This window comes from Rathayibacter sp. Leaf296, assembly GCF_001423045.1.
GTDB classification, from domain to species: domain Bacteria; phylum Actinomycetota; class Actinomycetes; order Actinomycetales; family Microbacteriaceae; genus Rathayibacter; species Rathayibacter caricis.
This window is the reverse complement of the sequence record NZ_LMNR01000001.1, coordinates 44,796-90,405: the sequence shown is the minus strand read 5'-3', so window position 1 is coordinate 90,405 and position 45,610 is coordinate 44,796. Positions and strand designations below refer to the sequence as shown.

Genomic DNA, 45,610 nt, shown 5'->3' with positions numbered 1-45,610 from the left:
GGGGGGGGGCGTCCGTCGACCCCTCCGACGATCAGGAGGGGCGGCGGCGGTGCTCTGGCGGGGACGTCGAGTAACAGTGGGCCGTTCGGGTCCGGAAAGCACTCTCCGGGCCTACTCTGGCCGCACCGGCTCCCCCACCCCCCTCCGCGCCGTGTCGGGAGCAGCCGGTCGCGCCCTTCCCGGTCCCCGAGGAAGCACCCGCCGTCCTCGAGGAGCACCCGCCCGTGATCGACCCCGCCCGCAGCGGCGCAGTCCGCGTCGTCGTCGACCCGCATCGCCCGTCCACCGCCGTCGACCTCCTCGAGGGGCACCGGCATCCCGACGTCGACGCGACGGACGGCGCCTCGACGGACGGCGCCTCGTGACGCCGGATCCCGTCGCCCGACGGCTGACGACCGCGGTCGATGAGGGCGACTGGACGGCGGTGCTCGACCTGCTCCGCTCCTCCTACACGCACCTCGTGCAGGCCGAGCCCGCGATCCTCCTCCGGGCCCTCGAGCGCATGCCGCCGGAGGTGATGGACCGATCGCCGCGCCTGCGGATCGCGATGACCCATCTCGGCCGCGCCCTCCACGGCGACGGCTGGATCGACCCGGCGCCCGGTCGGCGGCCGCTGCCCGTACCGCTGTCGGCGGCCGACCAGCTGAGCATCTGGGCGGCGCGCGGCTCGGCGGCGCGGGCGACGGGGCGGATGGAGGACGCCTTCCGGTCGATGGAGGACGGTCAGGCCCTGCTCGCGCGACTCACTCCGCTGGAGGAGGCGTCGCTCTCGGCCGCGCTGCCCGAGATCCTGCAGGAGTGGGCGCTCACCTGCGAGCAGGACTCGCGCCTGGAGGAGGCCCTCGCGCTCCACGCCTGGGCGCACGAGTGGGCGACCGTGATCGGCCATCGCGCGATGGCCGCCTCGAGCGCCGGATCGGCGGCGCTCCTGCAGGCCGTCGCGGGCCGCAACCCCGCCGCGGGCGACTGGCTCCGACGAGTGCCGGACCTGGACGGAGCCGCCCGGCGGGCGAGATCCACCGTCGCCGCCGTCCTCGCCGAGGCGGTCCTCCGAGCCGATCGGCTCGACACCGACGGCGCCCTGCTGCTCCTCGACGGCCTCGACGGCACGGCCCTCGGCGAGCGCGGTCCGGCGGTCGATCTCGTCCGCGGCCTCGTCGCCCGCGGGCGGCCGCTGCTGTCCGACTCGGTCCTGCGCGGCGTCCGCGCCTCCCTGATGGTCGTCGGGCCCCGGCCGGGACGGGGGCATCCCGAGATCCTCGACGCCGTCGAGGCCTTCGCCGATGCGCCGGAGCGGCGGCTGCCGCAGGACGGACCGGTCTCGCTGATGGCGCGGATCACCGCGGCGACCCGGGCGCTGTCGGCGCAGCTGCGCGGCGACGAGGCCGTCGCGCGCCGACTCGCCGCGCCCCTCCTCGACTCCGCCGAGTGCCCCCGCGTGCTGATCCCCGCGCTGCTCGCCGCCTCCACCGACCCCGCCGGCGAGGTGGAGGAGGTCGCGGCGCTCGCGCACGCTCACGCGAGCTTCGGGGCGTTCGGCCTGCTCCCCGCCGACCGGCGGCGGCGGATCGCCGACGAGCTCGCCGCCCACGGCGATCACGACGTGGCGCGCCGACTGCGAGCAGCGGGGGAGCCGGCGGAGCTCACTCCGGCACGACGCCGGATCGCCTACGCGGCCGCCCGCGGCGCCTCCGCTCCCGTCATCGCCGAGGAGAACGGGATCAGCGTCAACACCGTGAAGACCCAGCTTCGGGCCGTCTACCGCCAGCTGGGCGTGCGGTCACGCACCGAGCTCGCGGCGGCACTCGACGGGATCCCGGCGGCGAGCCGGGGCGATGCGGCTCCGGAAGGCTGAGAGGCCCGCGGGCGGGGGTGCTCAGCGCGGGTAGGGCACCGACGCCGCCGGCCACGACGAGCCGAGGAGCTCGGAGCGGAGGCGGTGGTACTGCTGCACGGCGCTCAGGGAGTCGGTGCGGAACGCGATCGAGACGGCCCCGTCGCGCCAGTAGTCGTCCCAGCTCTCGTACCGGGTGAAGACCCGGTCGCCGATCGCCTCGAGCAGCTGCCACGCGCGCTCCGCGGGCAGGTAGCCGGCGACGTAGGCGTAGCGGACGGCTCCGATCGCGCGCTCGGCGTCGCCCGCGAGCAGCAGCACCGGAGGCCGGCCGCCGAGCGGCTGGGCGCGCTCGAGCAGATGGAACTCGCTCTCGCCGGTGAGCGCGGCGACGCGGGAGCGCATCCGCTCGGCCTCGTCGGACGCCGACACCTCGGCGAAGCGGGCCGACAGCGGGCCGACGTCGAGCACGTCGGCGACGAAGAGCTCGAGATCCTCGGCCGAGGCGATGCGGAAGTCGCGATCGAGCGCCGCGCGCTGCTCGCTCAGCACGGGCATCGGCAGCTCCGTCCAGGGCGACCCCTTGGCACCGTCGGCGAAACGGGCGCGGAGCGGCTGCGGCAGCTCGGCCCACGTCGGCTGGAAGGCGAGGGACGAGTTCCACCCGCCGAAGGAGAAGTCGCTCACAGCGTCCAGAGCCAGCAGCTGCTGCTGACGGAGGGTCGGCGACGGAGTGCCCGCCTCGGCGAGATAGGCGAGCTGCTCCCGTCGCGGAGCACCCGCATCGCGGACGGTGAAGACCAGCGAGCCTATGGCCAGGCCGATCGCCATGCCCACCGCGAAGGTGAAGAAGGGGAAGGCGGGCTCGCCGCCCTCGTCCCCGGCGAGGCCGAGCACGAACCCGACGACTCCGAACGGGGCCGCGAGGGCCGTCAGCAGCAGGGCACGGCGGGCGCCGGCGCGACCGGAGCCGCGTCGGCGCTGATCCGCGGCCCGGGTGAAGCGCAGGCGGGGGCGGACGGGGAACTCGACATCACCCGGGTGATTCTGCAGCGGCACGGTCGCAGCCTAGGGCCTGGTGAACACGAGATCGCCGTCGCGAGCACGGCCTGATCGTGCGAGCTGCAAGGAGGGGAGCGAAGGCCACTGCGGGCAGTGGTCGAGTTCCCCGACGCCGCAGATCGTGCGATCAGGCCGAGCGGAGCACGCGAGATCGTGTTCACCAGGCCCGGGACGGCGGGGCAGCACCGGGCCGAGACGGATGTCGGTGACGTGTGCGAGCCTCGAGGCATGAAACTCGCCGAAGCCCTCCTCGAACGGGCGGACCTGCAGAAGCGGATCGAGGCTCTCCAGTCGCGGATCGTCGCGAACGCCTCCTACCAGGAGGGCGAGGCCCCGGCCGAGGACCCCGCCGAGCTGCTCGCCGAGTGCACGCGGGCGCTCACCGCACTCGAGCGGATCGTGACCGCGGTGAACCTGACGAACACGGCCGTGCTCACTCCCGACGGGCGCACCCTCACCGCCGCCCTCGCCCGGCGCGAGACGCTGCGCGCCGAGCACTCGATGCTGGTGCGCGCGGCCGACGCGGCGGCCGGCTCGTGGGGTCGGCGTCAGATGCGGAGCGAGCTGCGGCAGCTGTCCGCTCTCCCCGTGAAGGAGCTGCGCACGCGGGCCGACGAGATCGCCCGCGAGCTGCGCGACCTCGACGCGGCGATCCAGCGCACCAACTGGGAGGCCGATCTGGTGGTCTGACGCGGAGCGCGGTGAGTCGGTAGGCGCACCCGGAGCGAGCACACACCGCCGGGCCGGCGGTTCATCCGGCCCACTGTCGACGCGGTGGGCAGCGTCACGGCTCCGGCCGTCACCACTCAGCCCCGCACCGAGGACCGGTGACCGCGCAGACAGGACACCTCATCACCACGTGCTGGCCGGACGCCGAGGGCGGGTTCGGGGACCTCACTGCGCTCCGAGTCGGGCCGCGACGGCTGGGGACGGGGGTCTCGAGACGCCGCCGGCGGCGGTTATTCGACCAGCGAGGGGGCGCGGCGTCCTCACGCCGCGATCGCCCCTCCTGCTGATCGAGTAGCCCGCGTAGCGGGCGTATCGAGATCCACGACCACCGGAGCTGGGGGTCTCGATACGCCGCCGGCGGCGGCTACTCGACCAGCAAGGGTGGGGCTGAGTCACCGACGCGGGGACGCTGATCGGGGTCTTCCCAGCCCCGACCGGCCGCTCGGGACACAAGGTCTCTCAGGGTATCGGAAGCCCCTTGACAGGGGACAAGGAGGCGAAGAGACTCTCGCTCGACGCCACCCGAAGGCGTCCAGCGACGCCACCCGAAGGCGTTCCCGTTCGGTCCTCCGCGTTACCCCGGAGGCACCGCGCGGAGTTTTGTGGATCCTCGAGGAAGAGGGACCAGATGTCAGGAAGAACTCCGCGTGCGAAGCGGACCCCGCACTCCGTGATCAGGCCGGGGCTCGCCGTGGCCCTCACGATCGCGTTGGCGGCGGGCATGGTCGGCGCGACGACCGGCGCGAGCGAGGCCGCTCCCTCCGCGCCGCCTGCGCACACGGCGGCGGAAGCGCCGCACACGCACGCCGGCGAGGAGGCGCCGCACACGCACGCCGCCGCCGAGGAGGCCCCGCACGAGCACGCGGCCACCGAGGCTGCACCGCACGACCCCTCGAGCACCGAGGCCCTGGCCGTCGTGTCGGCCGCGGCGGTCGCTCCGGAGAGCATCACCTGGCTGCAGCGGGCCTCGTCGGCCATCGCGCGCGCCGAGGCGGGCGGAGTGGCGGTCGGAGGGCAGCTGTACGTCTTCGGCGGTCAGTACACCAGCATCACGCAGACGAGCCGCTCCGACCGCTACAACCCGGCGACCGACACCTGGACCCGCCTGCGCGACCTGCCCGAGCTGATCACGCACGCGCCGATCGTCGCCGACGGCACCACGCTGTGGATCCTGGGCGGCTTCGTCGGACTCGACAAGATGGACTCGTCGCCCCGGGTGTGGAAGTACGACATCCCGACCGACACGTACACGGCCGGTCCGCCGCTGCCGGCGGCCCGCGGTGGCGGAGGCGCGGCGATCGTGGGTCGCGAGCTGCATTACATGACGGGCGCGATCCGGCAGGACTCGACCGGAGCCCCGATCGTCGACTACCCCGAGCACTGGGTCCTGAACCTCGACGGCGGCACCACCTGGACGGCGTCCACGCCGGTGCCCAATCCCCGCAACCACGTCGGCACGGTCGTCCTCGGCTCGACGATCTACGTGATCGGCGGGCAGCACCGCGGGAACGAGCCGGGCACTCCGCAGGTGCAGGTCGACGCCTTCGACACGGTGACGAAGACGTGGACGCGACGCGCGGATCTGCCGGTCGCGCGCGGCCACATCAGCGCCTCCACCTTCCTGTGGAACGGGAAGATCCTCGTGCTGGGCGGCTCCGAAGCGGGCGCCGTCGCCTCGCGGACCCTCTACGAGTACGACCCGGCGACGAACGTCTGGATCACCCGCACCAGCCTTCCCGAAGGGCTGCGGAGCCCCGTCGCCGACCTCATCGACGGGAAGATCGTGGTCAGCGGCGGACGCAACGCGGCCGGCCCGAACGCGAAGACGTGGCTGGGATCGACGACGACGACAGCGACGCCGACCCCCACTCCGTCGCCCTCCAGCGGCTGGACCACGGGCACTCCACTTCCGATCGACCTGCTCGACGCGGGCGGTGCGGCGATCGGCAGCCGGATCTACGTGGTCGACGGCAAGACCAGCACGGGACCCAAGTCGTCCCTGCGCATCTTCGACACCGCCACCTCCACCTGGAGCACCGGCGCCGGACTGCCGGGCAGCGCGGTCGAGAACCCCGCGGTCGTCGCCCACAACGGGAGGCTGTACGCCTTCGGCGGATCGACGGGCCCGTTCTCGGGCTCCTCGAGGAGCCTCTACCGCTACGACCCGGCGACCAACGCCTGGACCGCGCTGGCGAGCATGGCGGCCGGCCGCGGAGGGGTCGCCGGCGTCGTCGTCGGCGGCCGGATCTGGGCGATCGGCGGGATGGACTCGACCGGCGCCTCGCTGAAGACGACCGAGAAGTACGACATCGCGACCAACACCTGGTCGGCCGGTCCGTCGCTCCTGACGGCCCGCGACAACCCGGGCGCCGCGGTCGTGAACGACCGGATCCACGTGTTCGGCGGCCGCACGCGACTCGCGAGCGGCACCGAGGTCAGCCCCAACCTCGCGAGCGCAGAGATGCTGAACCCGCTCTCGGGGGGCTGGCAGACGCGCGCGGCCATGCCCACCGGTCGCCGTGCGATGGCGGTCGGCGTCATCGACGGCCGCGTGATCGCGGCGGGAGGTGCTCGGCAGTCGAGCGGAGCGACGTGGCCGCAGACGCAGGAGTACGACCCGGCGTCGAACACGTGGCGCTCGCTCCCGAACATGCTCACGCCCCGGCACGGTGCCGTCGGCGCCGTCGTCTCGGGTCGCTTCCACGTGATCTCGGGCGGCCCCACCGGCGGGACGTCGTTCAGCCGGGTGCACGAGATCCTCACCCCGGGGGGCGGGTCGACGCCGTCGACGCCGACTCCCACGCCCACTCCCTCCGGAGCGACGTCGGTGAAGGTGCGCTTCGCCACCGCGACCGCGACCCCTCCCACCGGCTACCTCGCCGACTGGGGACAGCCCTACGGAGCTCGCACGAGCGCCGGCCAGGGAAGCGGCCGGAGCTACGGCTGGGTCCGCGACGGCTCGAGCACCGCGGTCGACCTCACGTTGAACGGCCGCCTGCGCACCGGGACCCCCACCCTGGACACCCGGCTGACCGGTGTCATGCACATGGACTGGCGAGGAGGCACCACGGGGACCAGAGGGGCGGGCTCGTGGGAGATGGCCGTTCCGAACGGCCTGTACTCCGTGACGCTCTCGGTCGGCGACGCGGGGGACTACTTCGACAGCGTCGATCAGGTCAGCATCGAGAACCAGAACGCGGTCGCGAGGTTCGTGCCCAGCGATGAGGACCGGTTCCGCACGGCCGTCAGGACGGTGCAGGTCTCGGACGGGCGGCTCACGCTGAGCCCCCGCGGCGGGACCAACACGAAGATCAACTTCGTCGAGGTCGAGCCGGTGCCGGCGAGCCCGGACCGCCCGCAGGTGGCGAGCGTCACCCCGGTCAATCTCACCACCGGCGCGACCCGCGACATCAGCGTCACCGCCGGCCTGGCCGTGACGGCGGGAGGGATCGCCACGTCGACCCTCACCCGCGAGACGGTGCGGCTGAGCGTGGCCGCTGACGGCTCGTCCGTCCCGGCCAATGTGAACACCAGCGGCGGCGGCGACGTCATCGTGCTCACTCCCGACGCCCCGCTCGTCGCGGGCACCACCTACCGCTTCGACGTGACGAGCACGGTGCGGGACGTGTCCGGCAACGCCTTCCACCCGTGGTCGAGCGTCTTCACGGTGGGCACGGCCAGCGAGGGCACCGGCATCACCGGAGTCGCCTTCGACCAGGTCGCGACGACCGCGACCGGGCAGGGCTTCACCAGCGTGGCGATGGGCCCCGACGGCAAGCTCTACGCGGCGACGCTGGACGGGTACCTGTTCCGCTACCCGGTCGCGGCGGACGGATCGCTGGGCACCGGCGAGCGGATCGACACGATCCGGACGCTCGCCGGTGGAGCGCGGACGGTGATCGGCCTCGCGTTCGATCCGGCCGCGACGGCCGCGGATCCGATCCTCTGGGTCACCGAGAACCGCAAGTACGTCGGCGTCTCGGACGTCCCGGACTGGACCGGGAAGATCGTCCGCCTGTCGGGTGCGGCGCTGCAGAACGGCCAGGACGTCGTCGTCGGACTGCCGCGGTCGGCCCGCGACCACGAGAGCAACTCGCTCGCCTTCAAGGACGGGATGCTCTACCTCACCCAGGGCAGCAACACGGCGATGGGCGCCCCGGACTCCTCCTGGGAGTTCCGCTCCGAGAGCCTGCTCAGTGCCGCCGTGCTGCGCCTGGACCCGGCGAAGCTGCCCGCCACTCTGCCGCTGGACGTGAAGACCGCGGAGGGCGGCACGTACAACCCGTTCGCGCCGGGTGCGGCCCTGACGCTCTACGCGACAGGGGTGCGCAACGCCTACGACCTGATCTGGCACAGCAACGGGCGCCTCTACGTGCCGACGAACGGATCCGCCCGCGGCGGCGCCTTCCCGGCGACACCCGCGACGCTCCCCTCGTCGTGCGCCTCCCGGATCGACGGCGCCTGGACCGGACCGAGGGCGCCGGGAGTCGGCTCCAACCCGGTCGACGAGACGGACTGGGTGTTCAAGGTGGCCCAGGGCGGCTACTACGGCCACCCCAACCCGTCGCGCTGCGAATGGGTCTTCAACGGAGGCAACCCCACCTCGGCGCAGGACGCGTTCGAGGCGACGGCCTACCCCGTGGGCGTGCTCCCGGACCGCAACTACCGCAAGGCCGACGTGTTCGACGCCGGGCTGCACGCCTCGGCGAACGGGGTGATCGAGTACCTCGGCGACGGCTTCGGCGGCGCACTGAAGGGCAAGCTCATCGTCGTCCGCTACAGCGCGAGTCAGGACCTGATGGTGCTGGATCCGAGCGGTGCCGACGGCACGATCGTGAACCGGACGCTCGGGGTGGTCGGCTTCAAGGGCTTCGACCAGCCGCTCGACGTGGCGCAGCACGCCGCCTCGGGGAGCATCTACGTCACCGAGCTGGGCGGGCGGAAGATCACCCGCCTCGTTCCGCGCGGCTGAAGCGCGCCGGCCGGCGGCTCCTGCGAGCGCCGGCCGGTCCCCCTCCCCGTGACCGCCGCGCGTCCCCCGCGCGTCCCCCGCGGTCCCGTCGTCGCCGCCCGGTCCCGTCACCGCGGACCGACGAGTCGTGTCCGCCGAGAGCTCCCGCGCTCGCCGACGCGGCTCCCCCGCCGCGCCTCACCTGCGCAGCCCCCAGACCCCGTGCCCCAGAGGACCCTCATGAAGTTCAGAATCGTCTCCGCAGTCACCGCCCTGGTCCTGCTCGTCGCCCCGACCGCCGCGGGCCTCGGATCGAGCGCCTCCCGATCAGCGACCGGAGCGGTGTCGATGGCGCAGACTCCGGTCACTCCCGCCGCCACGGCGACCGCGGCGGAGCTGCTGCAGTTCCTCTCGGCGCTGCAGTACCGCTCGAGCGACAAGTTCCTGACCGGCCAGTTCGTCGCTCCGAACTACGGCCGCCCCGAGCGGTCGACGCCGGGCATCACCCTGACCACCGTGCAGGACTGCTGGGACTACCACGTCGGGCGCGTGCAGACCGCGACGGGCGAGTCCCCCGCGCTCGTCGGCTTCGATCTCACCAACCGCACGTTCGACAAGAGCGGGACGGCGACGACCGCCGCCAACATGCCCAGCGACAGCAACATCCTGGCTCCCTCGATCGCGCACGCGGCGAACGGAGGCGTCGTCACGCTGAGCTGGCACGCCTCGAACCCGTGGACCGCGGAGGACGCGTGGTCGCGCATCCCCGCCGGGCACACGCTGTCCGAGGCGTACACGCCCGGCACCGCCGCCTACGGGGAGTACATGCAGTGGCTCACGGGGGTCGGCGACATCCTGCAGCACTACTCGGACGCCGGCGTGCCGGTGGTCTGGCGTCCGTTCCACGAGATGAACGGGACCTCGTTCTGGTGGGGGTACCACGCCAGCGGCGCGGCTCCGGCCGCCCAGTACACGGCGCTGTGGAAGCACATGTACGACTACCTGACCGTGCAGCGCGGGCTGACCAACGTGCTCTGGGCGTGGTCGCCGAACAGCGGCACGGCGTTCGGCCGGGCGATCACCGACCGCTACCCGGGCGACGCCTACGTCGACGTGCTGGGCCACGAGCGCTACTGGAGGGAGCTGACGGACACCGCCCGGTACGACTGGATGATCCAGAAGAACAAGGTGATCCTGTTCACCGAGGCGGGGCAGACGACGGGCACCCCCGAGCCGTGGGACACCACGCAGATGCTCCGCGAGGTCCGCGGCCGCTTCCCGAAGGTCGTCGGCGCGATGAACTGGATGAAGACGACCGTCGACTACAGCATCGCCGGCAACCTCAACGCGACGGCCTATCTGAACGACCCCCTCAGCCTGACCCTCGACGAGATGCCCGGTCGGATCAGCGACAACGCCGCTCCGACGGTCCTCTACAGCGGGGTCTGGACGCACTCCGCCGACGCGGGCTACTACTCCGGCACCAAGTCGGTCTCGAACCGCGCCGGCGCGCGGGCGGCGCTCACGTTCACCGGGACCTCGGTGTCGGTCTGGGGAAGGACGCTCTCGTCGAAGGGCGGGAAGTTCGACCTCTGGATCGACGGGCGACTCCACCAGGCGAGCATCGGCACCACCGCTGCCACGACGCAGTTCGGGGTGAAGCTCGCCGAGATCACGGGTCTGACCGCGGGGACGCACACCGTCGAGGTGCGGCTGACGAATCCGGTCGGCTACGTCGGCTTCGACTACTTCGGGGTGAAGTGAGGGCGGTCGGCGCTCAGCCGAGCGCGCGGAGCTGCGCGGCGAAGAAGGCGAGCGAGCGGTCGACCTCGGGCAGCGACGGCGTGCGGTTGAGGTGGCCGTGGGGCATGCCCGCCGCGAGGTACCCCGTCGCGGCGACGCCCGCCTCCGCCAGCTGACGCAGCAGCAGCTCGGCCGAGCCGCGGAGCTCGTCGAACTCGCTCACCATGACCGTGACCGGCGGGAGCCCGGCGAGCGGGGCGGCTCCGGGCAGGGCGTCGGGCGGCAGGTCGGAGAGGCGGCCGACGTAGTTCTGCACCATCGACTCGATGCTCGAGGCGGGGAAGCGGAACGCGGCCGGCAGCGTCAGCAGCTCGCGCACGACGTCGTCGTCGACGGTCGGGTTCGGGAAGTGCGCGAAGGGGTAGGCGAGGAGGACGTGGTCCGGCCCGGGCGCCCCAGCGTCGCGCTCGCGCAGCGCGGTGGCGAGGGCGAGCGCGGCACCGGCGCTGGCTCCGCCGATCGCGACGGGGTGCTCGCGCGGGGTCTCGGCGCGCAGGTACCGCCACGCGGCGTGCACGTCGTCGAGCGGCACGGGGTAGCGGATGCTCGCGCCGGCGAGCCGGTAGCCGACCGAGACGACGCGGGCGCCCGAGCGGCCGGCGAGCTCGGCCGAGACGACGTGCGCCTCCGGCATGTCGAGGTCCCCCGCGGCGAACCCGCCGCCGTGCACCCAGAGCAGTGCCCGACCGGACGGCTCCGCGGGCTCGTAGATCCGCAGCGGCACGGGGCCGTGCAGGCCGTCGATCTCAGCGTCCGAGACGCGCACGCCCTCCGAGAGCGTCCACGGCGCGGGATCCACGGCGAACTCGGCGAGGCGGGCCGCCTGCTCCGGATCGAGCGGATCGGTGACGCCCTCGAGCAGGTGCACGCGGGCGGCGAGGTACGGGTCGAGCGGCACGGGCGCCTCCAGGTCGTGGGTACGCCGACACGCTACCGAGCACGGCGCTCCAGCAGGACCACTCCGTCGAGCAGAACTCCCTCGTGGCCGTCGGGCCCGGAGGCGGTGCGCTCGCGCGTGCCGACCACTCGCTCGATCCAGTCCTCGGGGTCGAAGGCGAGCTCGGCGAGCTCCTCCTCGGGCGAGGGCAGGTGCTGCAGGGGGTGCCTGTGGCCCGACCAGGGCGGAGGGGCGGCGTGCGTGACGATCGCGAGGCGGCCGCCCGGAGCGACGAGGCCGCCCGCACGCCGCAGGATCGCGGTGCGCGGCAGCTCGACCATCGAGTGCAGGAAGCTCGCGCAGACGAGGTCGAAGGGCCCGGCGGTCGGCCAGTCGGCGCCGAGGTCGGCCTGCCGGAAGTCGATCGCGAGTCCGCGACGCTCCGCCTCCTGGCGGGCGCGGGCGAGCGCGGTCTCGGAGAGGTCGAGGCCCGTGACGCTCCAGCCCTGCTCGGCGAGCCAGAGGGCGTCGCCGCCCTCGCCGCAGCCCAGATCGAGGGCGCGGCCGGGCGGCAGATCCCGGACGAGGTCGACGAGCGCGGCGTTGGGCCGGCCCGACCAGATGCGGTCGGAGTCGGCGTAGCGCGCCTCCCAGTGGTCGCGTGCGGTGGTCATCGCGGTCCCTTCCCTCGTGGTCGAGGATGCCGCGTGCGGGGCGGCGGAGCGAGCGGTCGTGCCGGAACGGCAGGACGGAGTGCTGCCGGAGCAGCAGGAAGGAGTGCTGCCGGGAACGGCAGGAAGGAGCACTGTCGGGAACGGCAGCACCGGATCGGCGCGGACGGCACGCAGCGGAACAGCAGGAGTCGCCTCCCCGGAAGGGGTTCCGCGACGCCGCGAGCGCCGATTAGCGTCGGGGCATGGCCCTCCGACTCGAAGAGATCATCGTCGACTGCACCGACTTCCGGATGCTCGGGCACTGGTGGCAGGAGGCGCTCGGCTGGGACGTCGTGGACGAGGACGACGAGGGCATCGAGCTGCTCCCTCCGTCGGGACGCGGGCCGAGCCTGCTGTTCCTGGACGTGCCGGAGCGCAAGAGCATCAAGAACCGCCTGCATCTGGACTTCGTGCCGGACGACCAGGACGCCGAGGTCGCGCGCCTGCTCGGGGCGGGCGCGTCCCGGGTGGACGTCGGTCAGGGCGAGCAGTCCTGGGTCGTGCTCGCGGATCCGGAGGGGAACGAGTTCTGCATCCTCTCCGCGAGGGAGTGACCGGCAAGCGTTTCCCATGCATCCGCATGGAGAATTCCTGAGAAGTCAAGGGTAGAACGGGCGTTCTCCGACCCCTAGCATCGGTGCGAACCACCCCGGACGGGTGGCACCGAGTCGAGGGAGAGACCGTGAACGCGTACGAAGGGCCCGTGGCGGCCGTGGGTGCGTCGCAGGCGCAGCAGCAGCGCGAGATGCTCGTCGGGCGCGTGCTCGCCTCGCGCGGCTCCGGGCTCTACGCCTACGCCTACCGGCTCACGCTGTCCGAGTCGGCGGCCGGCGCCGCCCTGCAGAACGCGGCCGTCACCCTCCGCAGCGGTTCGCCGCAGGTCGTCGACGAGGCGTCGGCGCTCGAGCTCGCGCGCACCGAGATCGGCCGGGCGAGCCTGGAGCGCGGCGACCAGGCGGTGGCCGTCGTCGCTCCGGCCCCCCTGCGCGACGAGGACCTGCTCCGCTCGGGCTTCCACCGCCGCCTCCACGCTCTGCCCACGCTCCAGCGCCAGTGCTGGCTGCTGCGGCACACCGGCCGGCACGACCTCGAGGCGATCGCGGGGATCCTCGGCGTCACGCAGGAGCAGGTGCGCTCGTCGCTCGCCGCTGCCGCGTGCGCGCTGGTCGAGGGGGAGCTCGCGGAGGCGGAGGGCGCCGAGTAGGCGCTCCCCCGCTCTCCGGGAGGGGCCCGAGAGGCGCCGGGTCGAGCCGGCGGCACCCCTCAGGCGCTCAGGACCCGGGGACTCGCCCCGGGAAGTGCGTCAGTCGAGGTACTCGATGTCGTCCCACGGCTCCTGGACGTCGCCCGTGTCGCGATCGTCGTCCGGCACCTCGTGGTCCTCGAAGATCACCGGCACGCCCGGTGACACCAGCGCGCTGACCTGCCGGTTGCCGACCACCACGAACTCGACCATGCCGCCACCGGCCCGGGACGCCTCGGTCGTCGACTGCTTGAGTCCGGCGACATCCGCTCCCTGCGAGAGCCCGTAGGTCTTGCCGTCGATCGTGACGGTGGTTCGGATCATCAGGTGGCGCTCCTCGTGTCGGTCGTGTCGAGACTACGAACAGGGCCGGACCCGCTCCAGGCCTTGCGGACGGCGCGAAGGACTGGCACGGGACGCCGGTCGGGCGAGCGGCGGCGGGAGGATGAGCGGATGATCCGGCTCCTGCGCCCGCTCCGGCACCTGCTCGCCGCCCGCCTCGGCGACCTCGGCGCGGGCCTCCTCGCCTCCGCTCTCGACCGCGCCGCCGCGCACGACCCGCGCGCGGCCGCCGTGCCCGCGTGGCACTCCCCCGCCCCTCGCGTCAACGGGGGCGCGGCGCGCGAGGAGCGCGACGTAGCGTTGCCCGCGAACAGCACGATCCGACACGACCGCAAGGAGGATCCGATGACCGACAAGACCACACCCGGCGACGCACCCGACACCGAGACCGTCGATCCGGAGCACGTCGACCCCGACACCGCGACCGACCCCGAGGGCGACCCGGTCGAGAACCCGTCGGGCTGACGCCCGCTCGTCACGGAAGCCCCGAGCCGCTCCGGCGCCTCGGGGCTTCGTCGCGTCCGGGGCGCGGTGCGCCATTCGGCACTCCTGCTGCTCCGAGCGCCTCGAAGCAGCGGGAAGTGCCCAACGGCGGCCCCCAGGGTCAGGCCGACTCGACGTAGCGGCCGAAGCGGCGGTCGCGGGCCAGCAGGGCCTCGCGGGCGGAGTCGTGGCGCACGTCCTGCACGCGCAGCACGACGAGCAGGTGGTCGCCCGTGTCGTGCACCTGCTCGACGGAGCACTCCAGGTGCAGTGCGGCGCCGTCGATCGTCACGGCTCCGGCCTCCGATGCGCTCCACGCGACTCCGGCGAACCGGCCCGCCCGATCGCGCGAGGCGATCCGCAGCACCGCCGCGTCCTGATCCCAGCCCAGCACCGAGACTCCGAGACGCGCCGCTCGGGCCAGGTGCGGCCAGGTGCTGGAAGAGCGCTGCACCGCGATCGTGCAGAGCGGCGGATCGAAGCTGACGCCGAGGGCCAGGGTCGCCACGACCATGCCGACCGGCGCGCCGTCGACGAGGGCGGCGACCGCGGCGACAGGAGTCGGGACCGCGCGGTGGGGCTGCACCACCGCGTCCAGGAGGGTCACCGCGCCTCGCCCACCCGGAACGCGGAGCCGGGATGACCGGCGGGCAGGGTCGGCACGCCGCGACCGAGGATGCGCTCGCGCATGGATCCGGAGCGGGGCGTCTCGGGCAGCATTCCGCGCTCGCGCAGCAGCGGCATCACCTGCTCGGCGACGTCGCGGTAGGTCTCCCACGAGCCGTAGGTGTACTCGATCAGGAAGCCGTCGACATCGGTGCGGTCGACGATCTCCTGCAGCTGATCGGCGACGGACTCCGCGGTACCCGTGACGCGCATGCCTCCGATCGAGGACGTGATCACGTCGAGGATCTCGGCGACGGTCGGGCTGTACTCGGGCTGCTGGAACATCGCGAGCATGGTCTGCCCGACCTCGGTGGTCACCTCGGCGAGGGTCGCGTCGAGCGGGAACGACATCAGGTCGACGCCGCTCCAGCCCATGAACAGCGCGGCGGCGGCCTCGCGGGAGGGCGTCGCGTCGAGCTCGGCGCGCAGGCGCACCGCCTCCTCCTCCGTGTCGCCGACGATGATCGAGACGGAGGGGAGGACGGTGATGTGCCGCGGGTCGCGGCCGTTCGCCTCGGCCCGCGCCCGCAGGTCGGCGACGGTGGCGGCGGCCTTGCCGAGGTCGCGGTCCTGGATGAAGACGCACTCGCCGTAGCGGCCGGCGAAGGCGCGGCCGGCCGAGGAGGTGCCCGCCTGCAGCAGGAGCGGCGTGCGCTGCACCGACGGGATGGCCGGGAAGTAGCCGTCGTAGCGGAAGTACTCGCCCTCGTGCGTGATGCGGTGCACCTTGGCGGGGTCGGCGTAGGTCCGGGTCGCCTTGTCGTAGACGACCGCGTCGTCCTCCCACGCGCCCTCCCAGAGCTTCAGGCACAGCTCGACGAACTCGGTGGCGCGGCGGTAGCGCTCGTCGTGAGGCGTGACTCCGTCGTGCCCGAGGAGCTTGGTGAGCGCGACCTGGTTGTCGGAGGTGACGATGTTCCAGGCGATGCGGCCCTTCGTCAGGTGATCCAGCGTGGTGAAGGTGCGGGCGTTGAGGTAGGGCTGCTGCGCGGTGGTGGAGGCGGTGACGACGAAGCCGAGGCGGTCGACGGTCGCGGCGAGCCCGCTGACGAGGGCGAGCGGATCGTGCACGGGCACCTGCACGGCCTCGCGGATCACGACCTCGGGCACGTCGTCGCCGCTCATCGGGTAGCCGAGCGCCTCGGCGAGGAAGAGGAAGTCGAAGCCGGCGTCCTCGAGCTTCCGCGCGAGGTCCTGCCAGTACTCCAGGGTCGCGAAGCCGCTCGTGTCGCCGCGGGGGTGGTGCCAGGCGTTGCTGATGAAGTTCGGCGTGAACTCCTCGAACGCGCCGAGGAAGATCTGCTTGGTCACGGGTGCTGCCCTTCGATGGCGATCGGATGCTCCCGATCGGAGGGCTGATAACCTCGCGTTATCAACACGGCTGATGATAACCAGGAGTAATCATCGGCCGCAAGACCGCACCACCGCACCACCCGGAGGACCGATGAGCGACGACGCCGCGGAGGCACCCGCCCTCGCCTCCGAGATCGGCGCGCTCGTGCGCGCCCTGCGCACCTCCCGGGGCCTGTCGATGCGGGCGCTCGCGGCCGAGGCCGGCGTCTCGCAGCCGTTCCTCTCGAAGCTCGAGAACGGCCGACTGCTACCGAGCCTCTCGACCCTCTACGCCCTGGCCGCGGCGTTCGACGTGCCGCCGGCCGAGCTGGTGCCGGCGATCGCCTCCTCCGACGACACGACACCGGAGGCGCACCTGCGCGCGAGCGACGCCCCGCACGCCCCGCGCGCGCGGCTGGTCGCGGGGGGACCTGGGCGCCGGACGGAGGCGTACCTCTTCACCGCGCAGCCGGGCCAGTCCGACGACGTCGACTTCGCGCATCCGGGCGAGGAGTTCGTCTTCGTGACCGAGGGGGCGGCCGTGCTGACCTACGCCGACGGGGCGTCCCGCACGGTGTCGGCGGGCGAGTCGATCACGATCGAGACGACGCGCCCGCACCGCTGGTCGGTGCCGGCCGACGCGGCCGGGGCGGCCCGCTACCTGCTGGTGACGACGCACTCCGGCTGAGGGCTCGGCACGCGAGAGCGCGAGATGCCACTCCGGTACGCCTGCATCGGCGTGCCGCGTACTGGAGTGGCATCTCGCGGGGACTCATCGAGGGGTCAGCGGCAGCGCTTCGCCGCCGACTCGATCGGGATCACGGCCGAGGCGGGCTCGCCTGCGACCGTGCCGCGCACGTCGACCGTGAGCGAGAAGGCCGGCACCGAGCGCAGCGGAGTGGGCACCGTCACCGACGCGGACTTCCCCGCGGCGAGAGACGGCAGCTTCGCGCTGCCGTAGGGCGTGCGCACCGAGAGGGCGACGCGGTCGGTGCCGCCGTTCGCGGCCTTCACCGACACGACGGCCTTGCCCGACGCGCACGTGACGGTGGCGCTCAGGCCCACGCGCAGCGCGTTCTCGAGGGCGCCGAGGGAGTCGCGGAGGCCGCGCTCGGCGGCGTCCACGTCGGCCTGCGTCGCAGCGGATCCGGCGAGCACCACGGCGGCGATCGTCCGGCTCTCGTCGAGACGCGCGAGCGACTCCTCGGTCCACGCGTCGCGGTCGACGGCGTCGGCCTCGGCGAGCGCCGCCTCCAGGGAGGTGGTGTCGGCGGTCGACTCCGCGGCGTCGGCGACGAGGCGCACGTCGTCGAGGACGCCCCACGCTCCTCCGGTGAGCGCGAACTCGGCCGCGATCTCGACCACGCCGTCCTCTCCGACCACGACGGGGATCGTCGTCGTCGAGAAGGAGCTCCAGGTCGTGAGCACCAGCGGGGCGCTGGTCGTGCCCGCGGAGGTGGTCGCGCTCAGGGTGCGGACGTCACTCGCGGGGCTGTTGGTGCCCTGCGTCGTCGCGCGCAGCGTGTACGCGCCGGCGGGGACTCCGGTGATCGTCTGGCTCGCCGAGGTCTCGTAGGCGGTGCCGTTCCAGAAGGTGACCGCGAAGTCGCCCTCGGCCGCGTCACCGGTCTCGGTGCGCGCGGCGGGTCCGGTGAAGGTCCACGCCGACGTGTCCGCGTCCTCGAATCCGGGGTTCCGCACGAGGTTCGGAGCGACGACCACGACGGTCGCCGAGACGTCGAGCCCGGAGTCCGTGCGACCGGGGATCGTGTACTCGCCGGGTCCGCGGATCCAGGAGGCGGCTCCGCTCCAGGTGACCGCGGGCGTCTCGACCGTGCCGTCGTTGAAGTTCACCGAGACGGTGCCGGGGAGATCGACCGGCTCGCCGTCGACGACGGTGAGCTCGACCGCGTCCACTCCGGTGACCGCGCGGGGCGCGACCGCTCCGGTGTCGACGTAGCGGAAGGTGATGAGCGACTCGAGCGGCGTGCCGTCGGCGGCGAAGAGGGCCTGGTTGTCCCAGCCCGATCCGCCGAAGTCGTCGCCCACGTGCACAGGGTCGTAGGGGGCGGCGAAGCTCGTGGCCCAGCCGGAGCCGTCGCGCTCCCAGAGCACGCGGTTCTGCTCGACGTCGCTCGCCGGGCCCACGGGCAGCCAGGCCGGCTCCCAGTAATAGACGCCGATGCCGGCGTCGCCCACCGCGTGCACCGCGGCGATCACGTCGCGCAGCGCCGTGGCCTGGCCCTGCACGCTGATCGGGTAGTCGTCGGTGACGGTGCTCTCGTCGATGACGTTGGGGTAGCCGTCGCCGTCCTCGAGGGTGTGCGCCCACGAGGTCTCGGCGACCATGACCTTCTTGCCGTAGGTGTCGGCGATCTGCGACAGCGAGGCCGTGAGGTTCTCGGGGCTGCCGTGCCAGAACGGGTAGTAGGAGCTCGCGAAGACGTCGTAGTCGACGTCGAAGCGGTCCAGGCCCGCGGCGATGGCGGAGTAGCGGCCCGGCGTCTCGGGGTTGGTGAAGTGCACCGCGACCTGCGCGTCCGGCAGGACCTCGCGGACCGCGGAGCTGCCGGCTGAGAACAGCCCGGCGAGGGTCGCGTCCATGTCGGTCGCCGCGCGGCTGTAGCCGGCCATGCCGTTGTTGGTCTCGTTGCCGATCTGCACCATGTCGACGTCGACGCCGGCGTCCTCGAAGCGCTGCAGCGACTGGGCGGTGTAGTCGTGCAGGGCGGTGGTGAGCTCGGGAGCGGCGAGGCCGGCCCAGGCCTTCGGCGCCAGCTGGCGGGCGGGGTCGGCCCAGAAGTCGGAGTAGTGGAAGTCGACGAGCAGGCCCAGGCCCGCCGCCGTGGCGCGCTCGCCGATCTCGATCGCGCGGTCGACGTCGACGTCGCCCGCCCCGTAGCCGTTGCCCTCGGCGTCGAACGGGTCGTTCCAGACCCGGACGCGGACCGAGGTGACGCCCTCGTCGGCGAGGACCTCGAAGACGTCGGCCTCCTGGCCCGTCTCGTCGCGGAAGACGACTCCGCTCTCCTCGAGCGACAGGACGCTCGAGATGTCGGCGCCCTTGATGAAGTCGGCCGGGAGGCCGTCGACCTTGTCGACGAAGATCCCGGCGTCGACCGGTCCCTCCGCGGCGGAGGCGCTGGTCGCTCCGACGCCGGCGAAGGCGCCGAGGAGCGTGGAGACCGCGGCGACGGCAGCGGTGCCGGCGGTCCTCCTGGTGCGTGCAGACATGCGTGTCCTTTCGTGGTGCGTCCGCCGCCGGGCCCTCGTGCCGACCGCCGCGCACACGGAGGCGGAGGGGAGGGAGGGGCCCGGTCGGGCGGGTGGGGTGGTGGCGCTCGGAGCGCTCACGGGGCCTGCGGAGCCCGCAGTGGCGGGCTCGAGGCGGATCGGTGCGGCGTGGTTCTCCTTTGAACTGTGTGCGCTCCCAGTCTGCGGAGGCACTCAGGAGCCGTCAAGACGGTTCGGCACAACCGGCCTGCGTCAATTCGGCTGTGCGCGACTGGGAGCGAGCACAGGTCGGCGGCCGGCGGCGGGAGGCGCGGCCCTCCCGGCTCATGGGATGATCACCCGGGGCGGCGAGAGGGATGACGATGGGCCAGCTGATCTACGGAGTCGCTCCGGCGGTCGAGATCGACGACCGCGCACTGCGGCACGTCGAAGCGGTCATCATCTCGAAGCTGCGCCGCAACGAGAGCTTCTCGTTCCACTGGGACGGCGAACCGGACGTGGGCGAGGACGTCACGCGCCCCGAGAGCGGCCGCCACGGCAGCGTCTGGGTCTCGAAGAGCTCGTCGCTCTACTTCAGCTACGACTCCCCCGGCGGGCAGCCGCTGAACCGCGCGTGGATCGACCTGCTGCTGCGCTCGGCGCTGTCGCCGGCCGGGCTGCGCGTGCTGCCCGAGCCGAAGGTCTGAGGCGGGTCGCCTCGCCGCCGCTCCTCCAGGAGTTGCGGTAACGGCGCGCGCTCACCGCAACTCGTGCGGGAACGGAGGCGGCCCTCGCCGCCGCTTCTCCAGAAGTTGCGGTAACCGCGCGCGCTCACCGCAACTTTTGGAGGAGCGCGAGCGGAGGCCGGAGCGGAGGCGGGAGCGGAGCAAGGGCGGGCGGGACGGGCGGCGTCAGCCCTGCTGCTCCGGCTCGGCGACGACCTGCAGACCCGACTGCGAGCTCGCCGACACCATCAGCGCGTCGACCCACGCGCGGTTGATCGCGGGCTGGCGTCCGCCGAAGAACTTGTACGAGAGCGGCACCGACGGGTGCAGCCAGATCTTCATCCGTCCGCCGCCCGTGTCCTGCGTCTGCGTCCACGAGAAGGCGAAGGACTCGTCGCGACGCAGCTTCGCCGTGATCACGATCTCGAGGTGCGCGAGCAGCCGGTCCTCGAAGTCGGCCTCGATGCCGCCGGGGTAGATCAGCAGTCCCATGGGTGCTCCGCTCCGGCCGCGAGGCCGCCGTGCGCGCCGGAGGATCCGGAGCCGCACCCGATCATCCCAGCATCCCCCGCTCTCGCCCAGTCGCGCCCGGCCCCCGCCGCGATCGGGCTCCGGCCCGGTCGACCTTCCGCCTCCCCGGGCTCCTAGGCTCGACGGATGCACCTCGAACGCCGCGCGCTCGTCGCGCCGGACGGAACCCGGCTCTCGCTCCTCGATTCCGGGGGCACCGGCCGGCTCGTCGTGATCCTGCACGGCCTCGCCGGCAGCGCCGAGGAGTTCGCACCGACCGCCCGCGCGCTGCCGGATCATCGCGTCGTGCTCCTCGATCAGCGCGGGCACGGGCACAGCGAGCCGCGTCCCTCCGACGTCTCGCGCGAGGCGTTCGTCGCCGACGTCGCCGCCCTGCTCGAGCGCGAGGGACCCGCGATCCTCGTCGGCCAGTCGATGGGGGCGCACACCGCGATGCTCGTCGCGGCCGCGCATCCGGAGCTCGTCGACCTGCTCGTACTGCTCGAGACCGCGGAGGGCGGTGGCGGGGACGCGGGAGTCGCGGACTGGTTCCGCTCCTGGCCGCTGCCGTTCGCCGACCGGGACGCGGCGCGAGCGTTCCTGGGCGACGGGGCGCTCGCGGACGCGTGGATCGCCGACCTCGTCGAGGGGCCGGACGGACTCCGTCCGCGGTTCGACCCGGAGGTGATGGCGCGGGCGATCGAGCCGCTCGCCGCGCCGCGCTGGGCGGAGTGGGAGGCGGTCGCCGCTCCGACCCTGCTGGTCCACGGCGAGCACGGGATGTTCGCGGAGGACGTGCGCGACGCCTTCGCCGCGCGCGGACGCGACGTGCGGCGGGTGGAGCTGCCGGGCGGATCGCACGACGCGCACCTCGATGCGCCCGAAGGCTGGATCGCGGCGCTGCGGGAGTTCGTGGGAGGTCGGGCGTGACCTGCGTCTTCTGCGAGCTGATGGCCGGGCACGGCGAGACGACGTGGGTCGAGCGGGAGGAGGGGGCGGTCGCGTTCCGGCCGCTCCCCTCCTCCGAGCTCGCCCCCGGGCACACGCTGGTCGTCCCGCGCGAGCACAGCGCGGGGCTGCTCGACGCCTCCCCCGCGGCGCTCGCGGCGACGATGTCGCTCGCGCAGCGCGTCGGCCGGGCGATGCGGGCGGCCCTCGGAGCCACGGGAGTGGCCGTCCTGCAGGCGAGCGGCGCCTCCGCGGGGCAGAGCGTGCCGCACCTGCACCTGCACGTGGTGCCGTCGTGGGACGGCGACGAGGTGCAGTGGCCCGCGCACCGGTCGGCGCACGTCGTCGACGGCGAGCCGTGGGCGCTGCTGGCCGAGATGTTCGAGTAGCCCGCCTCGGTCATACTGGCGGGCGTGCAGGACGAGGACGACGAGCGCAGGGAGCTGGAGCGTGCGCTCTTCGCGCGGCCGAGCGGGGACGCCGAGGGCGAGAGCCGGCGGATCGACGCCGAGCGGCGGCTCCGGCTCGAGCAGGAAGCGGCGCGGGCGGAGGCGGCCGTGGTCGCACCGGAGGCTCCGCGGCTCGCTCCCGCGGCCGCGCCCGAGGCCCCCGCCGCTTCGACGCCGCGACGCCGACGTCCCGCTCTGATCGTCGGCGGCGCGCTCGCGGCCGGACTCGTGCTCGGCGCCGTGGCGGCGAGCGTCCCTCCGCTGGTCGTCGGAGCATCCGCCCCCACGGCGAGCCCGACGGCGACCGTCCGCCCGGAGGACCGCTTCGCCGCCTACGTCGACGGCTGGACCCTCGTCACCGAGCTGCCGCCCGGGATGGACCTCATCGCCGGCCCCGCCGAGGTCTTCACCCCCGGTTTCGACACGGTGCAGGAGGACCGGATCCTGCTGACCGCTCCGAACGGGACGTCGCTCTGCCTCGGTCTGGAGCGCGTGGACGGGTCCCTCTCGGCGGGCTGCACGGGGCTCGCCGAATTCTTCGACTCCGGATCGCTCGACATCGTCGGCACCGACGTCGAGGACGGATCCGGCGTCTATTCGCGCGTGACGATGCGCCCGGACGGATCGATCGAGGGCGGGTACCAGCTCCTGACGCGGGAGCCGTCGGAGCCCTGAGCCCGCCGCCGCGTGTCGAGCCTGCGCCGTTCCTCAGAGAACCCCCGGCCGCACGCGCCAGGATGCGGGGACATCCACTCGACCGGGAGGCCGCCGTGCCCGACAGCATCCAGCACTACGACGTCGCCGTGATCGGCGCGGGGCCCGCGGGCACCGCCGCCGCACTGCGCGCCGCCGAACTCGGAGCGCGCGTGGTCGTGCTCGAGGCCGCCCGCGTGGGCGGGACCTGCGTGAACACGGGCTGCGTGCCCACCCGCGTGCTCGCGAAGACCGCGCGGATCATCCGCGAGGCGCGCACCGCCTCCGACTACGGGGTCGACGTGGGCACGCCGCGGATCGACTGGGACGCCACGGTGCGGCACGTGCACGAGCGCGTCGACAAGGTGCGCTCGATCAAGCGCGAGGCGCAGCGCTTCGAGGAGGCGGGCGTCGAGCTCATCCACGAGGGGCGCGCGCGGTTCGCGGACGAGAGCACCCTGGTGCTCGACAGCGGGCGTCGGCTGACGGCCTCCTCGATCCTGATCTGCGTCGGCGGGCACTCGCGCCGCCTCCCGATCCCGGGCGCCGAGCTCGCGACCGTTCCCGAGGACGTGCTCGGGCTGCCGTCGCTGCCGCGCCGGGTCGCGGTGATCGGCGGAGGCAACACGGGTGCGCAGCTCGTCACGGTCTTCAACGCGTTCGGATCGGAGGTGACGCTGCTCGACGTGGCGCCCCGGATCCTGACGACCTCGGACGCGAGCATCTCGGCGTACGTCGCCGCCGCCTTCGAGCGCCAGGGCGTGCGCGTGAGCACGGGCATCGAGACGGTCGAGGGCATCGAGCGCGCCGACGACGCCCTGACGCTGCGCTGGAAGGACGCGGGCGACTCGCACGCCGAGCAGTTCGACGCGGTGATCATGGCCACCGGCTGGCCCGCCGACGTCGAGGACCTGGGCCTCGAGAACGCGGGCATCGAGGTCGTGCGCTCGGCGATCCCGGCGGATCAGTACTTCCGGACCGTCGTGCCGCACGTCTTCGCGGTCGGCGACGCCAACGGGCGCGACATGCTCGTGCAGGCGGCGCAGTTCGAGGCGGAGGCGGCGGCCGAGAACGCGGTGCTCGGCGCCAACCGTCGGACGCCCCAGCACCTGCTGCCGGCCGGCGGATTCACGGACCCCGACTACGCCGGAGTCGGGTTCACCGAGGAGCAGGCCCGCGAGCGCGACCCGCAGTGCGTGGTGGCGTCGGTGCCCTTCTCGGGCGTGGACCGCGCGGTGATCGACGACCGCGAGAGCGGGTTCCTGACGCTGATCGCGGACCGGCGGCGCGAGCTGCTGCTGGGCGCGCACGCGGTGGGCGAGAACGCGATCGAGGTCGTGCAGTCGGTGACGACGGCGATGGCGGCCGGGGTCGACGTGGCGACGCTGGCGAACGTGCGGTTCGCGTATCCGACGTACAGCGCGGTGATCGGGATGGCGGCGCGGGCGCTGCTGAAGGAGCCGGCGCGGCCGACCGAGCTGGACTGACGGGCGGCGGGGCCGACGGGCGGCGGCGGGACGGCGCTCACCGGCGATCGGGCTGCAGAAGTAAGGCTCAGGCCGCGGATCCGGCGGAATTCGCGCTCTTCACGGCTCGTGGCCTGAGTTCTGCAGGTCGCGCAGTCAGCAACCGAGGGTGAGAGCCTGCAGCGGTCGTTTCCGGGGCTCTTTCGCCCTCTCCTCCTCGATCACGAACGGCGCCAGCGGTAGGGCGTCGTGGTCGACACCTTCACCAGGCCCGCGCGCTCGAGGATCGGGCGCGAGTCCTCGGTCGAGTCGCTGTGCACCAGGCGCTTGCCCAGCGCGAGCGCGGACGCGGCGCGGGCCGCGGTGAGCGCCCGGTAGATCCCGCGTCCTCGGCACTCCGGCAGCATCGCGCCGCCCCAGATGCCCGCGAACTCGGTTCCGGGAACGGGCTCGAGGCGGCCGCCGCCGACCATCCGGCCCTCGACTTCCGCGACCCACAGCTCCATGCCGTCGCCGCGCGCGAGCCGGGCGACGAGCGAGTCGGCGATCCCGACGTCGACGGGCTCGCCGAACGCCTCGTCGATCACGGCGCTCATGGCGCGCACGTCCGCCTCCTTCACGACCCGGCGGAGGGTCGTCCCGACCGGGACCTGCGCATCGCCCGCGAGCGCCTCGAGCGGCCCGATCATGATCGACTCGGGCTCGTCGGGCGCGAAGCCGTGCGCGATCAGGGCGTCGTGCAAGCCCGGCGCGGAGTCGTGTCCGCGCGTCTTCCACTCGACGCTCCGGATCGCGGGATCGGCGGCGAAGTGCGCGAGAGCCGCCGGGACGAGTTCGCGGATCGCGGCCTCGTCGGCGCCGCCGAGATCGCGGTAGGTGACGAAGCCGCGACCGCCCGCGAACGTGACGAGGCGGAGCGGACCCCGGCGCGCGACCGAGACGGCGCTCGGTGTCTCGGCGTCGGAGCGGAGCTGCTCGTCGTAGGCCTGCAGGTACTCGGCGCTCGTCGTCATCCGCGCCACGGTACCGGACGCCGCGTGTCGGGGGCGGTCGGTACGGTGGCGGCATGAGCTTCGCGAACGTGGGGACGCTGGGCGTCCGGTCCGGGAGGCGCGACGAGCTGGTCGCGATCCTCGTCGAGTCGAACGAGGCGCTCGCGCGGGTCGGGTGCCTGGCGTACGAGGTGGGTGTCAGCGACGAGCAGCCCGACACGGTCTTCGTGGTGGAGCTGTGGACGAGCGCCGAGGCGCACCGGGCCTCGCTCGAGCTGCCGGAGGTGCGCGACGCGATCGCGAGGGCGCGTCCGCTGCTCTCCGGGGAGTTCGGCGGGTTCCGGTTCGACGTGGTCGGGTCGCCGCTGCGCTGAGGCGCCCGGGGCGGCTCGCGGCAGGGAGGCCGCGAGTGGACGCGGACCGGGCCTCGCAGGGCGATCGCGGCCCGATTCGGGTCGACTGGACGGAGCCGGGCGGCGCGGGTGGACGCGGAGCGGGCTCCAGCGGACGCGCGCAGCCCGATCCGCGCCCACTCGGCGACGCTGCGGGCCCGATCCGACAGCGACGCCGGGCATCAGCCGCCGATCCGGCCGACCAGGTCCTGGATGAAGGGGACGACGTCCTGCGCCTGGTCGACGCTCGCGAAGGCGGTCGCGACGAGCGGCCAGACGGAGCCGACCAGGGTCGCGACGACGGCGGCGACCGCGGCGACCCACGCGACCGCGGGCTTCCGCGCCGCGAAGGCGAGGCCGAGGAAGGCCAGCCCGACCAGGAAGCTGATGACGATCGACGCGGTGATCGCGCCGACGGGGACGTCGAGCGCGCCGGCGATCGATCCGTCGGCGGCGGCGATCAGCCCGAGGACGGGCAGCAGGACGCCGAGGACGACGAGAGCCGAGACGACGACACCGGTCGCGAAGGCGATCCAGGCGGCGCGGGGGCGGCGACGGCCGCCGTAGCTGCGCATGCGGGCCACGGGACTACTCCTCGGTCTTCGCGGGCGCGGGGACGGAGTGGCTGCGCTCGGCACCGCTGTCCGACCCGGCGGGCTCGACCGATCCGGCGGGCTCAGCGGGCTCGACGGGCTCATCGGAGTCGACCCGCTCGTCGGTCTCAGCCGGCTCCTCCGACGGCTGCTCGACCACGACGACCACGATCGGCGCGGTCCCGTCGGTCGGCACCTCGATGATCTGCGCGGGAGCGGATCCGTCGTCGGCGGCACGGGGTGCCTCGGTCTCGGAGAGAGCGTCCCGGTCGGCCGCGGCCCGCTCGCGCTCGTCGGCGCGGTCCGCCTGCTCGTCGATCGCGTCGGCTGCGGAGTCGAGGGCATCGGCGGCGGAGTCGGCGGCCGCGCCGGCGGCGTCCGAGATCCGGTCACCCGCGTCGGAGAGGCGCTCGCGCGCGTCGTCGGCGAGGTCGCCGGCCTTCTCGACCAGCGAGTCTCCCTCCGCAACGGGCTCGGGCTCGATCGGATCGAACGGACCGTGTACGTCGGTGACCGTGATGTTCACGGCGATCGGCGACGCGTGGACCTGCGACGCGGCCTTCAGGACCTGCGTGCGCGCCTCCTCCATCACGTCGGCGACGGTGTGCGGGTACTCGACCACGAGGTCGAGGTCGATGATCGTGCGGCCCTCGTCCTCCGAGATCGTGACTCCGGGGATCGTGCTGGTGCCCAGCACGGCGCGCGAGGCGCGGTCGAGACTGCGGGCCACCGGTCCGCCCAGGTGGTGCACTCCGGTGACGCCCAGCGCGGTCTCGGCGACGGTCGTCGCGAGCAGGCTGTCGGGCGATCCGTCGTCGGCGCGCACGGCGCCGAGGTCGATCGGACGGGCGTCGTCCAGGGACACGTCGGGGTCGAGACGGAGGTCCTCGAGGCGCGCGTCGTCGAGACGGGCGCCGTCGGAACGCGCGTCGTCGAGACGGGCGTCGTCGGAGCGCGCGTCGTCGAGGCGGGCCTCGGGGCGGGCGTCGTCCGAGCGGGCGTCGTCGATGCGGGGTTCGTCGGTCATGGGGTGCTCCTAGCGTTGCGTGCGGATGCCGGGGCGCGGGTCACGCGCTCGGGGCGAGGGTTCTGGCGCCGGTCCGGATCTGCGCGAGGCGGTGCGCGCCTCCGGCGATCGCGGCCCCGAGCAGGGGTGCTGCGACGAACACCCACAGCTGCGCGAGCGCGTCGGGACCGCCGTAGACGGCTGCGGCGAGCGAGCGCGCGGGATTCACGGACGTGTTGCTGATCGGGATCGAGACCAGGTGGATCAGCGTGAGGGCGAGGCCGATCACGACGGGTGCGAGCGCCGCGGCCCGGGCGGTGACCGAGAGGATCACGGTCACGAAGACGGCGGTCAGCAGCGTCTCGGCCAGGAGGACGGCGCCGAGGCCGAAGCCGCCCGGGGAGTGCTCGCCGAATCCGTTCGAGGCGAATCCGCCCTGCTGCGCGGAGGCGAGGAAGCCCTCGGGACCGTCGGCCGCGATCGCGACGAGCGCCGTCGATCCGAGCAGGCCGCCCACGAGCTGCGCGAGGACGTAGCCGGGCACGTCGCGCCACGGCGTGCGGCCGGCGACGGCGAGGCCCAGGGTGACGGCGGGGTTGAAGTGGCCGCCCGACAGGTGGCCCACCGCGGCGATGCCGACGAGGACGCTCAGCCCGAAGGCGAGTGCGACGCCGAGGAAGCCGATGCCCAGCGTGTTCTGCTCGGTGGGGAACGCGGAGGCGAAGAGGGCCGCGCCCACGCCGCCCCCCACGAGCAGGGCGGTGCCGACGACCTCCGCGAGCAGGCGGACGGCGGCGGGCACGGGCGCGTCGGCGGTCCGCTCGGCGGCGGCAGGGGCGGCGGGTGCGGCGGGGGCGGTGCTCGTGCGGCTCATGGGAGCGCCTTCCGGAGGGAGAAGAGGGAGGGGGGTCAGTGGCGAGGTCCGCCGACGCGCTCGCGCACCTCGGCGACGGTGTCGACGGGCAGCGGAGGCACGCCGCGGCCGATGCCGCGCAGACCCACGGCCAGGAGGATCGCGGCGGCGACCGCGAACACGACGAGAGTGATCGCGACGGCCGACCAGAGCGGCAGGGCGAGCGCGAGCAGGGCGACGGCGAGCGCCGCCAGGAGCCCCGCGGTCACCAGCGCGAGGACCGCGCCGACCGCCGCGAGGACGACTCCGCTGCGCGCGTCCGAGACGCGATCGCCGATCTCGCGGCGGGCGGAGGCGAGCTCCTCGCGGACGGCGCGGACCACGGGGTCGATCGCCTTCTGGGCGAGGCCCGCGCGGAAGCCGGTGGAGTCGTCGGTCATGGTCGGTCCTTCGGGGTGGAGAGGGGGTCCGGCCCTCCGCGGGGAGGCGGAGGGCCGGAGGGGTCAGCGGCGCGTCACTCCACGCGGGAGGCGGAGCTCATCCGGCTGCGGAGGCCGCTGACGATCTGGACGACGACGGGGGTCTCCTCGCCGAGGACCGCGTCCCAGTGGCGCACGGCGGTGTCGACCGTGCGACGCGTCTGCATGGGCGACACTCCGCGACGGGTGTGCGCGGTGATGCGCAGCACCCGGCGGTGCCGGATGTCGAACGCGGTGACGTCGACCGAGACGATGCCCGGATCGCGCGTCAGCGCCTCCTCGAGCACCTGCTCGGCGACCTTCGCGTCGAGGGTCAGCGTGCCGCCGGTCGGAGTGGATCCGCCGGAGCCCGCCGAGACGCGCAGGAGCGTCGACGTGCGTCCGCGTCCCTGCCGCACGATGAAGCGCAGCAGCAGGAGGATCAGCACGAGCGCCACGGCCGCGGTCACCCAGAGGATCCAGGGCTGCGATCCGGACAGCGCGTCGGACGCGGGTCCGCTCGCGTCGTCCGCCGCGGTCGACACGGTCTGCTGGACGTCGGGGAGCAGCGCGCCGACGGCGACCGCTCCTCCGACGGCCAGCAGCACGAGGCCGACCAGCAGCAGGAGCAGGCGGTTCAGGAAGCGGTTGGTGGTGGTCATCGGACCGATCCCTTCTCGGAGACGCGGACGCGGGCCTTCAGTGCGGGACTCACGTCGTAGCTCCCGAGCTCGGCGTCCACGGCCTCGCGGATGCTCGCCACGTCGGCCGAGACTCCGCTGGTGCGCTGGACGGTGACGCCGACTCCGCGGCGCCCGACCGAGACCTGGACCTGGTCGGGATCGACACCGCCCGCGTAGGCGGCGGCGCGGGCGACGCTCTGCGCGATCACCCGGTCGTCGACCACGGCGGCCGTGCGGTCGATCCCGGCGCTGCGGCGACCGCGGCGACCCGGAGCGAACGACAGCACGACCAGCACGAAGCCGATCGCCGCGAGCACGGCACCGGCGGCGGCGGTCAGCGCGATGGGGGCGCCGGCCGCCTGGAGCAGCGAGGACGCGCCGTCCTGCGGAGCGACGAGCAGCGCGGGCTGTCCGAGGACCGCGAGCACCGCCTCCGTCCCGAGCCACGCGAACAGCAGGATCAGGAGGACCGCCAGGGCGATCGCCGACCCGGAGCGGGACGAGTGGGTCTCGCGCCGCACGAGACGCCGGTAGAGGGCGTCGGGCGACGGATGAGCGGGAGTCGTCACGACACCCTCCTTCGTTCTCGGAGGTCGACACCGGTGATCCGGAGGTCGACGCGGCCGATGCTCGAGCCGGTCAGCTCGAGGCAGCGGTCGCGGATGAGGGTCTGCGCCTCGGCGAGCCGGTCGAGCAGCGTCCCGGAGGAGCGCCGATCGGTCTCGCCGAGCGGGGACACGCGGATGGGGGCCTGGGCGACGACGTGCAGCGAGCCGCCGTCGTCGTCGAGGTCCACCGAGACGTCGGACGGGCCGACGTCCAGCGCGTCCGCGGTGACGGCCGACACGATCCGGCGCACAGCGCGCGAGGAGATCGTCGTACGGCCGTGGCGGGCCGGGTCGGCCATCACCGCCGCGGTCACGAGGACCGCCGCCCGCGGAGGGTGTCGCCGAGCGAGCGCAGATCGAGCTTGCCCTCGACGACGCGGCCGACTCCGTACCCGATGCCCATGCCCAGGGCCACGACGACGAACGCGCCGAAGCCCAGGACGACCGCCGTCAGCGCGAGGACCGCGCCGATGACCAGGCCTGTGGTGGACGGACTCACTGAACGCGGCTCTCGGTGTCGTCGTCCTTGTCGTCCGAGGGGATGTGCACGTCGGCGACGGTCACGTTGACCTCGGTGACCTCCATGCCGACGACCGAGGAGATGGCCTCGGAAACGGCGGAGCGGATGCTGTCGGCGAGCTTCTGCAGCGCGACGGGGTACTCGGCGACGACGGTGATGTCGGCGGCGACCTGCTTCTCGCCGACCTCGACCGAGATGCCCTGGCCGCGGTCCTGCGCGTTGATGGCGTTGCGGATGGCGCCGATGGCGCGGGCCGCTCCGCCGCCCAGGTCGTGCACGCCGGGGACCTCACGGGCCGCGATGCCGGCGACCTTCTCGACGACGCCGTCGGCGATCGTGTTCTTGCCGGTCGAGGTGGTGGTGCCGTGCTTGGCCGAGCCGCTGGTGGCGAGGGTGCCGGGGGTGACGTTGCTCATGATCTTCTCCTGTGACGACGGGGGTCGCGGCCTGGAGACCGCGGTGCCGACGAGGTGTGGCACACGATGAAGACGTGCGCGCCGCGGCGGTCGTCCTGCTGCATCAGGTGGTGCGCAGGGTTCGGGGGTGCGGGGCGCGTTCCGCGGCCAGCGGCGTCCACAGCGGGGGCGGGGGCGCTCGCTGGGCGGCCAGGGCTGTCCACAGGGGGGCGGTCCCGGATCCGGCGGCGCGCTCCCGCCGTCACCGGAGCAAGGACACGGACGGGCCGCCTCCCGGTTCGGCACTAAGAGGGGGGTTCCCGAGAACCCGCTGGGAGATAGCGTCGGCCGCGACTCCGGTCCACGACATGCGGTTCCGCGTCGGGTGTGGAGTTGCTCGCTTGATGGCGGCGTTCTCTGATCGCTCGATGGCGCCGGTCAGCTTCCGATGACGAGGACGCTGGCGGCGGCTTCGATGACGTCGTCGGTGATCGTCTCCAGGTCGTTGATCTTGAGCACGCGGCTGATCTGAGGGAACAGGCGCTCGAGGAGGCGGAAGTTCCCGCGGGTGATTCGTTCGATGGCTGCGATGGCTTGGGCGTCGGTGAAGTCGTCGGGGTTGAGGGTGCGTCCGAGGTGTTTCCAGTGTCGGTCGAGGACGAAGAGGAGTTCGTCTCGGCCGAGGGCGCGGTAGCGGTGGGAGAAGCCGAGGCGGCTGTAGAGCTGGGGGTAGTGGCGGAAGCGCTGGTCGATGCCGGGCATGCCGATCAGGATCATCGCGAGGTGGGTGCGGTCGTGTTCATCGCGGAGCAGCTCGAGCGCGGTCGGGGTGAGGCGTTCGGCTTCGTCGACGATGAGCAGCTCGACCCGTCGGTAGGCGTCTCCGTTGTGGGTGCCGGTGACTTTCCCGATCGTACGGAGGTGCTCGTCGATACAGATGCCGAGGTCGATCTGCCACTTGCCGATCTCCCGCATGAGGTCCTTGGGTCGCGGCAGCACCTCGGGTGTGTAGAAGACGGTGCGGGAGCGGTTGGCGAGCGCGTTGTGCTTCGCGTCGTCCTCGCTGCGCGGGCCCCACGCGGTGACGTAGGGCTCGAGCACGTCCCAGTTGGCGTAGCGGCGGGCGGAGTTGGTCTTCCCGACGCCGGCGTCGCCGTGGCAGATGCCGATGGTGCGTTCCTTCTTGACGGCGTTCGCGAACTCGGCGAACCGGCGGTGTTCCTTGGTGACGATGAAGCTCTGGCTCATCACTCCTCCTCGTAGGTGCGGAGACGTCTCTTGCGCGGGGTGGGTTCCGTGAGGTGGGGTTCTTCGCGGTGGGCGACGGTGGGGATGCGGTCATTGATCGCGCGGCGGAGTTCCTGGCGGCGGGCGCGTCGGGCGGCTTCGATGTCGCGGAGGCTGAGGCGGATGTTGGGGTGGGCTTCGTCGACGGCGACGCAGAGGAAGGTGTCGTGGTCGTAGACGCGGATCTCGGAGACGTCGCGGGGGTCGTAGCGGATGGTGACGGTGTGTCCGACGAACGGGGCGAGGGTGGGCGCGAGATAGCGCTGGCCCTGAAAGTGGATGCCGTCTCGTTGCACAGTGCGATGGGTTGGGACGGTGAGTAGCAGGCCGTCGAGCTCGTCGAGGGTGTCGGGCATGCGGGGTATCCAGCCGTCCGCGACCCACGCGTCGCGCGGGGAAATACCGAGCTCCTGATGGGTGCGCTGGTTGTAGGTGGCGATGAAGGCGCCGATCGCCCGGTCCACGCCCGGGAGATCGAGCACGGGCTCCGGGCTGCGGTTCCCGGGGCCGAGGTGGCCGGGAAGAGTCGGGAGGACTTCGGTGTTGATGGTGCCGAAAAAGCGCTCGATCTTGCCGCGCCCTTGAGGTCGGCCGACGGTGGAGAAGATGAGCCGGAGGTGCAGTTCGACGGCAGTGCGCTCGAGGTGGTGGCTGGTGAAGTCGGAGCCGTGGTCGACGTGCAGCACGTCGGGGATCCCGCACATCGCCCACGCGGGGTCGGTCTTCCGCCAGATCGCCTGGCGCAGCGCGAGGGCGGTGTTCAGCGATGAGGGCGCTCCGGTGAAGACCATGTAGCCGCAGATCGCGCGGGAGTGATCATCCATGACGGTCGTCAGCCAGGGGCGGTCGGGCTTGCCGTTCGCGCCGACGATGAGGATGTCGAGTTCGGTGTGGTCGGCCTGCCAGACCTGGTTAGGCCGTTCCGCGCGACGGCGGAACACCAGCTCGTGGCGGTCGCGATAGGAAGCAGGACCCTCCAGAGCGAGAGTGACGAGCGCGGGGTCGAGGGCCTGCACGATCTCGCGGACGGTCGCATAGCTCGGCGCCGGCCTGCCGTCGTGCAGGCACCCCTCGACGGTGAGTCGATGCAACGTCGCGATCGACGGACGAGGCCGAGTCAGGGCGAGCCCCTCGATGGCGGCGACGGTCGCCGGATCCGTGCGCCGGCCGCCCTTGTCCGTCCTCGCAGCGTCATCGAGCCCGGCGAGCCCGTCCCTCTTATAGAGCTGATGCCAGCGCTGAAGCGTCCGCGCGCCGATGCCGCTCTCGCGGGCGAGGGCCGCGAGAGGGACCTGATCTTCGACGTGAAGTCGAAGGATCCGCCACCGCTCGAGGCCGTCCATCAGACGCTACATCGCTGCGCTCTCGCGGGCCGCGTGGGCCTGCTGGTGGCGGTAGAGCGTCGCGCGACTCCACCCCACGAGACGAGCCGCGTCCTCCGCGGTGCGACCGCGCGCTCGCGCATCTGCGGCGATCGCGAGCTTGTCCGCGATCACGACCGGATCCGACAGAGGCCGGCCGAACCGGGTGCCGTTCGCGCGGGCGGCGGCGATGCCGGCGTTGACCCGTTCCACGATGAGTTCTCGCTCGTACTCCGCGAGCGTGGCAAGCATGTTCAGCATCAGCCGGCCCGTCGATGTCGACGGGTCGATGCCGTCCGAGATCGACCGGACCTGCACCCCGCGTTCGCGCAGCAGGTTCACCGTGTTCAGCACGTCGATCAGGGAGCGGCCGAGGCGGTCGACTCGCCACACGACCACGGTGTCGCCGTCCTCGGCGTACTCGAGCAGCTTCTTCATCCCGGTCCGCTCGATCGCGGTCTTGCTCCCCGAGGTGACGTCCGCGAAGACGTCGCGCTTCTGCACGCCGGCGGTGACGAGCGCGTCGAGCTGCAGCTGCGCGTCCTGACTCGACGTACTCACACGCGTATAACCCAGAAGCCTCACGACCTCATTCTGACTCGGAAACACCCTCCGCGTCCCCTCCTGAGACGAAACGCGGCAAGACGTCTTTCCAAGACACTGGGCAGCCTGAGAACTCGGACCCGCTGGGCGCGGAACGACCGCTGGAGGGCGCGTCTCGGAAAGCTACTGTTTTATGCAACCTCGGCGTCCATGATGGCTGCAGCCTCCTAGGCTGAGTGTTGAGGACGAGGGGGATGCATGGTCGCGACGCGGGCAGATGTAGCGCGGCTCGCTGGTGTCTCCTCCAGCACGGTCTCCTACGTCATCAGCGGGCAGCGCACGATTTCTGCGGCGACGAAAGAACGCGTCGAGCAGGCGATGAGGGAGCTCGACTACACCCCCAACGTCTTCGCGCAGGGTCTCGCTGGAGCCCGTGGTGGAATCGTCGCGCTGCACTACCCGTATAGCACTCGCGGTGTCACCTCCAGCGAGTTCGAATACGTCTCTGCAGTGGCTGAACGCGCCCGGGTCCGGGGCTACAGCCTCTTGCTCTGGTCCCATCCGATCGATGACCTCGAGGGCTTGAAGAGTCTCGTCAGTCAACGTCTGGTCGACGGGGTGATCCTCATGGAGCTGACCGCTGACGATCAGCGTGTCCAGGTGATGAAGCGAACTCGCGTTCCCTTTGTCACGATCGGGCGTCCGGACGACTCCGAGGGACTCGTCTTCACGGATAACGACTACGAATCGATGGGTCGGCAGGCGATCGATCACCTGGCGGATCTGGGCCATACCTCCATCGCCTTTCTCAGCCAGACCAGCGGTCCCCTCGACCGTGGATACGGCCCGCTCCTTCGCGTCGCCAAGTCGCTCGAGCTGCCCGTGCGCCGTCGCGGCGTTCACCTCGTCACGGTGCCCGCACACGACTCGGTTCAGGGTGGCCGGGATGCATTCGCGCGCTTCGCCGCGCTCGAGCCCCGACCAACAGGCGTGGTCGCCTTCAATGAAATGGCCACGGCCGGCTTCGTGCACGCAGCGACAGTCGCAGGAACCGCCATCCCAGCGGACGTGAGCCTCGTCGCGCTCAGCATGGGTCACATCGCCGCCGAGACGATGTCACCGCCGCTGACCACGGTCACTCCCTCCAGCGAACAGATCGCAACGACCGCGGTCGACGATCTCGCAGACCTCATCGAGGGCAGGAGCAGCGACGCGCCACAGGTTCTCATCGCCCCCACACTCACTGTGCGCGAGAGCTCCGCCTCCGCCTGACGCTCGCCCCCTTGCGCAGAGGTTCATCGATATGGCAACCTGTCGACGCGCGTCGACGATGCGCGTCGACAGATGGTCTCTCGCCCCAACGCCTCCAGCCTCAGCACTGGAGAAGCCGTGTTCGGGTCGAGTCTCAATGAGGAGGAAGCTATGCGGTCATCCATGCACCGCCGTATCACCGTTCCGATCGCCGTTCTCGCAGCGGCCGGTCTCGCCCTTGCGGGCTGCTCGAGCAGCAGTGACCCGAACGACCCCAACGCCGGCGGCAACGCCGGCGGCTCGACGGGGACCGCCGACGGCGTCGTGACCGTCTACGGCACTTTCACGGGTGATGAGCAGACCCTGCTCGAGCAGTCCTGGGCGGATTGGTCCTCCGAGAACGACATCGAGATCAAGTACACCGGTGACAAGGAGTTCGAGAAGCAGATCGGCATCAAGGTCCAGGGTGGCGACACCCCCGACATCGCCCTCTTCCCCCAGCCCGGCCTGCTGTCCGACACCGTCGCAACCGGCAAGATGAAGCCCCTTCCCGAGGGCGCCCTCGCCAACGTCCAGCAGAACTGGTCCGAGGACTGGCAGAAGTACGGCCAGGTCGACGGAACCCAGTACGGCTCCCCCCTGACCGCGAACGTCAAGGGCTACATCTGGTACTCACCGGCGAAGTTCGCCGAGTGGGGTGTCAGCGTCCCCACCACGTGGGACGAGATGGTGCAGCTCGGTACGACGATCGCCGAGAAGACCGGCGGGCCGTCCTGGTGCGCGGGCTTCAACTCCGGTGAAGCATCGGGCTGGCCGGGCACCGACTGGGTCGAGGACGCCGTTCTGCGCGAGGCCGGCCCCGACGTCTACGACTCCTGGGCGGCCGGTGACACCGCGTTCACCGACCCCGAGATCAAGGCGGCCTTCGACAAGGTCGGCTCGATCCTGCTCGACCCGACCCTGGTCAACGCTGGATACGGTGACGTGAAGTCGATCAACTCCACCGCGTTCGGTGACGTCGCGACCAACATCACCGATGGATCCTGCGCGCTGACTCACCAGGCCTCGTTCCTCGAAGGCTCCTTCATCTCCGCCGGCGCCAAGGTCGCCGAGGACGGCGACGTGTGGGCCTTCCTCACTCCGCCCATGAATGCCGGAGACCCGCAGGCCGTCACCGGTGGTGGCGAATTCGCCGCCGCGTTCTCCGACGACGCTGACACCGCGAAGGTGCAGGAGTACCTCGCCAGCGCCGACTGGGCCAACAGCCGGGTCGAGCTCGGTGGGACCGTCTCGGCGAACAAGGGGTTGGACCCGCAGAACGCGAGCAGCGACCTGCTGCGCGGGGCCGTGGAGATCCTGCAGGGAACCGACACGACCTTCCGCTTCGACGGCTCAGACCTCATGCCGAAGTCCGTCGGAGCTGACAGCTTCTGGAAGGGAATGGTCGACTGGATCGACGGGACGAGCACCGATCAGGTCCTCGAAGACATCCAGGCCGGTTACACCTCCTAGACACGACCATCGCGCTGGGGCCGGTTCAGGGACCGGCCCCAGCGCGATGCCCTCCCCCAGCTGTAGAGGGCACCCCCACCCGGCCCCCGCCTCGAAAGGACGTCGATGTCCGCCTTCTTCCAGTGGCTCGCGAGCATCCCCCCACTCGCTCAGATTCCGCTCATCCTCGTCGCGTTCGTCACAGTCGTCGCACTCGTCCTCCTTCTCGTCGAGGTCGTCCCGCGACGAGGAACCGGCTACACGATCCTTCGCCTTGCCGTGGCCGTGCTCTTGCCTGTCGTACTGCTCCTCGTCTTCGGGCTCTACGACTCCGTCATGTGGATCGCCGTCGCCGCTGCCATCCTCGGAGGCATCCTCTTCCTGCTCGACTTCCGCTCACGCAAGGGCGCCGGCTATCTCCTCCAGTTGATCGCTTTCATGGCCCCTGCAGGCTTCTTCATCGCGATCGGTCTGATCTACCCGACGATCACGACGGCCTTCAACGCGTTCATGAAGAACGACGGCTCCGGATTCGCCGGCCTCGACAACTTCGTCTGGGTCTTCACCAGCCCGGACGGCATCACGGCCTTCCTCAACACCGTCGTCTGGGTGCTCCTCGCCCCGATCACCGCCACCGCGATCGGCCTGGCCTACGCGGTGTTCATCGACAAGAGCCGCGGCGAGAAGTTCTTCAAGGTCCTGGTGTTCATGCCGATGGCGATCTCGTTCGTCGGCGCGTCGATCATCTTCAAGTTCTTCTACGACGTCCGCCAGGGCGAGCAGATCGGTGTCCTCAACGGTGTCATCACGGCGTTCGGGGGGACTCCCGTCGACTGGCTGGGCCTGGAGCCCTGGAACACCCTGTTCCTCGTGGCCGTTCTGATCTGGACCCAGGCCGGCTTCGCGATGACCGTTCTCTCTGCGGCCATCAAGGGCGTCCCCTCCGAGCAGCTCGAGGCGGCGTCGCTGGACGGCACCAACGCCTGGCAGTCGTTCTGGAACATCACCGTCCCGGGCATCCGCTCCTCGATCGTCGTCGTGCTCACCACGATCTCGATCGCGTCGCTGAAGGTCTTCGACATCGTCTCGGCGATGACCGGCGGCCGCTCCGACACCACGGTGCTCGCCTTCGAGATGGTCCGTCAGTTCCAGCTCGGCGCCCGCAGCGGCTACAGCGCGGCCCTCGCGGTCATCCTGTTCCTGCTCGTGCTCCCGATCGTCGTCTACAACGCCCGCCAGCTCGCGAAGCAGAGGGAGATCCGATGAGCGCCACCCCGATCCAGGTCCCGGTCGATCGCACCACAAAGCGTCGCCTGGCCCGAGGCGAATCGAAGATCGAGACAGCCAGCGGCAAGGTCAAGAAGGCCACCACGTCACGCGGAGCGACGATCGCGGCGCTGATCATCGCGGTCATCTGGACCATCCCGACGCTCGGCCTGTTCATCTCGTCGTTCCGCCCGGCGAACGACATCAAGACCACCGGCTGGTGGACGGTCTTCGCGAACCCCGGGTTCACGCTCGACAACTACGTCAACGCCCTCAACTCGGGCGACAGCCTGACGCTGGGCAAGGCGTTCGTGAACTCGCTCGTCATCACTCTGCCCGCAGCGCTCATTCCGATCACGATCGCGAGCCTCGCCGCCTACGCCTTCGCGTGGATCGACTTCAAGGGCCGCAACACGCTCTTCGTCCTGGTGTTCTCGCTCCAGATCGTGCCCATCCAGATGGCGCTCGTGCCGCTGCTGCAGCTGTTCTCGGACGGACTGCGCATCGGCAACCTCTACATCCTCCCGGGGTTGGGAGTGAACGGGTTGGACGGCTCGTACGCGAAGGTGTGGATCGCGCACACGATCTTCGCGCTGCCGCTCGCGATCTTCATGCTGCACAACTTCATCTCGGAGATCCCGGGCGAGGTCATCGAGGCGGCGCGCGTGGACGGAGCCGGACACGGGCAGATCTTCTTCCGGATCGTCCTGCCGCTCTCGGTGCCGGCGATCGCGTCCTTCGGCATCTTCCAGTTCCTCTGGGTCTGGAACGACCTGCTCATCGCGACGGTCTTCACCTCCGGACAGGGCTTGCCCATCACCAAGGCGCTGCAGGACCTGTCGGGCTCGTACGGGCAGTCGTGGGAGTTGCTCACAGCCGGCGCGTTCATCTCGATCATCGTCCCGCTGATCGTGTTCTTCGCCCTCCAGCGGTTCTTCGTCCGCGGCCTCCTCGCAGGCGCCACTAAGGGCTGACCTGCCCTTCGTTCCGCCACCAGTAACTCTCTACCGGAAAGATTCGTCATGCCCGCAGCCCAGGCGCCCGCCACCACGCCCCTCGAGTCCAGCCAGCACCGAAGCTCACCGAGCGGCTCCGCTACACCGCTTGCTGGAACGAACGGGCTGATCGCAAGGCCGTCTTCGGACGCTGCCGCACTGTCCTCCGGCTGGTGGTCCGATGCGGTGATCTACCAGATTTACCCTCGATCGTTCTCTGACTCGAACGGCGATGGCATTGGGGACCTCGCCGGGATGATCGACCGCCTCCCTTATCTGTCAGGCCTCGGCGTCGATGCGATCTGGCTCTCACCCTTCTACCCCTCCGCAGGAGCCGACGCCGGTTACGACGTCTCTGACCCGCGAGCAATCGATCCCGTCTTCGGGACGCTCAGCGACTTCGACGAACTCGTCCACCAGGCTCATGCCACCGGCATCCGGGTCATTGTCGACATCGTCCCCAACCACACTTCTTCAGAGCACCGCTGGTTCACCGAGGCACTGCTCAGCACTCCAGGATCGGCTGCTCGCGAGCGATACATCTTCCGCCCGGGCTGCGGAGACGGCCCGCCGAACGACTGGGAGTCTGTCTTCGGCGGGCCCGCATGGACTCGCGTCGAGGGCGAGGATCAGTGGTACCTCCACCTCTACGACAGCCGGCAGCCGGATCTGAACTGGCGAAACCCTGAAGTTCGCGATGAGTACGAGGACGTGCTGCGCTTCTGGCTCGACCGAGGGGTCGATGGATTCAGGATTGATGTGGCCCACGGCCTGATCAAGGCGGAAGGCCTGCCGGATCTCGGCGGTCGACGCACCAACGCCGTAGAAGCCGGTGGAGACGTCGGACCGATGTGGGACCAGGACGAGGTCCACGACATCTACCGGTCCTGGCGTCAGTTGCTCGAGGAATACGGCGACGACCGAATCCTCGTCGCCGAAGCGTGGACCACCCCCGACCGTCTCTCCCGCTACATCCGGCCCGACGAGATGCACCAGGCGTTCAACTTCGCCTACCTGTCCGCGGGATGGGACGCGAAGAAGGTCAGCGCGATCATCGAATCCTCCCTCGCCACCACGGCCGAGGTCGGCGCAACAACCACCTGGGTGCTCTCGAATCACGATGTCGTCCGTGTCGCGTCACGCCTCGGGCAAGCGGACCCGAATCACTGGAGTGCCGGTATCGGTGCCGCAGACCCGCAGCCCGACCTCGAACTCGGTCGTCGTCGGGCCGCCGCTTACGCCCTTCTCACCTTGGCGCTCCCCGGAGGCGTCTACATCTACCAAGGAGAAGAGCTCGGGCTCCCCGACCACACCGAACTCGACAACTCCAGAAGGCAGGACCCGTCGTACCGTCGGACCGCGGGAGCGGTCATCGGCCGCGACGGCTGCCGCGTACCGATGCCCTGGATCACCGAAGCTCCCGGCCACGGCTTCGGAGCCGACCCCTGGCTGCCCCAGCCCGATACCTTCCGCCACCTCGCCGCTGACAATCAGGTCGACGATCCCAGCTCGTTCCTCAACCTGTACACAACGGCCCTGCGCATCCGCCGCGATCTCACCCTCGGAAAGACGCCCATCACGAGCATCAGCGAGAGCGAACAAGTTCTTCATGTCGTCAAAGACACATTCGCCGTGCTGATCAACTTCTCCACGGTGCCCGCGTCGCTCGACATCCCGTCCGAAGGCACAATCCTCCTCGCCTCAGCTCCCGATGCCTACTCGCGCGGGATCCTTCAAGGAGACAGCGCCGTCTGGATCCAGCTCTCCAGCTGACAGCGCCAGAACGATTCGTTCAGCCAACCAACACGTCGTGGAGCGACGTCAGAACGCCGCCATCAAGCGCTCAAGATCACATCTATTGCGACAAACAGCGCCGCGAGATTCCGGTCTCATGCGCGGCCATCCTGGGCGGCCGGATGACGACCCCTCATCGGACGCCGGACGCATCGACGCACTAGCCCTCCGAGGCTCGCGCCGCACTACCGTCGAATGCGCCCGCCCAAGGCACCCCTAATCCAGTAAGGGGGTGTCCTGCCCGCAGCACGGTGAGGGTGGCAGCCCGTTCGAGCTGGGCCGGGTCAGAGGAGCCTCGCGCTGCGGGCGCGAGGCTCCCGCTCGACGCGGAGAGCGATTCCCTATCGGTACGCATGTCCAAATCCTCGCGCATCGAACAGGGGCCGGAGAGGCTCCTCGACGCCGGAGCGGCTGTCCTCATCTACTCCGGAGGTGTCCGTTAGGGGGACTTGGGTTCAGCCGGTCGTTGCAATACCACCGTGAGTCGGAGTGTTGGCGATGGGATCGAAGTTGAAGCAGCGTGCCCGGGGTGGCGCGGTTCTGGGAGCTGCCGAGGGAAGGGTCGAGTCGGTCGGCGGCCCGTGATGCTGTCGGCGTGCCGGTGAAGAGCCGCTCAACGGAGCAATCAGCTGCTTTCCGTCCGTCGCCTCGCAGGGGGTGTCTGCTCGGATCTTATGCTTGATTCGTCACATTGTTTAGTGGTTCAGTATCGCGTCGACGTTTTCGGTCGTTCCGTATCCCACCATTCGATGAGGTTGGCGTGCAAGATTAGCGCGAAGGCTTCGACTGCAAGGTCGCCTCCGGTGGTCAGGGAATCGATTGCGGCAGGGTCCCACTGGTCGAGATTCACTACCTCGTCAGTGGAGGTGGGTGTAGCTCGAATGGTTGTGTCAACGCTCCATCCGTTTGAGCTGTGGGTTGCGGTAGCCGCGATGACGTCGTACGGGGTGGAGTAGTGGCGGCGCATCCACCCCACGACGTCGGCGAGGTCGCGGGTGTCGGTCAATCGTTCTCGATCGGGGTGTAGACGGGGCATCCGGTCCCGTAGGGCGGTTGGATGATGGGTGCGGCGGTGGTGCTGCTGGTAGATCGGGTGTTTATGGTGCTGTCGATTTTGTAGGCGTTGACGACGCCGATGGGGTTAGCGAGGGGATCGGAGCCGTTGTAGGCGTTATATCCGAAGAGAACGAAGTAGACGGGTGTGCAGTTCGCGTCGTAGAGCGTCTTAGAGCCTGAGCTCCCGGGTGCGTAGAGGCCGTAGCTGAGTGTCTGCTGAATATCGAAGTTGGTGTCCGCGTCAAAGTGGCCGCGAGCGATGATGTGATTCAGTCCGAACCGGGAATTTCCGCAACGCAGCGGCAAGTCCCCCTGGTCGTTGCTGTAGCTGCCGAGCGAGTGGTCGTACGTCTGTCCGTCGCAGGAATGAGTGTTCAGTCCTGGTACGTCAGCCTGAGCGGCAGGTGCGACAACCGTACCCAGGACGAGCGCAACGAACACCGTGGCGATTTTGCCAGCGGACCGATTTCGTGAGGTGTGCATGACTATTACGACCTTCATCCAAGTCCCCGCGCTCACCCCTTGTGAGCGGTCGTCGTGCACGTCTAGGCCTACTCCGCATAGCTCGGCAATACAACCCTGGGTGTTGCCGACACCCGGGCTTGGCAGCGGGACACGCATGCCCTTCGAAGATCATCAGTGGGACAGTGTTCGTGGCAGCGAGCTGCAAGTTGGCGTCTGCGGGAGGGCCGTTCCCCGCACCAGCCCGGCGCGCGGGATGCGCCGCGCGCGGGCGCGGGCGGCAGCGTTCCGCAGGACAGCCGCTCGCGGCCATCACTGCTACTGCAGCGACCAGCGCCAGTTCCGAGCGCAGTAGGAACATCCCGCGCGGATGTCCTCCGGCCCGAACGTCGGAGTAATGATCGACGGTGCGAGCTTCACCGCCACAGACTTCGCGGGACGATACCGCTGCCCGCAGACGTCTAGGCGCCCGGCCAACCATCCCCTATCGGACGCTCGTTGGGACATCCCGATTGGAACCTCCGTCCGATGGGTCACTCATAGACTTCGCGCATGTCCCAGATGGATGCGTTGCAGTTGGCCGCCGGTGCATACACCGAGAAGACGTGGGATGCGAGCAACTGGCGTCAGTTTGGCCGCGAAACGGGCATGACCGACATCCTCACTCGCCACCCGCGCCTCTACCGTTCGCAAGACTGGGGCGACGACGACTACCCGGACGCGGCGCTCGAGGTGCTCGGGCAGGTTCTCGCCGAGGCGGGCAAGGAGTCCCCCGGCGAGAAGGGACGCATGGACCTGCTGGCCGACGCGATGCCCGACCTTCCGGCTTGGATCGCAGCCAATGCGCCAGCCCGAACCCAGCGGTTGTTCCGGCAGTATCTTGCTGCTCGCGACGTCTCCGAGATTCCGGAGCAGTGGCGCCAGGTTTCCAGCGGTAGCGGAACCGCACCAGGCACGGATCCAATATCGGATCTTGTCGCTCCAGAGCCGGCTCCTTGGGAGAGAGCGGCACCCTCGCCTCCGAACCAGGACCCTGAACCGTTCGAGTGGGAGCCCGCTGCGCCGCCCTCTCGGGGACCGGCCGAGCGAGCTTCCGGAGACGTGGCTCAGCCCACGACGACCTCACCGACAACCGCAGGCGTACCAGCTGCTATCAGCGAACCTCGTGGCTCGTCGACTGACGCGGGACGATCGCTGTTCATCGTCCACGGTCATGACGAAGCAGCGCTCAACTCTGTTCGCGTGTACGTCCACCGCCAAGCTCAAATCATGCCGATTTCGCTCGCGGAGGAGGCCGGGCGAGGGCAGACGATCATCGAGAAGTTCGAGAATTACGGCGCGGATGCGTCCTACGTGATTGTGCTCCTCACTCCGGACGACGTCGGCCAGACCATAGGAAAGCATCAAGCGGGAGACGAACCGTCGCCGCGCGCTCGACAGAACGTTGTGCTCGAGCTCGGCTACTTCATCGGCAAGCTCGGACGCGGGAACGTCGTCGTCCTCGATGCGTCGGTCGAACGTCCGTCCGACCTGAACGGACTGAGCTACATCTCCTACCCGGGGCTGAACTGGAAGGACGAATTACGCACGGAGCTCGTCGCGGCAGGAATCATCAACTAGCGCGATGATGGTTGCGCTCTCGCTCGAGGACGATCCGGCCCGACCGGTCCATAGCGGACGCCAGCGTGACGCTAGATTCTGAGGATGGCAACGGTTCTCAGATCCAGAACAGCTATGTACTGCGCACTCAAGTTCCTGCCTGAGGGTACGAAGCTGACGATCTACACGGAAGACTCCGGACGTGCTCGCACCAACATGGTTGCGGTGCTTCGCAAGGAGCCCGGCGGCGGATGGGATGACTGGCAGATCATCAAGCGCCCTGCCACCGCGGACGCTTCCCTCATCCCCGCCACCTGGCCGACCGAAGATCCGGCCGTAGTCTCGTCCCAGGATCTCGCAACATCGCTCGACAGCGACCTCAATCTCTGGGCCAACGTCGAAGACTAAACCGATAACGGCCCGATACCCTCGGCGCATGAAGCGGAGTCAGACGAAGCCGCCCGGGTTCGAGCGGTGCGGTGACTGTGGGGCTCTGGTACGCGTGGTGATGCGGGGCGAGGTTCCTGCTGGGTTCGAGCGGCATAAGGTCCCGTCAAGTCACTTCTCGTGCCCGAACGGGACGCAGCCGGCGATCAAGCCGAAGAAGCCGGTTCGCGGTGCGCACAAGGGCAAGTCCGTCCGAGCGATCGGGGGCGGGCTGCCGACCCTCGGGCGGGATCGTTGATCGGCGCAGCGCGGCGATCAAGTACGTGGACACGTCCAGGGTCCGGTGGGAGGGTGGGCGCATGTCGAAGCCTCGGACCAAGCTCGCGCGCGCTGCGCTGATCAGCAACGGGATGGTCTGGTTCGGGCTGTCGTTCATGCTCTTCGCGATCGCCGGCGGGCAGACGTACGCGGCGTTCACCGGTGAGTGGTTCAACGTGCTCGGGTGGGTACTGATCGTCGCCGTGGCCGCCGGCCTGACGGTGGTCGGGGTGATCGAGAACCGGAACATCCGGGCGGGGAAGAAGTACAAGCCGCGGCCCCGCCGCTGATCGCTACTCGGCTGCAGCCTCGGCGGACACGACGGCGCGGGCGCGCTCGATGTAGCTGAGGCCGGCGGCGCGTAGCGCGTCGACCGTCATCTTGCGCTCCTCCCTAGGGGCTCCGATGACGGGCAGGGGCGTGGTGCGCAGGGCGACGTCGCGAAGGTCGTGCGCGAGGTCTTCGTCGTAGATTCCGGTGTCGCGGTCAGCGAAGGCGACGACCTTGATGCCGGTCGTGAGACCTCGGGTGGTGAGGGTGTCGCGGACGACGGTGAGGTAGGCGTCCTGGTACGCGGCGACGTCGCGGTCCCAGACCTCGGTGATGGCGCGGGAGAGCCGTTCCGTCTCGCGGTAGAGGTCGTACCGGGGGTCGCCTGCGTCCTTGGCGCGGTTGAGGACCGCGTGGTGGATCTCTCCGAGCTGCTCGTACTGCTCGGTGCTCAGGGAGCCGGCGGTGGACATTTCGGCGGCGAACGCTGCGATCCGGGCTGTCTCTTCGGCGGTGGTGTGTTCTTGCGTCATCGCCGCCGTGTCGACGTCGGTGCTGGCGAAGAGGTCGATCTGATCTTGATCGGCGAGGGCGAGGAGCCCGAAGTCCTCCAGGTCGGATTCTGCTGAGACGACGACGCTGACGGGAGTGGTGCGCCATGCCAGGGTCCGGTGGCCGCGAGCGTCTTCCTGGGCGAAGTGCTGCTCGAGCATCGCGGGGAAGCAGCCGCAGTCCTCGTGCTCGTCGTGGTGGTGGCCGATACAGCGGTCGTCGGCGCAGCCGCACTCGTCGCCGGCCCACTGTGCGGCGGAGGGCGAGCCGTGCTCGCGCGCCCATTCGTCAGGGTCGATTTCCTGGGCGCGAAGGGTGCTGATCACGTCGGGGTAGAGCTTCATCGCTGGTGTCCTGTCTGATGAGGCGCGACGACCGGCGGTCGCGACGGGTGCGAGCGCGTCCATCGTCGCATCCGGTCACGACACTGGCCGTGCTG

Annotated in this window: 46 protein-coding genes; 23 read left to right on the top strand and 23 right to left on the bottom strand. The window is 71.0% G+C overall.

Going from position 1 to position 45,610, the window contains the following annotated elements:
• Positions 1-224 precede the first annotated feature (224 nt).
• Both ASF46_RS19295 and ASF46_RS00455 read left to right on the top strand, forming a co-directional pair.
• Positions 225-365, top strand: coding sequence for a hypothetical protein (locus ASF46_RS19295; protein ID WP_162240139.1), 141 nt, complete (start codon positions 225-227; stop codon positions 363-365).
• Positions 362-1,855, top strand: coding sequence for a LuxR C-terminal-related transcriptional regulator (locus tag ASF46_RS00455; RefSeq protein WP_162240138.1), 1,494 nt, complete (start codon positions 362-364; stop codon positions 1,853-1,855). Before ASF46_RS19295 ends, ASF46_RS00455 begins: the two co-directional genes overlap by 4 nt.
• Positions 1,856-1,876: 21 nt before the next feature.
• On the opposite strand, the gene ASF46_RS00450 is transcribed toward ASF46_RS00455, so the two are convergent.
• Positions 1,877-2,893, bottom strand: a complete 1,017-nt coding sequence (locus ASF46_RS00450) for a DUF1266 domain-containing protein (RefSeq protein WP_056865963.1) — start codon at positions 2,891-2,893, stop codon at positions 1,877-1,879.
• 231 nt (positions 2,894-3,124) lie between these two features.
• On the opposite strand from ASF46_RS00450, the gene ASF46_RS00445 reads away from it, so the two are divergent.
• The 3 genes from ASF46_RS00445 (at position 3,125) to ASF46_RS00435 (ending at position 10,340) form a co-directional block, all read left to right on the top strand.
• A complete protein-coding gene (locus tag ASF46_RS00445; RefSeq protein WP_056867370.1) occupies positions 3,125-3,586 on the top strand; it encodes a DIP1984 family protein in 462 nt (153 codons plus the stop codon).
• A 730-nt stretch (positions 3,587-4,316) separates the two neighbouring features.
• Positions 4,317-8,597, top strand: coding sequence for a kelch repeat-containing protein (locus tag ASF46_RS18635; protein WP_162240137.1), 4,281 nt, complete (start codon positions 4,317-4,319; stop codon positions 8,595-8,597).
• Positions 8,598-8,816: 219 nt separating this feature from the next.
• Positions 8,817-10,340: a glycosyl hydrolase gene (locus ASF46_RS00435; RefSeq protein WP_056865962.1), complete on the top strand. Its 1,524-nt coding sequence runs from the start codon at positions 8,817-8,819 to the stop codon at positions 10,338-10,340.
• A 13-nt stretch (positions 10,341-10,353) separates the two neighbouring features.
• On the opposite strand, the gene ASF46_RS00430 is transcribed toward ASF46_RS00435, so the two are convergent.
• Positions 10,354-11,277 (bottom strand): alpha/beta hydrolase, encoded by a 924-nt coding sequence (locus ASF46_RS00430; protein ID WP_056865961.1) that lies wholly within the window; start codon positions 11,275-11,277, stop codon positions 10,354-10,356.
• A 32-nt stretch (positions 11,278-11,309) separates the two neighbouring features.
• A complete protein-coding gene (locus ASF46_RS00425) occupies positions 11,310-11,930 on the bottom strand; it encodes a class I SAM-dependent methyltransferase (protein ID WP_056865960.1) in 621 nt (206 codons plus the stop codon).
• Positions 11,931-12,172: 242 nt separating this feature from the next.
• Between ASF46_RS00425 and ASF46_RS00420 the strand changes: the two genes are divergently transcribed.
• Both ASF46_RS00420 and ASF46_RS00415 read left to right on the top strand, forming a co-directional pair.
• Positions 12,173-12,523 (top strand): VOC family protein, encoded by a 351-nt coding sequence (locus ASF46_RS00420; RefSeq protein WP_056865959.1) that lies wholly within the window; start codon positions 12,173-12,175, stop codon positions 12,521-12,523.
• Between the two features lie 128 nt (positions 12,524-12,651).
• Complete coding sequence (locus ASF46_RS00415) at positions 12,652-13,173, top strand: hypothetical protein (protein ID WP_157602100.1); 522 nt, start codon at positions 12,652-12,654, stop codon at positions 13,171-13,173.
• A 99-nt stretch (positions 13,174-13,272) separates the two neighbouring features.
• Here ASF46_RS00415 and ASF46_RS00410 read toward each other — a convergent pair whose 3' ends face one another.
• Entirely contained in the window at positions 13,273-13,536 is a 264-nt protein-coding gene (locus ASF46_RS00410; protein WP_056865957.1) for a hypothetical protein, read from the bottom strand.
• A gap of 129 nt (positions 13,537-13,665) precedes the next feature.
• Here ASF46_RS00410 and ASF46_RS00405 point away from each other — a divergent pair, with 129 nt between their 5' ends.
• Positions 13,666-14,019, top strand: coding sequence for a hypothetical protein (locus ASF46_RS00405; RefSeq protein ID WP_056865956.1), 354 nt, complete (start codon positions 13,666-13,668; stop codon positions 14,017-14,019).
• Positions 14,020-14,158: 139 nt separating this feature from the next.
• Here ASF46_RS00405 and ASF46_RS00400 read toward each other — a convergent pair whose 3' ends face one another.
• Together ASF46_RS00400 and ASF46_RS00395 are read right to left on the bottom strand one after the other, a co-directional pair.
• Positions 14,159-14,644 carry a flavin reductase family protein gene (locus tag ASF46_RS00400; protein WP_056865955.1) on the bottom strand — a complete coding sequence of 162 codons (486 nt, stop codon included), beginning with the start codon at positions 14,642-14,644 and terminating at the stop codon, positions 14,159-14,161.
• Positions 14,641-16,014, bottom strand: a complete 1,374-nt coding sequence (locus ASF46_RS00395; RefSeq protein ID WP_056865954.1) for an NtaA/DmoA family FMN-dependent monooxygenase — start codon at positions 16,012-16,014, stop codon at positions 14,641-14,643. The genes ASF46_RS00400 and ASF46_RS00395 overlap by 4 nt, the downstream gene beginning before the upstream one ends.
• Positions 16,015-16,147: 133 nt before the next feature.
• On the opposite strand from ASF46_RS00395, the gene ASF46_RS00390 reads away from it, so the two are divergent.
• Entirely contained in the window at positions 16,148-16,723 is a 576-nt protein-coding gene (locus ASF46_RS00390; protein WP_055785077.1) for a helix-turn-helix domain-containing protein, read from the top strand.
• A gap of 95 nt (positions 16,724-16,818) precedes the next feature.
• Here ASF46_RS00390 and ASF46_RS00385 read toward each other — a convergent pair whose 3' ends face one another.
• Entirely contained in the window at positions 16,819-19,269 is a 2,451-nt protein-coding gene (locus ASF46_RS00385) for a glycosyl hydrolase 53 family protein (RefSeq protein ID WP_082485074.1), read from the bottom strand.
• 356 nt (positions 19,270-19,625) lie between these two features.
• Between ASF46_RS00385 and ASF46_RS00380 the strand changes: the two genes are divergently transcribed.
• Positions 19,626-19,955 (top strand): hypothetical protein, encoded by a 330-nt coding sequence (locus ASF46_RS00380; protein WP_235576813.1) that lies wholly within the window; start codon positions 19,626-19,628, stop codon positions 19,953-19,955.
• Between the two features lie 204 nt (positions 19,956-20,159).
• On the opposite strand, the gene ASF46_RS00375 is transcribed toward ASF46_RS00380, so the two are convergent.
• Positions 20,160-20,465, bottom strand: a complete 306-nt coding sequence (locus ASF46_RS00375) for a hypothetical protein (RefSeq protein WP_056865952.1) — start codon at positions 20,463-20,465, stop codon at positions 20,160-20,162.
• Positions 20,466-20,630: 165 nt separating this feature from the next.
• On the opposite strand from ASF46_RS00375, the gene ASF46_RS00370 reads away from it, so the two are divergent.
• The 4 genes from ASF46_RS00370 to ASF46_RS00355 all read left to right on the top strand — a co-directional run bounded on the left by ASF46_RS00370 (position 20,631) and on the right by ASF46_RS00355 (position 24,060).
• Positions 20,631-21,413, top strand: a complete 783-nt coding sequence (locus ASF46_RS00370) for an alpha/beta fold hydrolase (RefSeq protein WP_056865951.1) — start codon at positions 20,631-20,633, stop codon at positions 21,411-21,413.
• The gene (locus tag ASF46_RS00365; RefSeq protein ID WP_200919640.1) at positions 21,410-21,820 is read left to right on the top strand and encodes an HIT family protein; all 411 of its coding nucleotides are present in this window, start codon (positions 21,410-21,412) and stop codon (positions 21,818-21,820) included. The genes ASF46_RS00370 and ASF46_RS00365 overlap by 4 nt, the downstream gene beginning before the upstream one ends.
• A gap of 24 nt (positions 21,821-21,844) precedes the next feature.
• Complete coding sequence (locus ASF46_RS00360; protein ID WP_056865950.1) at positions 21,845-22,555, top strand: hypothetical protein; 711 nt, start codon at positions 21,845-21,847, stop codon at positions 22,553-22,555.
• Positions 22,556-22,650: 95 nt separating this feature from the next.
• Positions 22,651-24,060, top strand: a complete 1,410-nt coding sequence (locus ASF46_RS00355) for an NAD(P)/FAD-dependent oxidoreductase (protein WP_327205453.1) — start codon at positions 22,651-22,653, stop codon at positions 24,058-24,060.
• Between the two features lie 200 nt (positions 24,061-24,260).
• On the opposite strand, the gene ASF46_RS00350 is transcribed toward ASF46_RS00355, so the two are convergent.
• On the bottom strand, positions 24,261-25,052 hold the full coding sequence (locus tag ASF46_RS00350) for a GNAT family N-acetyltransferase (RefSeq protein WP_056865948.1): 792 nt from the start codon (positions 25,050-25,052) through the stop codon (positions 24,261-24,263).
• A gap of 53 nt (positions 25,053-25,105) precedes the next feature.
• On the opposite strand from ASF46_RS00350, the gene ASF46_RS00345 reads away from it, so the two are divergent.
• The gene (locus tag ASF46_RS00345; protein ID WP_055785052.1) at positions 25,106-25,405 is read left to right on the top strand and encodes a putative quinol monooxygenase; all 300 of its coding nucleotides are present in this window, start codon (positions 25,106-25,108) and stop codon (positions 25,403-25,405) included.
• A gap of 200 nt (positions 25,406-25,605) precedes the next feature.
• Here the strand turns inward: ASF46_RS00345 and ASF46_RS00340 are convergent, their stop codons facing one another.
• From ASF46_RS00340 to ASF46_RS00285, 12 genes are all read right to left on the bottom strand, one after another.
• A complete protein-coding gene (locus tag ASF46_RS00340; protein ID WP_056867367.1) occupies positions 25,606-25,998 on the bottom strand; it encodes a hypothetical protein in 393 nt (130 codons plus the stop codon).
• 13 nt (positions 25,999-26,011) lie between these two features.
• Positions 26,012-27,043 (bottom strand): Asp23/Gls24 family envelope stress response protein, encoded by a 1,032-nt coding sequence (locus tag ASF46_RS00335; RefSeq protein WP_056865947.1) that lies wholly within the window; start codon positions 27,041-27,043, stop codon positions 26,012-26,014.
• A 40-nt stretch (positions 27,044-27,083) separates the two neighbouring features.
• Positions 27,084-27,896: an aquaporin gene (locus ASF46_RS00330; protein WP_082485072.1), complete on the bottom strand. Its 813-nt coding sequence runs from the start codon at positions 27,894-27,896 to the stop codon at positions 27,084-27,086.
• A gap of 35 nt (positions 27,897-27,931) precedes the next feature.
• A complete protein-coding gene (locus ASF46_RS00325) occupies positions 27,932-28,315 on the bottom strand; it encodes a phage holin family protein (protein WP_056865946.1) in 384 nt (127 codons plus the stop codon).
• Between the two features lie 74 nt (positions 28,316-28,389).
• Positions 28,390-28,995: a hypothetical protein gene (locus ASF46_RS00320; RefSeq protein WP_056865945.1), complete on the bottom strand. Its 606-nt coding sequence runs from the start codon at positions 28,993-28,995 to the stop codon at positions 28,390-28,392.
• On the bottom strand, positions 28,992-29,585 hold the full coding sequence (locus tag ASF46_RS00315; RefSeq protein WP_055785040.1) for a DUF6286 domain-containing protein: 594 nt from the start codon (positions 29,583-29,585) through the stop codon (positions 28,992-28,994). Before ASF46_RS00315 ends, ASF46_RS00320 begins: the two co-directional genes overlap by 4 nt.
• Positions 29,582-29,938 (bottom strand): hypothetical protein, encoded by a 357-nt coding sequence (locus ASF46_RS00310; RefSeq protein WP_230672742.1) that lies wholly within the window; start codon positions 29,936-29,938, stop codon positions 29,582-29,584. The genes ASF46_RS00315 and ASF46_RS00310 overlap by 4 nt, the downstream gene beginning before the upstream one ends.
• Positions 29,935-30,123, bottom strand: a complete 189-nt coding sequence (locus ASF46_RS00305; RefSeq protein WP_055785037.1) for a DUF2273 domain-containing protein — start codon at positions 30,121-30,123, stop codon at positions 29,935-29,937. Before ASF46_RS00305 ends, ASF46_RS00310 begins: the two co-directional genes overlap by 4 nt.
• Positions 30,120-30,560, bottom strand: coding sequence for an Asp23/Gls24 family envelope stress response protein (locus tag ASF46_RS00300; protein WP_055785034.1), 441 nt, complete (start codon positions 30,558-30,560; stop codon positions 30,120-30,122). Before ASF46_RS00300 ends, ASF46_RS00305 begins: the two co-directional genes overlap by 4 nt.
• 417 nt (positions 30,561-30,977) lie before the next feature.
• Positions 30,978-31,787: an AAA family ATPase gene (locus ASF46_RS00295; protein ID WP_056865944.1), complete on the bottom strand. Its 810-nt coding sequence runs from the start codon at positions 31,785-31,787 to the stop codon at positions 30,978-30,980.
• On the bottom strand, positions 31,787-33,169 hold the full coding sequence (locus tag ASF46_RS00290) for a Mu transposase C-terminal domain-containing protein (protein WP_056865943.1): 1,383 nt from the start codon (positions 33,167-33,169) through the stop codon (positions 31,787-31,789). The genes ASF46_RS00295 and ASF46_RS00290 overlap by 1 nt, the downstream gene beginning before the upstream one ends.
• A 6-nt stretch (positions 33,170-33,175) precedes the next feature.
• On the bottom strand, positions 33,176-33,772 hold the full coding sequence (locus ASF46_RS00285) for a recombinase family protein (protein WP_056865942.1): 597 nt from the start codon (positions 33,770-33,772) through the stop codon (positions 33,176-33,178).
• A gap of 216 nt (positions 33,773-33,988) precedes the next feature.
• On the opposite strand from ASF46_RS00285, the gene ASF46_RS00280 reads away from it, so the two are divergent.
• From ASF46_RS00280 to ASF46_RS00260, 5 genes are all read left to right on the top strand, one after another.
• Entirely contained in the window at positions 33,989-35,002 is a 1,014-nt protein-coding gene (locus tag ASF46_RS00280) for a LacI family DNA-binding transcriptional regulator (RefSeq protein WP_056865941.1), read from the top strand.
• Between the two features lie 162 nt (positions 35,003-35,164).
• Positions 35,165-36,493: an ABC transporter substrate-binding protein gene (locus ASF46_RS00275; protein WP_235576812.1), complete on the top strand. Its 1,329-nt coding sequence runs from the start codon at positions 35,165-35,167 to the stop codon at positions 36,491-36,493.
• 105 nt (positions 36,494-36,598) lie between these two features.
• Positions 36,599-37,738 (top strand): carbohydrate ABC transporter permease, encoded by a 1,140-nt coding sequence (locus ASF46_RS00270; protein WP_056865939.1) that lies wholly within the window; start codon positions 36,599-36,601, stop codon positions 37,736-37,738.
• Complete coding sequence (locus ASF46_RS00265; RefSeq protein ID WP_056865938.1) at positions 37,735-38,712, top strand: carbohydrate ABC transporter permease; 978 nt, start codon at positions 37,735-37,737, stop codon at positions 38,710-38,712. The genes ASF46_RS00270 and ASF46_RS00265 overlap by 4 nt, the downstream gene beginning before the upstream one ends.
• A gap of 48 nt (positions 38,713-38,760) precedes the next feature.
• A complete protein-coding gene (locus ASF46_RS00260; protein WP_082485070.1) occupies positions 38,761-40,506 on the top strand; it encodes a glycoside hydrolase family 13 protein in 1,746 nt (581 codons plus the stop codon).
• Between the two features lie 1,023 nt (positions 40,507-41,529).
• On the opposite strand, the gene ASF46_RS00255 is transcribed toward ASF46_RS00260, so the two are convergent.
• On the bottom strand, positions 41,530-42,126 hold the full coding sequence (locus ASF46_RS00255) for a hypothetical protein (protein ID WP_056865937.1): 597 nt from the start codon (positions 42,124-42,126) through the stop codon (positions 41,530-41,532).
• Positions 42,127-42,597: 471 nt separating this feature from the next.
• On the opposite strand from ASF46_RS00255, the gene ASF46_RS18630 reads away from it, so the two are divergent.
• The 3 genes from ASF46_RS18630 (at position 42,598) to ASF46_RS00245 (ending at position 44,639) form a co-directional block, all read left to right on the top strand.
• Complete coding sequence (locus ASF46_RS18630; RefSeq protein WP_082485068.1) at positions 42,598-43,665, top strand: TIR domain-containing protein; 1,068 nt, start codon at positions 42,598-42,600, stop codon at positions 43,663-43,665.
• An 84-nt stretch (positions 43,666-43,749) separates the two neighbouring features.
• Positions 43,750-44,052 (top strand): hypothetical protein, encoded by a 303-nt coding sequence (locus ASF46_RS00250; protein WP_157602098.1) that lies wholly within the window; start codon positions 43,750-43,752, stop codon positions 44,050-44,052.
• Between the two features lie 338 nt (positions 44,053-44,390).
• A complete protein-coding gene (locus ASF46_RS00245) occupies positions 44,391-44,639 on the top strand; it encodes a hypothetical protein (protein WP_056865935.1) in 249 nt (82 codons plus the stop codon).
• A 3-nt stretch (positions 44,640-44,642) separates the two neighbouring features.
• On the opposite strand, the gene ASF46_RS00240 is transcribed toward ASF46_RS00245, so the two are convergent.
• A complete protein-coding gene (locus tag ASF46_RS00240) occupies positions 44,643-45,515 on the bottom strand; it encodes a hypothetical protein (RefSeq protein ID WP_056865934.1) in 873 nt (290 codons plus the stop codon).
• Between the last annotated feature and the right edge of the window lie 95 nt (positions 45,516-45,610).

Excerpts from the sequence above, each read along its gene's own strand:
- ASF46_RS00425 (WP_056865960.1), bottom strand. The coding sequence starts at position 11,930 with ATGACCACCGCACGCGACCACTGGGAGGCGCGCTACGCCGACTCCGAC.
- ASF46_RS00290 (WP_056865943.1), bottom strand. The coding sequence starts at position 33,169 with ATGGACGGCCTCGAGCGGTGGCGGATCCTTCGACTTCACGTCGAAGAT.
- ASF46_RS00245 (WP_056865935.1), top strand. The coding sequence starts at position 44,391 with ATGTCGAAGCCTCGGACCAAGCTCGCGCGCGCTGCGCTGATCAGCAAC.
- ASF46_RS00295 (WP_056865944.1), bottom strand. The coding sequence starts at position 31,787 with ATGAGCCAGAGCTTCATCGTCACCAAGGAACACCGCCGGTTCGCCGAG.
- ASF46_RS00390 (WP_055785077.1), top strand. The coding sequence starts at position 16,148 with ATGAGCGACGACGCCGCGGAGGCACCCGCCCTCGCCTCCGAGATCGGC.
- ASF46_RS00320 (WP_056865945.1), bottom strand. The coding sequence starts at position 28,995 with ATGACCACCACCAACCGCTTCCTGAACCGCCTGCTCCTGCTGCTGGTC.
- ASF46_RS00270 (WP_056865939.1), top strand. The coding sequence starts at position 36,599 with ATGTCCGCCTTCTTCCAGTGGCTCGCGAGCATCCCCCCACTCGCTCAG.
- ASF46_RS00420 (WP_056865959.1), top strand. The coding sequence starts at position 12,173 with ATGGCCCTCCGACTCGAAGAGATCATCGTCGACTGCACCGACTTCCGG.
- ASF46_RS00345 (WP_055785052.1), top strand. The coding sequence starts at position 25,106 with ATGAGCTTCGCGAACGTGGGGACGCTGGGCGTCCGGTCCGGGAGGCGC.
- ASF46_RS00370 (WP_056865951.1), top strand. The coding sequence starts at position 20,631 with ATGCACCTCGAACGCCGCGCGCTCGTCGCGCCGGACGGAACCCGGCTC.
- ASF46_RS00325 (WP_056865946.1), bottom strand. The coding sequence starts at position 28,315 with ATGACCGACGACTCCACCGGCTTCCGCGCGGGCCTCGCCCAGAAGGCG.
- ASF46_RS00375 (WP_056865952.1), bottom strand. The coding sequence starts at position 20,465 with ATGGGACTGCTGATCTACCCCGGCGGCATCGAGGCCGACTTCGAGGAC.
- ASF46_RS18630 (WP_082485068.1), top strand. The coding sequence starts at position 42,598 with ATGTCCCAGATGGATGCGTTGCAGTTGGCCGCCGGTGCATACACCGAG.
- ASF46_RS00350 (WP_056865948.1), bottom strand. The coding sequence starts at position 25,052 with ATGACGACGAGCGCCGAGTACCTGCAGGCCTACGACGAGCAGCTCCGC.
- ASF46_RS00410 (WP_056865957.1), bottom strand. The coding sequence starts at position 13,536 with ATGATCCGAACCACCGTCACGATCGACGGCAAGACCTACGGGCTCTCG.
- ASF46_RS00250 (WP_157602098.1), top strand. The coding sequence starts at position 43,750 with ATGGCAACGGTTCTCAGATCCAGAACAGCTATGTACTGCGCACTCAAG.
- ASF46_RS00385 (WP_082485074.1), bottom strand. The coding sequence starts at position 19,269 with ATGTCTGCACGCACCAGGAGGACCGCCGGCACCGCTGCCGTCGCCGCG.
- ASF46_RS00445 (WP_056867370.1), top strand. The coding sequence starts at position 3,125 with ATGAAACTCGCCGAAGCCCTCCTCGAACGGGCGGACCTGCAGAAGCGG.
- ASF46_RS00380 (WP_235576813.1), top strand. The coding sequence starts at position 19,626 with ATGACGATGGGCCAGCTGATCTACGGAGTCGCTCCGGCGGTCGAGATC.
- ASF46_RS00405 (WP_056865956.1), top strand. The coding sequence starts at position 13,666 with ATGATCCGGCTCCTGCGCCCGCTCCGGCACCTGCTCGCCGCCCGCCTC.
- ASF46_RS00330 (WP_082485072.1), bottom strand. The coding sequence starts at position 27,896 with ATGAGCCGCACGAGCACCGCCCCCGCCGCACCCGCCGCCCCTGCCGCC.
- ASF46_RS00280 (WP_056865941.1), top strand. The coding sequence starts at position 33,989 with ATGGTCGCGACGCGGGCAGATGTAGCGCGGCTCGCTGGTGTCTCCTCC.
- ASF46_RS00275 (WP_235576812.1), top strand. The coding sequence starts at position 35,165 with ATGCACCGCCGTATCACCGTTCCGATCGCCGTTCTCGCAGCGGCCGGT.
- ASF46_RS00435 (WP_056865962.1), top strand. The coding sequence starts at position 8,817 with ATGAAGTTCAGAATCGTCTCCGCAGTCACCGCCCTGGTCCTGCTCGTC.
- ASF46_RS00335 (WP_056865947.1), bottom strand. The coding sequence starts at position 27,043 with ATGACCGACGAACCCCGCATCGACGACGCCCGCTCGGACGACGCCCGC.
- ASF46_RS00260 (WP_082485070.1), top strand. The coding sequence starts at position 38,761 with ATGCCCGCAGCCCAGGCGCCCGCCACCACGCCCCTCGAGTCCAGCCAG.
- ASF46_RS00300 (WP_055785034.1), bottom strand. The coding sequence starts at position 30,560 with ATGAGCAACGTCACCCCCGGCACCCTCGCCACCAGCGGCTCGGCCAAG.
- ASF46_RS00240 (WP_056865934.1), bottom strand. The coding sequence starts at position 45,515 with ATGAAGCTCTACCCCGACGTGATCAGCACCCTTCGCGCCCAGGAAATC.
- ASF46_RS00265 (WP_056865938.1), top strand. The coding sequence starts at position 37,735 with ATGAGCGCCACCCCGATCCAGGTCCCGGTCGATCGCACCACAAAGCGT.
- ASF46_RS00340 (WP_056867367.1), bottom strand. The coding sequence starts at position 25,998 with ATGCGCAGCTACGGCGGCCGTCGCCGCCCCCGCGCCGCCTGGATCGCC.